General features: G+C 66.7%; 56 protein-coding genes and 1 tRNA gene. 29 read left to right on the forward strand and 28 right to left on the reverse strand.

The window, feature by feature from the left end; genetic code table 11:
• Nucleotides 1–1,111: 3-dehydroquinate synthase (aroB, locus tag NF876_RS24660; protein WP_262271099.1), on the reverse strand; the 1,111-nt coding region annotated here is incomplete at its 3' end.
• Nucleotides 1,108–1,740 (reverse strand): shikimate kinase, encoded by a 633-nt coding sequence (locus NF876_RS24665; protein WP_262271100.1) that lies wholly within the window; start codon nucleotides 1,738–1,740, stop codon nucleotides 1,108–1,110. The genes aroB and NF876_RS24665, both read right to left, overlap by 4 nt.
• Before the next feature lie 138 nt (nucleotides 1,741–1,878).
• On the opposite strand from NF876_RS24665, the gene NF876_RS24670 reads away from it, so the two are divergent.
• Both NF876_RS24670 and xerD read left to right on the forward strand, forming a co-directional pair.
• Entirely contained in the window at nucleotides 1,879–2,028 is a 150-nt protein-coding gene (locus NF876_RS24670) for a hypothetical protein (RefSeq protein WP_036354334.1), read from the forward strand.
• Nucleotides 2,025–2,957, forward strand: coding sequence for a site-specific tyrosine recombinase XerD (gene xerD, locus NF876_RS24675; RefSeq protein ID WP_262271101.1), 933 nt, complete (start codon nucleotides 2,025–2,027; stop codon nucleotides 2,955–2,957). The genes NF876_RS24670 and xerD overlap by 4 nt, the downstream gene beginning before the upstream one ends.
• Nucleotides 2,958–3,070: 113 nt before the next feature.
• Here the strand turns inward: xerD and metW are convergent, their stop codons facing one another.
• From metW to polA, 3 genes are all read right to left on the reverse strand, one after another.
• Entirely contained in the window at nucleotides 3,071–3,712 is a 642-nt protein-coding gene (gene metW, locus NF876_RS24680) for a methionine biosynthesis protein MetW (RefSeq protein ID WP_262271102.1), read from the reverse strand.
• Nucleotides 3,709–4,881 (reverse strand): homoserine O-acetyltransferase MetX, encoded by a 1,173-nt coding sequence (gene metX, locus NF876_RS24685; protein WP_262271103.1) that lies wholly within the window; start codon nucleotides 4,879–4,881, stop codon nucleotides 3,709–3,711. Before metX ends, metW begins: the two co-directional genes overlap by 4 nt.
• 359 nt (nucleotides 4,882–5,240) lie before the next feature.
• Entirely contained in the window at nucleotides 5,241–8,300 is a 3,060-nt protein-coding gene (gene polA, locus NF876_RS24690; RefSeq protein ID WP_262271104.1) for a DNA polymerase I, read from the reverse strand.
• A 309-nt stretch (nucleotides 8,301–8,609) separates the two neighbouring features.
• Between polA and NF876_RS24695 the strand changes: the two genes are divergently transcribed.
• Nucleotides 8,610–9,140: a hypothetical protein gene (locus NF876_RS24695; protein WP_262271105.1), complete on the forward strand. Its 531-nt coding sequence runs from the start codon at nucleotides 8,610–8,612 to the stop codon at nucleotides 9,138–9,140.
• A 39-nt stretch (nucleotides 9,141–9,179) separates the two neighbouring features.
• Here NF876_RS24695 and NF876_RS24700 read toward each other — a convergent pair whose 3' ends face one another.
• Nucleotides 9,180–10,388, reverse strand: coding sequence for an ROK family protein (locus NF876_RS24700; protein WP_262271106.1), 1,209 nt, complete (start codon nucleotides 10,386–10,388; stop codon nucleotides 9,180–9,182).
• A gap of 224 nt (nucleotides 10,389–10,612) precedes the next feature.
• Here NF876_RS24700 and xylF point away from each other — a divergent pair, with 224 nt between their 5' ends.
• The 4 genes from xylF to NF876_RS24720 all read left to right on the forward strand — a co-directional run bounded on the left by xylF (nucleotide 10,613) and on the right by NF876_RS24720 (nucleotide 14,907).
• Nucleotides 10,613–11,656: a D-xylose ABC transporter substrate-binding protein gene (gene xylF, locus NF876_RS24705; RefSeq protein WP_262271107.1), complete on the forward strand. Its 1,044-nt coding sequence runs from the start codon at nucleotides 10,613–10,615 to the stop codon at nucleotides 11,654–11,656.
• A gap of 169 nt (nucleotides 11,657–11,825) precedes the next feature.
• Nucleotides 11,826–13,124 carry a sugar ABC transporter permease gene (locus NF876_RS24710; RefSeq protein ID WP_262271108.1) on the forward strand — a complete coding sequence of 433 codons (1,299 nt, stop codon included), beginning with the start codon at nucleotides 11,826–11,828 and terminating at the stop codon, nucleotides 13,122–13,124.
• Between the two features lie 12 nt (nucleotides 13,125–13,136).
• Complete coding sequence (locus NF876_RS24715) at nucleotides 13,137–13,916, forward strand: ATP-binding cassette domain-containing protein (RefSeq protein ID WP_173946391.1); 780 nt, start codon at nucleotides 13,137–13,139, stop codon at nucleotides 13,914–13,916.
• Between the two features lie 238 nt (nucleotides 13,917–14,154).
• Nucleotides 14,155–14,907, forward strand: a complete 753-nt coding sequence (locus NF876_RS24720; protein WP_262271109.1) for an SDR family NAD(P)-dependent oxidoreductase — start codon at nucleotides 14,155–14,157, stop codon at nucleotides 14,905–14,907.
• Nucleotides 14,908–15,116: 209 nt separating this feature from the next.
• Here the strand turns inward: NF876_RS24720 and NF876_RS24725 are convergent, their stop codons facing one another.
• Together NF876_RS24725 and NF876_RS24730 are read right to left on the reverse strand one after the other, a co-directional pair.
• Nucleotides 15,117–16,442 carry an AmpG family muropeptide MFS transporter gene (locus tag NF876_RS24725; RefSeq protein WP_262271110.1) on the reverse strand — a complete coding sequence of 442 codons (1,326 nt, stop codon included), beginning with the start codon at nucleotides 16,440–16,442 and terminating at the stop codon, nucleotides 15,117–15,119.
• Between the two features lie 60 nt (nucleotides 16,443–16,502).
• Complete coding sequence (locus tag NF876_RS24730; protein ID WP_262271111.1) at nucleotides 16,503–17,327, reverse strand: SIR2 family NAD-dependent protein deacylase; 825 nt, start codon at nucleotides 17,325–17,327, stop codon at nucleotides 16,503–16,505.
• Between the two features lie 179 nt (nucleotides 17,328–17,506).
• Here NF876_RS24730 and NF876_RS24735 point away from each other — a divergent pair, with 179 nt between their 5' ends.
• Nucleotides 17,507–18,082 carry an NUDIX domain-containing protein gene (locus tag NF876_RS24735; protein ID WP_262271112.1) on the forward strand — a complete coding sequence of 192 codons (576 nt, stop codon included), beginning with the start codon at nucleotides 17,507–17,509 and terminating at the stop codon, nucleotides 18,080–18,082.
• A gap of 5 nt (nucleotides 18,083–18,087) precedes the next feature.
• On the opposite strand, the gene fghA is transcribed toward NF876_RS24735, so the two are convergent.
• Nucleotides 18,088–18,933: an S-formylglutathione hydrolase gene (gene fghA / locus NF876_RS24740; RefSeq protein ID WP_262271113.1), complete on the reverse strand. Its 846-nt coding sequence runs from the start codon at nucleotides 18,931–18,933 to the stop codon at nucleotides 18,088–18,090.
• Between the two features lie 14 nt (nucleotides 18,934–18,947).
• Entirely contained in the window at nucleotides 18,948–20,060 is a 1,113-nt protein-coding gene (locus NF876_RS24745) for an S-(hydroxymethyl)glutathione dehydrogenase/class III alcohol dehydrogenase (protein ID WP_262271114.1), read from the reverse strand.
• A gap of 127 nt (nucleotides 20,061–20,187) precedes the next feature.
• Between NF876_RS24745 and NF876_RS24750 the strand changes: the two genes are divergently transcribed.
• Complete coding sequence (locus NF876_RS24750; protein WP_315975072.1) at nucleotides 20,188–20,838, forward strand: MBL fold metallo-hydrolase; 651 nt, start codon at nucleotides 20,188–20,190, stop codon at nucleotides 20,836–20,838.
• Between the two features lie 258 nt (nucleotides 20,839–21,096).
• Here NF876_RS24750 and NF876_RS24755 read toward each other — a convergent pair whose 3' ends face one another.
• On the reverse strand, nucleotides 21,097–22,563 hold the full coding sequence (locus tag NF876_RS24755) for a catalase (RefSeq protein ID WP_262271115.1): 1,467 nt from the start codon (nucleotides 22,561–22,563) through the stop codon (nucleotides 21,097–21,099).
• Nucleotides 22,564–22,656: 93 nt separating this feature from the next.
• Here NF876_RS24755 and NF876_RS24760 point away from each other — a divergent pair, with 93 nt between their 5' ends.
• The gene (locus NF876_RS24760; RefSeq protein ID WP_262271116.1) at nucleotides 22,657–23,577 is read left to right on the forward strand and encodes a hydrogen peroxide-inducible genes activator; all 921 of its coding nucleotides are present in this window, start codon (nucleotides 22,657–22,659) and stop codon (nucleotides 23,575–23,577) included.
• Nucleotides 23,578–23,613: 36 nt separating this feature from the next.
• Here the strand turns inward: NF876_RS24760 and NF876_RS24765 are convergent, their stop codons facing one another.
• Nucleotides 23,614–24,849 (reverse strand): YeeE/YedE family protein, encoded by a 1,236-nt coding sequence (locus NF876_RS24765; RefSeq protein ID WP_262271117.1) that lies wholly within the window; start codon nucleotides 24,847–24,849, stop codon nucleotides 23,614–23,616.
• Between the two features lie 363 nt (nucleotides 24,850–25,212).
• Here NF876_RS24765 and NF876_RS24770 point away from each other — a divergent pair, with 363 nt between their 5' ends.
• Complete coding sequence (locus NF876_RS24770; RefSeq protein WP_262271118.1) at nucleotides 25,213–26,244, forward strand: cysteine synthase A; 1,032 nt, start codon at nucleotides 25,213–25,215, stop codon at nucleotides 26,242–26,244.
• A 61-nt stretch (nucleotides 26,245–26,305) separates the two neighbouring features.
• Here NF876_RS24770 and NF876_RS24775 read toward each other — a convergent pair whose 3' ends face one another.
• The 4 genes from NF876_RS24775 to NF876_RS24790 form a co-directional block, all read right to left on the reverse strand.
• On the reverse strand, nucleotides 26,306–26,779 hold the full coding sequence (locus NF876_RS24775; protein WP_262271119.1) for a hypothetical protein: 474 nt from the start codon (nucleotides 26,777–26,779) through the stop codon (nucleotides 26,306–26,308).
• Between the two features lie 128 nt (nucleotides 26,780–26,907).
• Nucleotides 26,908–27,675 carry a sulfite exporter TauE/SafE family protein gene (locus NF876_RS24780; protein ID WP_262271120.1) on the reverse strand — a complete coding sequence of 256 codons (768 nt, stop codon included), beginning with the start codon at nucleotides 27,673–27,675 and terminating at the stop codon, nucleotides 26,908–26,910.
• Nucleotides 27,676–27,785: 110 nt separating this feature from the next.
• On the reverse strand, nucleotides 27,786–28,325 hold the full coding sequence (locus NF876_RS24785) for a GNAT family N-acetyltransferase (protein WP_373371469.1): 540 nt from the start codon (nucleotides 28,323–28,325) through the stop codon (nucleotides 27,786–27,788).
• Nucleotides 28,322–28,939, reverse strand: a complete 618-nt coding sequence (locus NF876_RS24790) for a helix-turn-helix domain-containing protein (RefSeq protein ID WP_262271121.1) — start codon at nucleotides 28,937–28,939, stop codon at nucleotides 28,322–28,324. Before NF876_RS24790 ends, NF876_RS24785 begins: the two co-directional genes overlap by 4 nt.
• A gap of 181 nt (nucleotides 28,940–29,120) precedes the next feature.
• Here NF876_RS24790 and NF876_RS24795 point away from each other — a divergent pair, with 181 nt between their 5' ends.
• Complete coding sequence (locus NF876_RS24795) at nucleotides 29,121–29,378, forward strand: hypothetical protein (RefSeq protein ID WP_262271122.1); 258 nt, start codon at nucleotides 29,121–29,123, stop codon at nucleotides 29,376–29,378.
• Nucleotides 29,379–29,873: 495 nt separating this feature from the next.
• On the opposite strand, the gene NF876_RS24800 is transcribed toward NF876_RS24795, so the two are convergent.
• Nucleotides 29,874–31,460, reverse strand: a complete 1,587-nt coding sequence (locus NF876_RS24800) for a hypothetical protein (protein ID WP_262271123.1) — start codon at nucleotides 31,458–31,460, stop codon at nucleotides 29,874–29,876.
• 179 nt (nucleotides 31,461–31,639) lie between these two features.
• Entirely contained in the window at nucleotides 31,640–32,818 is a 1,179-nt protein-coding gene (locus tag NF876_RS24805) for a TAXI family TRAP transporter solute-binding subunit (RefSeq protein WP_262271124.1), read from the reverse strand.
• Nucleotides 32,819–33,271: 453 nt separating this feature from the next.
• Between NF876_RS24805 and minC the strand changes: the two genes are divergently transcribed.
• Genes minC through minE form a run of 3 tightly spaced genes read left to right on the forward strand, consistent with a single transcriptional unit; the run spans nucleotide 33,272 to nucleotide 35,032 of the window.
• Nucleotides 33,272–33,940 (forward strand): septum site-determining protein MinC, encoded by a 669-nt coding sequence (minC, locus tag NF876_RS24810; protein WP_262271125.1) that lies wholly within the window; start codon nucleotides 33,272–33,274, stop codon nucleotides 33,938–33,940.
• A 16-nt stretch (nucleotides 33,941–33,956) separates the two neighbouring features.
• The gene (gene minD, locus NF876_RS24815; protein WP_173946374.1) at nucleotides 33,957–34,772 is read left to right on the forward strand and encodes a septum site-determining protein MinD; all 816 of its coding nucleotides are present in this window, start codon (nucleotides 33,957–33,959) and stop codon (nucleotides 34,770–34,772) included.
• Nucleotides 34,769–35,032, forward strand: coding sequence for a cell division topological specificity factor MinE (minE, locus tag NF876_RS24820; protein WP_262271126.1), 264 nt, complete (start codon nucleotides 34,769–34,771; stop codon nucleotides 35,030–35,032). Before minD ends, minE begins: the two co-directional genes overlap by 4 nt.
• 51 nt (nucleotides 35,033–35,083) lie before the next feature.
• On the opposite strand, the gene NF876_RS24825 is transcribed toward minE, so the two are convergent.
• The 4 genes from NF876_RS24825 to NF876_RS24840 all read right to left on the reverse strand — a co-directional run bounded on the left by NF876_RS24825 (nucleotide 35,084) and on the right by NF876_RS24840 (nucleotide 39,105).
• The gene (locus NF876_RS24825) at nucleotides 35,084–36,277 is read right to left on the reverse strand and encodes a hypothetical protein (protein ID WP_262271127.1); all 1,194 of its coding nucleotides are present in this window, start codon (nucleotides 36,275–36,277) and stop codon (nucleotides 35,084–35,086) included.
• On the reverse strand, nucleotides 36,270–37,085 hold the full coding sequence (locus tag NF876_RS24830) for a hypothetical protein (RefSeq protein WP_262271128.1): 816 nt from the start codon (nucleotides 37,083–37,085) through the stop codon (nucleotides 36,270–36,272). The genes NF876_RS24825 and NF876_RS24830 overlap by 8 nt, the downstream gene beginning before the upstream one ends.
• A gap of 171 nt (nucleotides 37,086–37,256) precedes the next feature.
• Nucleotides 37,257–37,589 (reverse strand): septal ring lytic transglycosylase RlpA family protein, encoded by a 333-nt coding sequence (locus NF876_RS24835; RefSeq protein WP_262271150.1) that lies wholly within the window; start codon nucleotides 37,587–37,589, stop codon nucleotides 37,257–37,259.
• A 268-nt stretch (nucleotides 37,590–37,857) separates the two neighbouring features.
• Nucleotides 37,858–39,105, reverse strand: a complete 1,248-nt coding sequence (locus NF876_RS24840; protein WP_262271129.1) for an MFS transporter — start codon at nucleotides 39,103–39,105, stop codon at nucleotides 37,858–37,860.
• A 240-nt stretch (nucleotides 39,106–39,345) separates the two neighbouring features.
• Between NF876_RS24840 and NF876_RS24845 the strand changes: the two genes are divergently transcribed.
• The gene (locus NF876_RS24845; RefSeq protein ID WP_262271130.1) at nucleotides 39,346–40,275 is read left to right on the forward strand and encodes a DMT family transporter; all 930 of its coding nucleotides are present in this window, start codon (nucleotides 39,346–39,348) and stop codon (nucleotides 40,273–40,275) included.
• A gap of 6 nt (nucleotides 40,276–40,281) precedes the next feature.
• On the opposite strand, the gene NF876_RS24850 is transcribed toward NF876_RS24845, so the two are convergent.
• Nucleotides 40,282–40,566, reverse strand: coding sequence for a hypothetical protein (locus NF876_RS24850; protein ID WP_262271131.1), 285 nt, complete (start codon nucleotides 40,564–40,566; stop codon nucleotides 40,282–40,284).
• A 233-nt stretch (nucleotides 40,567–40,799) separates the two neighbouring features.
• Here NF876_RS24850 and NF876_RS24855 point away from each other — a divergent pair, with 233 nt between their 5' ends.
• The 5 genes from NF876_RS24855 to NF876_RS24875 all read left to right on the forward strand — a co-directional run bounded on the left by NF876_RS24855 (nucleotide 40,800) and on the right by NF876_RS24875 (nucleotide 43,646).
• Entirely contained in the window at nucleotides 40,800–41,138 is a 339-nt protein-coding gene (locus NF876_RS24855) for a hypothetical protein (RefSeq protein ID WP_262271132.1), read from the forward strand.
• A 269-nt stretch (nucleotides 41,139–41,407) separates the two neighbouring features.
• On the forward strand, nucleotides 41,408–41,617 hold the full coding sequence (locus NF876_RS24860; protein ID WP_009763033.1) for a cold-shock protein: 210 nt from the start codon (nucleotides 41,408–41,410) through the stop codon (nucleotides 41,615–41,617).
• Nucleotides 41,618–41,705: 88 nt separating this feature from the next.
• Nucleotides 41,706–41,924 carry a hypothetical protein gene (locus tag NF876_RS24865; RefSeq protein WP_262271133.1) on the forward strand — a complete coding sequence of 73 codons (219 nt, stop codon included), beginning with the start codon at nucleotides 41,706–41,708 and terminating at the stop codon, nucleotides 41,922–41,924.
• Nucleotides 41,925–41,985: 61 nt separating this feature from the next.
• Nucleotides 41,986–42,900, forward strand: coding sequence for a class I SAM-dependent methyltransferase (locus tag NF876_RS24870; protein ID WP_373696717.1), 915 nt, complete (start codon nucleotides 41,986–41,988; stop codon nucleotides 42,898–42,900).
• Nucleotides 42,897–43,646, forward strand: coding sequence for a pseudouridine synthase (locus tag NF876_RS24875; RefSeq protein WP_262271135.1), 750 nt, complete (start codon nucleotides 42,897–42,899; stop codon nucleotides 43,644–43,646). The genes NF876_RS24870 and NF876_RS24875 overlap by 4 nt, the downstream gene beginning before the upstream one ends.
• A gap of 21 nt (nucleotides 43,647–43,667) precedes the next feature.
• On the opposite strand, the gene NF876_RS24880 is transcribed toward NF876_RS24875, so the two are convergent.
• Complete coding sequence (locus NF876_RS24880; RefSeq protein WP_262271136.1) at nucleotides 43,668–44,087, reverse strand: nuclear transport factor 2 family protein; 420 nt, start codon at nucleotides 44,085–44,087, stop codon at nucleotides 43,668–43,670.
• Nucleotides 44,088–44,304: 217 nt separating this feature from the next.
• Here NF876_RS24880 and NF876_RS24885 point away from each other — a divergent pair, with 217 nt between their 5' ends.
• The 3 genes from NF876_RS24885 (at nucleotide 44,305) to NF876_RS24895 (ending at nucleotide 45,734) form a co-directional block, all read left to right on the forward strand.
• Nucleotides 44,305–44,652, forward strand: coding sequence for a hypothetical protein (locus tag NF876_RS24885; protein WP_262271137.1), 348 nt, complete (start codon nucleotides 44,305–44,307; stop codon nucleotides 44,650–44,652).
• 188 nt (nucleotides 44,653–44,840) lie between these two features.
• Complete coding sequence (locus NF876_RS24890) at nucleotides 44,841–45,521, forward strand: TerC family protein (RefSeq protein ID WP_262271138.1); 681 nt, start codon at nucleotides 44,841–44,843, stop codon at nucleotides 45,519–45,521.
• Between the two features lie 136 nt (nucleotides 45,522–45,657).
• Nucleotides 45,658–45,734 (forward strand) — tRNA-Arg (locus NF876_RS24895).
• 463 nt (nucleotides 45,735–46,197) lie between these two features.
• On the opposite strand, the gene NF876_RS24900 is transcribed toward NF876_RS24895, so the two are convergent.
• The gene (locus NF876_RS24900; RefSeq protein ID WP_262271139.1) at nucleotides 46,198–46,422 is read right to left on the reverse strand and encodes a hypothetical protein; all 225 of its coding nucleotides are present in this window, start codon (nucleotides 46,420–46,422) and stop codon (nucleotides 46,198–46,200) included.
• Nucleotides 46,419–46,868 (reverse strand): DUF5681 domain-containing protein, encoded by a 450-nt coding sequence (locus tag NF876_RS24905; RefSeq protein ID WP_315975073.1) that lies wholly within the window; start codon nucleotides 46,866–46,868, stop codon nucleotides 46,419–46,421. Before NF876_RS24905 ends, NF876_RS24900 begins: the two co-directional genes overlap by 4 nt.
• A 434-nt stretch (nucleotides 46,869–47,302) precedes the next feature.
• Here NF876_RS24905 and NF876_RS24910 point away from each other — a divergent pair, with 434 nt between their 5' ends.
• The 5 genes from NF876_RS24910 (at nucleotide 47,303) to NF876_RS24930 (ending at nucleotide 48,798) form a co-directional block, all read left to right on the forward strand.
• A complete protein-coding gene (locus NF876_RS24910) occupies nucleotides 47,303–47,584 on the forward strand; it encodes a hypothetical protein (protein WP_262271141.1) in 282 nt (93 codons plus the stop codon).
• Nucleotides 47,584–47,736, forward strand: coding sequence for a hypothetical protein (locus NF876_RS24915; RefSeq protein ID WP_262271142.1), 153 nt, complete (start codon nucleotides 47,584–47,586; stop codon nucleotides 47,734–47,736). Before NF876_RS24910 ends, NF876_RS24915 begins: the two co-directional genes overlap by 1 nt.
• A gap of 48 nt (nucleotides 47,737–47,784) precedes the next feature.
• Nucleotides 47,785–48,159 carry a hypothetical protein gene (locus tag NF876_RS24920; RefSeq protein ID WP_262271143.1) on the forward strand — a complete coding sequence of 125 codons (375 nt, stop codon included), beginning with the start codon at nucleotides 47,785–47,787 and terminating at the stop codon, nucleotides 48,157–48,159.
• A gap of 70 nt (nucleotides 48,160–48,229) precedes the next feature.
• On the forward strand, nucleotides 48,230–48,454 hold the full coding sequence (locus NF876_RS24925; protein ID WP_262271144.1) for a hypothetical protein: 225 nt from the start codon (nucleotides 48,230–48,232) through the stop codon (nucleotides 48,452–48,454).
• A gap of 50 nt (nucleotides 48,455–48,504) precedes the next feature.
• Complete coding sequence (locus tag NF876_RS24930; protein WP_262271145.1) at nucleotides 48,505–48,798, forward strand: helix-turn-helix domain-containing protein; 294 nt, start codon at nucleotides 48,505–48,507, stop codon at nucleotides 48,796–48,798.
• Between the two features lie 105 nt (nucleotides 48,799–48,903).
• Here NF876_RS24930 and NF876_RS24935 read toward each other — a convergent pair whose 3' ends face one another.
• Both NF876_RS24935 and NF876_RS24940 read right to left on the reverse strand, forming a co-directional pair.
• Nucleotides 48,904–49,416, reverse strand: a complete 513-nt coding sequence (locus tag NF876_RS24935; RefSeq protein WP_262271146.1) for a helix-turn-helix domain-containing protein — start codon at nucleotides 49,414–49,416, stop codon at nucleotides 48,904–48,906.
• Nucleotides 49,417–49,503: 87 nt separating this feature from the next.
• Nucleotides 49,504–50,257: porin (locus NF876_RS24940; RefSeq protein WP_262271147.1), on the reverse strand; the 754-nt coding region annotated here is incomplete at its 5' end.

Consider the following 50,257-nt stretch of genomic DNA (forward strand, 5'->3'; position numbering starts at 1 on the left):
TGCGGACCTTGTCGGCCTCGATGCCGGGAGCGATGAAGCTCTGCCCGATGCCCCGGGCCAGGATGAAGGTCAGGGCGCCGCCCTTCACCTTCTTGTCCTGGGCCATGGCGTCGAGAAGCGCGTCGACCGTGCCGCAGCCCCCGGGAACATGGGAGAGGCGCGTGGGAAGTCCAGCGGCCGACAGGTGTGCCTCGACCCGCGCGGCATCCGCCGCCGGGCACAGGCCGAGCGCGGCCGAGAAGCGGAACGCCAGGCACAGGCCGATGGCGACGCCCTCCCCATGGACGAGGCGCGCCGAATCGTACTGGGTGATCCGCTCGAGCGCATGGCCGAAGGTGTGGCCGAGATTGAGGAGCGCCCGGTCGCCGTTCTCGTGCTCGTCGCGCACCACCACGGCGGCCTTGGCGCGGCAGCTCTGCGCCACCGCCTCGTCCCGCTCGGGTGAGCCGGCGAAGATGCCCCGCCAGTTCGCCTCGCACCAGGCGAAGAAGCGCGCGTCGTCGATGAGGCCGTATTTCGCCACCTCCGCGTAGCCCGCACGCATCTCGCGCAGGGGCAGCGTGTCGAGCAGCGCCGTGTCGGCCAGGACCAGGCTCGGCTGGTGGAAGGCGCCGACGAGGTTCTTGCCGTGACGCGAATTGATGCCGGTCTTGCCGCCGACCGAGGAATCCACCTGGGACAGCAGGGTGGTCGGCACCTGGACGAAGCGTACGCCCCGGCGCACCACTGCGGCCGCGAAACCCGCCAGGTCCCCGATCACGCCGCCGCCGAGCGCCACCACGAGATCGCCGCGCTCGATCCTGGCGGCCAGCACCGCGTCGCAGACCTGTTCCAGGCTGGCATAGGACTTGGTGGCCTCGCCGGGCGGCAGGGTGGTCACGGATGCGCGCAGGCCCTGAGCCTCCAGGGCTCCGGCCAGAGCCCCGGCATAGAGCGGCCCCACATGCTCGTCCGTCACGATGGCGGCCGCGCGGGCGCCCAAGGCCGCGATGCGCGATCCGGCCGTCTCGACCACGCCGCGCCCGACCAGGATGTCGTAGGCCCGGTCCCCGAGCGGGACCGGAACCCTGATGAGGGACGGGTCGTCCCTCCGGGAGGCGGGACGCGTCATGGCTCGGCATTTCCCTGGTGTTCGCGGGCGAACCAGTCGCCCAGCGCCTTGATGACGTCGGCGACGACCCGGTCGTGCGGGGCCTCGTGGGAATCGATGGTCACGTCCGCCGTGGCATAGACCGGGTAGCGCAGCTCCATCAGGCGGCGCATGGTGCCTTCCGGGTCAGGGTTCTGCAGGAGCGGGCGGGTCGCCCGCTTGCGGACGCGGCGCATGAGGATGTCGAGATCGGCCTTGAGCCAGAGCGAGACGCCGTGCTCGGCGATGCGCTGGCGGGTCTCCTCGTTCATGAAGGCGCCTCCGCCCGTGGCGAGCACGATCGGCCCCTCCTGCAGGAGGCGGGCGATCACGCGGCGCTCGCCGTCGCGGAAATGGGCCTCGCCATGGATGGCGAAGATCTCGGGGATCGTCATGCCGGCCGCGGCCTCGATCTCGTGATCGGCGTCGCGGAACGGCAGCTTGAGCGTCTGCGCGAGCCTGCGGCCCACCGTGCTCTTTCCGGCGCCCATGAGCCCGACGAGCACGAGCGATCGCGTGCCGAGCTGGCGGCTGATCGGGTGGCCGCGCCGGCTTGACTGGTCTTGCCCGCCGACTTCATCGAGCGAATTGAAGCGGCTGATATTGTTCATGGCCTCAGTCCTAGCACGGGCGCGGCGGCCTGTCACAAGGGCGTTATTCCCCTTTCCCTGGCAAACTTAACCGAAGTGAGGGACTTGCCTTCGCGGCCCTGGCATGGTTCTAGCGGTTCAACGTCTCAAGAGGCTCACGTGCCCACCCTGTTCCGGTTCCTCCTCGTCGTCGCCATTCTCGCGGGCCTTGGCTTCGCGGCCATGTTTGCGCTCGCGACCTTCGTCGACCCCGATCCGCGCGAGATCACGGTCCCGGTGCCCACCAGCCGCACGCCCTCGTCCTCATGAGCGGCGCGCGCCACGCGAGCCTCTTCCTCGACATGCTGGCCGCCGAGCGGGGCGCCTCCAAGAACACGCTTGAGGCCTACCGGCGCGATCTCGACGACTACCTCGCCTATCTGAAGGAAACCGGCGGCGAGCCGGACACGGCGGGTTCCGCCACCATCCGGGGCTTCATGGCAAGCCTGGAGGAGCGCGGCCTGAAAGCCTCCTCGGCCGCCCGCAGGCTCTCGGCGGTGCGCCAGTTCCACAAGTTCCTCTACGTGGAAGGCTATGCCCCGGCCGATCCGACCGCCGCGGTTTCGGCACCGAAGCGGGGACGGGCGCTGCCGAAAGTGCTCTCCGTGGCCGAGGTCGACCGTCTGCTGCAGGTGGCCTATGAGGGCATTCAGCACCCGGAGGCCCCACCGTCCGATCGTCTTCGTGCCGCCCGCATGGCCTGCCTGCTGGAGCTGCTCTACGCCACGGGCCTGCGCGTCTCGGAGCTCGTCGCCCTGCCGCGCAGCGCCGCCAGGTCCCGCGACCGGTTCCTCGTGGTCCGCGGTAAGGGCGCCAAGGAACGGCTCGTTCCGCTGACCGACGCGGCCCGGGATGCGGCGCGCGCCTATCTGGCCCTGCTGGAGGAGCGGACCAAGGCTGCCGGCCCCTGGCTGTTTCCGGCCGACAGCGAGAGCGGCCATCTCACCCGCCAGGCCTTCGCCCGCGACCTGAAGGCGCTCGCCGGGGCGGCGGGCCTGCGAGCCGACAGGGTCAGCCCCCACGTGCTCCGCCACGCCTTCGCCAGCCACCTGCTCCAGAACGGGGCCGACCTGCGCGTGGTGCAGGAGCTTCTGGGCCATTCCGACATCTCGACCACGCAGATCTACACCCATGTGCTGGACGAGCGCCTGAAGAGCATGGTGCGCGATCTGCACCCGCTTGCGGAGGGGGAAGGGTAGCGCCCTTCCGGCCATCCCGGGCTTGTCCCGGTGATCCCGTTCGTCTGGAACGCCGAGCCCTACCATGGGGGAGACGGCCGGCACGAGGCCGGCCATGACGACGGCAGCGCGAATTACCGCCTCTTCAGCAGGAACACGCCCTGGTCGCCGAGCAGGTTCCACACCCACCAGGGCAGGGTCACCCGGATCGGCTGGCCGCCCGCGTTGAGCGCCACGGCCTTCTCCATCTGGGCGCCGACCTCCCGGCACAGCTCCACGAAGTCCCGGATGGTGCAGAAATGGATGTTGGGGGTGTCGTACCAGGAATAGGGCAGGTTCTCGGTCATGGGCATCCGGCCCCGGACGCCGAGATCGAAGCGCACGCGCCAATGGCCGAAATTCGGGAAGGACACGATGGCCCGGCGGCCGATGCGCAGGAGATGCTCCAGCACCACCCGGGGCTGCCGCGTGGCCTGGATGGTCTGGGACAGGATCACATAGTCGAAGGCATCGTCCGGGTAATCGGCGAGATCGGTGTCGGCATCGCCCTGGATCACCGGCAGGCCCTTGGCCAGGCACGCGTTCACGCCCTCGCGGGAGATCTCGATGCCGCGGCCGTCGACCCCCCGGCGGTCGCGCAGGATCGCCAGGAGCGAGCCGTCGCCGCAGCCGATGTCGAGCACCCGCGAGCCCGGCTCGACCATGTCGGCCACGAGAAGGAAGTCGAGGCGATGGCCGGTCTCGAGGTCGGTCGCCGGAAGGGTCGAGGCGATCATGCGATGCCCCGCACCCGCGCGGCCGCGTCGATGAAGCCGCGGACGGCGGCGAACATCTCGGGCTCCTCGAGCAGGAAGGCGTCGTGGCCCTTGTCGCTCTCCACCTCGACGAAGCCGACGGAGGCCGCCGCGGCGTTCAGGGCGTGGACGATGGCGCGGGAGTCGGAGGTGGGGAAGAGCCAGTCCGACGTGAAGGAGATGAGGCAGAAGCGCGTGGCCGAGCCCTTGAAGGCCTTGGCGAGCGAGCCGCCATGCTCCGCCGCGATGTCGAAATAGTCCATCGCCCGGGTGACGTAGAGATAGGAGTTGGCGTCGAAGCGCTCGACGAAGGAGATGCCCTGGTAGCGCAGGTAGCTCTCGATCTGGAAATCCGCGTCGAAGGAGAAGGTCGGGGCGGACCGGTCCTGGAAGTTGCGGCCGAACTTCCGGTGCAGGGCCATCTCGGACAGATAGGTGATATGCGCCCCCATGCGGGCCACGGCGAGGCCCTTGGAGGGTCGCGTGCCCTCGGTCAGGTAGCGCCCGCCGCGCCATTCCGGATCGGCCATCACGGCCTGGCGGCCGACCTCGTGGAAGGCAATGTTCTGGGCCGAGTGGCGGGCAGCGGTCGCGATGGGCAGGGCGGCGAAGACCCGGGTCGAGTAGCTCACCGCCCATTGCAGCACCTGCATGCCGCCCATGGAGCCGCCGACGACGCAGAACAGGCTCTCGATGCCGAGCTTGTCGATCAGGGCCGCCTGGGCCCGCACCATGTCCCGGATGGTGACGACCGGAAAGTCGAGCGCGTAGGGCCGGCCCGTCGCCGGGTCGGTCGAGGCGGGACCGGTGGTGCCCATGCAGCCGCCGATCACGTTGGCGCAGATCACGAAGAAGCGGTTCGTGTCCACGGGCTTGCCGGGCCCGACCATGGTCAGCCACCAGCCGGGCTTGCCCGTCACGGGGTTGTCGTTGGCCACGTGCTGGTCGCCGGTCAGCGCGTGGCAGATCAGAACGGCGTTCGACTTGTCCGCGTTGAGGGTGCCGTAGGTCTGATAGGCAATCTGCCAGGGGGCGAGCGCGATCCCTGAATCCATCATCAGGGGCTCGTGTGCGCCAAACCGCATGACCAGGCTCGACGGGTCGTCGACCTGGCTTCGCGGTTCGGAGGACAGGGGAGCAAATGACATCATTAAACGGAAGAGTTCGTTCTTTCGAACAATCGGTACTGCGGAGCGGCTGCCGCGTCAACGAACATAACGTCTCGTCCGACGGCCCAGGGATCCCGGGGCGCCGAGGTCGCCGCCCGTCCCGGCCACCCTCCGCCCGTTGGGCCACCCTCCGCGTCATCACCGGGCTCGTCCCGGTGATGACGCGGAGGAGGGCCATCGTTGTGGCGCGACCTTTCCGACGTCATGGCCGGCCTTGTGCCGGCCATCCCGATCGGAAGAGCGCCGCGCCCTACAGAAGCGGGATCACCTGACACCGTCCGGTCCTTGAGCCTGACGGTGTTCCTGGGGAGTGCTGACCTCCCGGACGACCGGGCGCGTGATCAATGCGCCTCGTCCCAGTTCTGCGCCGCGCGCGCCTCCACGGCGAGAGGGACCTTCAGGGTGATGGCCGGGAAGGGGGCTTCCGTCATCACGCGGGAGATCACCGGCAGGGAGGCGTCGACCTCGTCGTCCGGCACCTCGAACACCAGCTCGTCGTGCACCTGCAAGAGCATGCGGGCGGAGAGGCGCTCCGCCTTCAGGGCGTCCTCCATGCGCACCATGGCCCGGCGGATGATGTCCGCCGCTGTGCCCTGGATCGGCGCGTTGATCGCCTGGCGCTCCACGCCGGCGCGCTCGGACGGGTTGCTCGACCGGATCTGCGGGTAATGGCAGACGCGCCCGAACAGGGTCGTCACGTAGCCCTTGTCCTTACAGAACCGCTTCGTCTCGTCGATATAGGTGCGGATGCCCGGGAAGCGCTCGAAATACTGCTTGATGAAGGTGGAGGCTTCCGCGTTGCCGATGCCGAGGCGCGTGGCGAGGCCGAAGGCCGAGATGCCGTAGATGATGCCGAAATTGATGGTCTTGGCCTGGCGGCGCAGGTCCGGGGTCATCCGGTCGAGCGGCACGCCGAACATGGCGGACGCCGTCGCCGCGTGGATGTCGATGCCTTCCGCGAAGGCCTCCTGCAATTGCGGAATGTCAGCGATATGCGCCAGCAGCCGCAGCTCGATCTGGCTGTAATCGGCCGAGATGATCTTGTGGCCCTCGGGCGCCACGAAGGCCTTGCGGATCTTTCTGCCCGCTTCCGTGCGGATCGGGATGTTCTGCAGGTTCGGATCGGACGAGGACAGGCGCCCGGTCGTGGTGGCGGCGAGCGAGAACGAGGTGTGCACCCGCTTGGTCTCGGGATGCATGTGCTCCTGCAGGGTGTCCGTGTAGGTGGATTTCAGCTTGGAGAGCTGACGCCATTCGAGGATCTTGGCGGGCAGCTCGTGGCCGGCCTGCGCGAGCTCGTCGAGGAGCGTCGCGGGCGTGGCCCATTGGCCGGACGGGGTCTTCTTCGCGCCGGGCAGGCCCATCTTGCCGAACAGGATGTCGCCGATCTGCTTGGGCGAGCCGAGGGCGAATTTCTCGCCGGCCATCTCGTGGATCTCGTCCTCGAGCCGCGCCAGGGTCTGGGCGAAATCGCCCGAGAGGCGGCTGAGGATCTGCCGGTCGACCATGATGCCGCGCATCTCCATGCGGGCGAGCGTATCGACCATGGGGCGCTCCAGGGTCTCGTACACGGTGGCGCGCCGCTCCGCCACGAGACGGGGTTTCAGCACCTGCCACAGGCGCAGGGTGACGTCCGCATCCTCGGCCGCGTAGGCGGTGGCCTTGGCGATCTCGACCTTGTCGAAGGTCACCTTGTTCCGGCCCGTGCCGGCCACGTCCGAGAAGCTGATCGGCGAGTGGCCGAGATGGCGGCGGGAGAGCTCGTCCATCCCGTGCGAGCCCTTGCCGGCATCGAGCACGTAGGAGATCAGCATCGTGTCGTCGTAGGGCCGCACCTCGATCCCGTGGCGCTTGAACACGACCCAGTCGTATTTCAGGTTCTGGCCGATCTTGAGGATTGCGGAATCCTCCAGGAGCGGGCGCAGGACGTCGAGCGCCTCGCCGACGGGGATCTGGCCCTGGACGAGGCCGCCCCCGAACAGGTTCGATTCGTCCCGGTGCTGCAGCGGCACATAGCAGGCCTTTCCGGCCTCGAGCGCCAGGGAGACGCCGACGAGATCGGCCTGGTTGGCGTCGAGATCGCTCGTCTCCGTGTCGACCGCCACATGGCCCTGCTCGCGGGCCCGGGCGACCCAGTCCTTCAGGCGCTCGAGACTCGTGACGGTCTCGTAGGCGGAGACGTCGATGGGCACCGACGCGGCTTCCGTCGCGCGCTTCCCGGCGACCTGCGAGGGCGTGCCGATGCCCTCGACGGGTTTGCGCAGGGTCGCAGTCTCCGGCAGGTCGAGGCCCGCGAAGGGATCGACCTCGCCCGCCGCCGCGTCGGCCTTGCCGAAGAACGGCACCGCGTCGTCGGTGGGCGCCGTCACGCCGGTGCCGTCGCCGTTGCGCTCCCAGCGGATCGCCTCGCCGCCGGGCATCAGGCGCGGGTCGGGCTCGATCGCCGAAGGATCGGCGTCGTAGAGCTCGGCGACGCGCCGGGTCAGGGTGTTGAACTCCATGGCCTTGAGGAAGCCGATCAGGGTCTTCGGATCGGGCTCGGGCAGACGCAGGTCGTCGAGGGGCACGGGGACCGGGGCGTCGCAGTCGAGCGTCACGAGCTTCTTCGACAGGCGCGCGGATTCCGCGTTGGCGATCAGGGTCTCGCGGCGCTTGGGCTGCTTGATCTCGGGGGCGCGCTCCAGGAGCGTTTCGAGATCGCCGTATTCCTTGATCAGTTGGGCGGCGGTCTTGAGCCCGATGCCCGGCACGCCCGGCACGTTGTCGGAGGTGTCGCCCATGAGGGCCAGCACGTCGCCGATCTTTTCCGGCGGGATGCCCTCCCATTTCTCGATGACGGCGGCTTCGTCCAGGTTGCGCTCGGGCCGGTAGCCCGGCTTGCCCTTGGAGCCCGATTCGAAATCGTAGAAGCACACCTTCGGGCCGACGAGCTGCATCAGGTCCTTGTCGGACGAGATGATGAGCACGTCCGCCCCGCGGGCCTTCGCCTGCTGGGTGTAGGTGGCGATGAGGTCATCCGCCTCGTAGCGCTGCAGCTCCACGGGCTCGAGCCCGAAGGCGCGGATCGCCTCGCGCATGATCGGCATCTGGACCTTCAGGTCCTGCGGAGCGTCGGGCCGATGGCCCTTGTAATCCTCGTAGAGCTCCTTGCGGAACGAGCCCTCGGACTTGTCGAGCACGATGGCCAGGTGGGTCGGCCTGAGGCCGGCCGCCCCGTCGCGCATGAACTGCAGGAGCTTGGACACGAAGAGCCGCACCGCCCCGGACGGCATGCCGTCCGACGAGCGGGCATTGTACTTCTGGTCCTGGTTCATGGACTGGAAGTAGGCCCGGAAGATGAAGGAGGAGCCGTCGACGAGGAAGACGTGGTCGCCGGCTTGGACGGGGCGGGATGAGGGCATCGGCTCGGTCGTGGAGAATGGATCGGCCGAAGATATAGCCCCTCCCGCCCCCCGGGGCTAGCGCCGACGCGGCGACCTGCCACAGACAGGGGTGCAAAACGAGGCCAGGCAAGGGTTTGCGGGGGAGATGGCGCAGCAGACGAGCAGCCGGAGGGCTGACCTGTCCGTTTTCAGTGGAGCAATCGAGGACAACATCCTCGACTCGTCGACGCAGCCGCCGCACCCCTCCGTGAGCGCGTTCGCCGATGGATCATTCAACATGACATACGACATCGACGGAGTCGGATTCGCTCGATATTTCGGTTCCGCATGGTCGATGACACCGACCTCATCGATGATGCAAGCGACGTGGTGGTCGAGACCCTCAAGCTCGCCGACGGCAGCGTGGCGACCCATGCCGTTGTCGGAGCAGGCATCGACACGCTCGAAGGCGGCACGGGCTCGGACAGCCGCGACCGGTTCGTCGTCGACACCAAGATCTCGAAGAGGGACTACAAGGCCAACAAGGACGTCATCAAGGATTTCGGTTCGACGTTCGACGACATCTATCTCGACCACAACGCCTTCACGAACAAGACGATCGCGGGCTTCCTCAAAAAGAAGCACGGCGCTTCCCCGGACAAGGCCGTGAAGCTCGATGCCCGCTTCGTCAGCCTGGACGGGAAGGCGCATGACGGCAACGACTTTGTCCTGGTCAAGCAGACCAACTCCAGGACGGCGAAGATCTATTTCGACCAGGATGGAAGCGGCCGCAAATACGCCGCCCTGGAAATCGCCACCGTGACGCTCGCCACCAAGGAGGGAGCGCATCTGACGAAGGCGGATTTCTGGTTCATCTGAGCCCGGCGATCCCGCGCCGTCGACGTTCCAACGGCAGGATCAGGCCGCCTTGAGGCGCGCGAGATCCAGGTCGAGCTCGCGCAGGGCCTGCATGACGACGCCCTCCGTCAGCAGGTCCATGGAGGATTCCACCACATGGATGGCGGCGAGCGCCCGCAGCTCGGGAATGGTCTGCGAGTCGAGCGCCGCCTCGAAGGAGGGGCGCAGCAGGTCCATGGCCCGGGTGCCCGGGCCGCAGATGACGATGTGGTCGGGCTCGAGCGTCTGGATCAGGATCCCGACCGCATCGCCCAGAACCTCGCCGGCGGCCTGGAACAGGTTGAGGAGGGCGGGATCGCCCGCCCGGGCCTGCGCGACGATCGCCCCCATGGCGCCCTCGCTCGGCAGCAGCAGGGTCGGGGCCGGGCGATGGTCGATGAGCTGGGCGTCCCGGTGCAGGGCGTAATCGGCGAGATAGGCCTCGATGCAGCCACGCCCGCCGCAGCGGCATTGCGGGCCGCTGCGGCGGAGCCGCACGTGGCCGAACTCGCTGCCGCCGAACCGGGCCCCGCGGTAGAGCTCGCCCTGGATGAGAAAGCCGAGGCCGACACCGTCGCCCACCATCAGGCAGGCGGTGCGTCCGGACCGCAGGTCCGAGTTCCGTTGCGTGATGGCGAACGCCATGGCGCTGGCGTCGTTCTCGATGAGGACGGGCTTGCCGAGCCGGTCCCCGAGGCCCGAGGCGAGCGGCAGATCGCGGGCGCCGAGGACCGGGCTCCAGGCCACGATGCCGTCCTTCGTGTCCACGTAGCCCTGGCAGGCGAGCCCCACGGCCTTCACGTCGCGGGCCCCGGTTTCCTCGGCGAAGGCCGTGATCGTGCCGGCCAGCACGTCCATCAGCTCCTCCGCCCCAAGACTGCGCAAGGGGCGCTCCACATGGCGGCTGGCGCGGTTGCGCCCGGCGCTGTCCACGAGCCGCAGTTCGATACGGTTGAACCCGGTCCAGACGCCGATCACCGAGCCCAGGGTCTCGGCGAAGTACAGGCGGGTCTTGGGTCGGCCCCGAATCAGGCCGGAGGCCGGATCGGCCGTCTCTTCGGCCACCAGGATCCCCTCGTCGAGCAGGCTCGCGGTCAGGTCCGAGACGCTCGCCGGGCTCACGCCCAGGTGCTGGCCGATCTCCACCCGGGCCATTGGGCCCTCCCGGCGCAAGGCGTCGAGCAGGCGCCGGCGCGCCGTTTCGCGGGGGGAGAGGGGGAGGAGGGTCATCGCGGCCATTTCTTCGATCTATGAATAAAACAACTTCCGTACCGATGGGTATCAGACGAAAATATAACCCAATCGGAGCTTGAAGCTGCCAATGGCTGAGATAATTATTTCCGCGCTCGAAATATAACGCATGGCAGAGCGAGCCATTCCGTCGATCCGCTCGGATCGACAGCCTGTCATGAGCGAGGGGCCTGCAAGGGAACGCAAGGTCCAGGAGGAAGCCGATGCTATCGAAGAAACACGCACTCATCTCTCTTGCCGCCTTGGCGCTGTCCGCCACCGCCGCCTTCGCCCAGAAGGGCCCGGTCGTGGGCGTCAGCTGGTCGAACTTCCAGGAAGAGCGCTGGAAGACCGACGAGGCCGCCATCAAGGCTGCGGTCGAGAAGGCCGGCGGCACCTATGTGTCGGCCGATGCCCAGTCCTCGCCCGCCAAGCAGCTCACCGACATCGAGAGCCTCATCTCCCGCGGCGCCAAGGCGCTGATCGTGCTGGCCCAGGATGCCGACGCGGTGCGTCCGGCGGTCGAGAAGGCCGTCGCCGAGGGCATCGCGGTGGTCGGCTACGACCGTCTCATCGAGATCCCGCAGGCCTTCTACCTGACCTTCGACAATGTCGAGGTCGGCCGTCTTCAGGCCCGCGAGGTGCTGAAGGTCAAGCCCGAGGGCAACTATGCCTTCATCAAGGGCTCGGGCTCGGATCCGAACGCCAACTTCCTGTTCCAGGGCTCGATGGAGGTGCTGAAAGGCGCCATGGATTCCGGCAAGATCAAGAATGTCGGCGAGGCCTATACGGACGGCTGGCTCCCGGCCAATGCGCAGCGGAACATGGAGCAGTTCCTCACCAAGAACAACAACAAGATCGACGCGGTGATCGCGGCCAATGACGGCACCGCCGGCGGCGCCATCGCGGCGCTTGCCGCGCAGGGCCTCGCCGGTTCCGTGCCGGTCTCCGGACAGGACGCCGACAAGGCGGCCCTGAACCGGGTGGCGCTCGGCACGCAGACCGTCACGGTCTTCAAGGACGCCCGCGAACTCGGCCGCAACGCCGCGGAGATCGCCGTCCAGCTCGCCGGCGGCAAGAAGCTCAGCGAGATCCAGGGGGCGAAGCCCTGGAACCTCGGCCCCAAGAAGCAGAACATGACGGCTCTGTTCCTCACCCCCGTGGCGATCACGAAGGACAATCTCGACGTGGTCATCAATGCCGGCTGGGCGACGAAGGACGTGGTCTGCCAGGGCGTGAAGGCCGGCAGCGTGAAGGCCTGCAACTGATCTGACGCTGTCATTCCGGGGCGCGCCTGTCGCGAGCCCGGATCCCCTGACCGCCGGGATCGATGGATCAGGCGCACGATCGCGCCTTTCCTCGAAACCTCGTGCTCATGGGTTCCGGGTTCCGCGTCGCGGCTCCGGAATGACGTTTTTTGCAGAACGAGTGATTTCCATGACCGCACCCGTCGCCACCGCCGCCCCGCCGCCGAGCGCCGCTTCCGGCTCGCTCCTGTCGAAACTCGAGATCGACGTCCGCATGCTCGGCATGCTGGCCGCGCTCGCCGTCATCTGGATCGGCTTCGACATCCTGTCCGGCGGCGTCTTCCTGACCCCGCGCAATCTCTGGAACCTGTCGGTCCAGACCGCGTCCGTCGCCGTCATGGCGACCGGCATGGTGCTCGTCATCGTGACCCGCAACATCGACCTGTCGGTCGGCGCGATCCTGGGCGTCGTCGGCATGATCATCGGCGTCGCTCAGGTGCAGTGGCTGCCGGCCTATCTCGGACTCGAGCACTGGCTGACCGCGCCGCTCGCCGTGCTGATCGCCCTCGTGGCCGGCGGGCTCATCGGCCTGTTCCAGGGCTGGCTCATCGCCTATCTCGGCATTCCCTCCTTCATCGTCACGCTCGGCGGACTGCTGGTCTGGCGCGGCGCCGCCTGGTGGGTCACGACCGGCCAGACCGTCGCGCCCATGGACACCCGCTTCAAGGCTTTCGGCGGCGGCGTGGAGGGCGCGCTCGGCGCCACGACCACCTGGATCATCGCGGCGGTCGCCTGCGGCCTCATCATCGTGGGTCTGGGCCTGACCCGCCGCCGTCGTCTGCGCTTCGGATTTCCGGTGCGCCCCGGCTGGGGCGACGCGGTGATCGCCGTCGTGGCCTGCGGGGTCGTCCTGGCGACCGCCGCGATCTTCAATGCCTATCCGATGCCCATGGGTTCCGCCCGGACCTGGGCCGAGGCCCGCGGCATCACCTGGCCCGAGGGCGGCCTCTTCATCTCGCAGGGCGTCGCCCTGCCGGTGCTGATCGCCATCGTGGTGGGGCTCGTCATGACCTTCATCGCCACGCGCCGGCGCTTCGGGCGCTACGTGTTCGCCATCGGGGGCAACCCGGAGGCCGCCGAGCTCTCGGGCATCAACACCCGCTGGACGCTGATGAAGGTGTTCGGCCTGATGGGCCTGCTCTGCGGCATCTCCGCCTGCATCTCGACCGCGCGCCTCAATGCGGCGACGAACGCGGCCGGTACCCTCGACGAGCTCTACGTGATCGCCTCCGCGGTGATCGGCGGCACGTCGCTCGCCGGCGGCATCGGCACCATCGCGGGCGCCATGCTCGGCGCCCTCGTCATGCAGTCGCTGCAATCGGGCATGGTGCTGCTCGGAGTCGACACGCCGCTGCAGAACATCGTGGTCGGCGCGGTTCTCGTGCTGGCGGTCTGGGTCGACAGCCTCTATCGCCGCCGCATCAAGTAAGGAAAGCGCATCATGCACACGAATGGAACGACGCCTCTCGTCGAGATGCGCAACATCTCCATCGCGTTCGGCGGCATCAAGGCCGTGGACGGCGTCTCGGTCGACCTGCGTCCCGGCGAGGTGGTGGGCCTGCTCGGCCACAACGGCGCCGGAAAGTCGACGCTGATCAAGATCCTGTCCGGGGCCTACCGGCCGGATGCGGGCGAGATCTACGTGAACGGCGAGCACGCCGACATCGCGACGCCCCGCGACGCGAAGCGCTACGGCATCGAGACGATCTATCAGACCCTGGCGCTCGCCGACAACATCGATGCCGCCGGCAACATCTTCCTGGGCCGCGAGGTGCTCACGCCCTACGGGACCCTGGACGACGCCACCATGGAGGCGGAGACCCGCAAGGTCATGGCGCGCCTCAACCCGCATTTCCGCCGCTTCAAGGAGCCCGTGAAGGCGCTCTCCGGCGGCCAGCGGCAATCGGTGGCGATCGCGCGGGCGATCTATTTCAACGCGCGCGTGCTCATCATGGACGAGCCGACCGCGGCGCTCGGCCCGGCCGAGACGCAGCAGGTCGCCGACCTCGTGCTGCAGCTCAAGAAGGAGGGCATCGGCATCTTCCTCATCAGCCACGACATCCACGACGTGTTCGGCCTCGCCGACCGGGTCAGCGTGATGAAGAACGGCAAGCTCGTGGGTTCGGCCAACGTGCAGGACGTCACCCAGGACGAGGTGCTCGGCATGATCATCCTCGGCAAGTGCCCGCCGGGCGCCACGCCGGGGCCGGGCGCGAGCTGACGGGAGGCCGCCAGCCAAGCTCGCGGCATGGCGGGATCGTTCGACAGGGGGAGGCCATCCCGATCGGAAGGGCAATGCGCTTGACGGATCGGGATCACCGGCACAAGGCCGGTGACGACGTGGTAGGAAGGACCTGCCGATTCCAGGCACGTGTAACGCTCCGGCTTCGTGAACCCAACCCGCAATTCCTCCCCGCACCGGGGAGGCAAGAAAACCAAGACAAGAGTGAGAGAGATCCATGACCCAGACGATTTACGGCTCCCTGAAGGGCAAGACCGTTCTCATCACCGGCGGCGCCAGCGGCATCGGCGAGAGCATCGCACGCTCCTTCCATGCGCAGGGCAGCAAGGTGGCGATCCTCGACTACAACGCCGAGGCCGGCCAGGCGCTCGCGAAGGAACTCGGCGAGCGCGTGCATTTCGAGCACAGCGACGTGCGCGACATTCCCGCCTTCCAGGCGGCGATCCGGCGTGCCAGCGACGCGCTCGGACCGATCACGGTCCTGGTCAACAACGCGGCCCGCGACGACCGCCACACCATCGACCAGGTGACGCCGGAATACTGGCGCGAGCGCTTCGCCACCAATCTCGATCACCAGTTCTTTGCCGCTCAGGCGGTGCTGCCCGACATGGAGAAGGCGGGCGGCGGCTCGATCATCAACATGGGCTCCACGAGCTACATGGTGAGCGACGATTCCTTTGCCGCCTACAAGACGGCGAAATCCGCCGCGGTCGGCCTCACCCGCGCTCTCGCCCGTGAGCTCGGGCCGAAGAACATCCGCGTCAACTGCCTCGTGCCGGGCTGGATCATGACCCAGCGCCAGATCGATCTGTGGCTCACGCCGGAAGGCGAGAAGGAACTGCTCAAGCGCCAGTGCGTGAAGCGCAAGCTCGTGCCGCAGGACATCGCCAACTTCACGCTCTTCCTCGGCGCGGACGATTCCAGCGCCATGTCGGCCCAGACCTATCTCGTGGACGGCGGCTGGGTCTGATCGCGGCCGTCTGACCAATCCGTCATCGCTGGGCTTGCCCCAGTGCCGCCGCGGAAACCGGACATCCGGCCGGCGCCAACCTTTCCACGTCATGGCCGGCCGGTCATCGCCCGCCTCCCGCCGACCATCCCGATCCTGTGGGCCGCGGCGCTTCTCTTTGTCGGGATCACCGGCACAAGGCCGGTGATGACAGGGGGTACGAAACCCCTTCAAGCCCTCGTGCCGGCACCCGCCGGCACGGCGGCCAACTCGTCCGCGGCGCGTCTCTCTTCGACCACCTTCATGGTGTCACGGCGTATGATGAGGCACAGGATCACCAGCGGTATGGCGATGGCGGCCGTGCCGGTGAAGAGGGCAGGGTAGCCGTAGGCCTCCACCACGGCACCGGATGCGCCGCCGATCAGCTTGCCGGGCAGAGCGTAGAGTGAACTCAAGAGCGCGTATTGCGTGGCCGCAAACCCTGGCGACGTCAGCCCCGACATGTACGCCACGAGGGCCGCGCCTGCGAAGCCGCCAGCGAAATTGTCGACGCTGATGGAGAGCGTCAGGCCCCAAAGCGTTGCATTGCCAGAGGCAAGCCAAGAGAACATCAGGTTCGATCCCGCGGCCATCACCGCGCCGATGAGCACGGTCCACCACAGGCCGATGCGGGTGAGCGCAAGCCCGCCCGCGAAGGCGCCGATGATGCCGATCCAGACGCCGTAGAGCTTCGAGATATTCGCGATGTCGGCCTTGCTGAAGCCAAGGTCGATATAAAGCGGATTGGCCATGATGCCGCTTGCATAATCGGGAATGCGATAGCAGGCGATGAGCGCCAGGATCGGAATCAGCATGAGGCCCTTGCGCCGGAACAGATCCGCAAGCGGTTCCACGATGGCCTTGACAAAAGGGAGGTGCTGCCGGGCCGGGCCCTCGTCGATCCGGGGGGCGAGCAGGGTGCCGATCAGGCCCACGCCCATCAGCGCGGCCATAGTGAGATAAGCGCTGTGCCAGTTGACGAACTCGGCAATGTAGAGCGCGCCTGCACCCGCCGTGATAAGGGCGAGCCGGTAGCCGAGCAGCAAGGCAGCCGCCATCATGCCCTGGCGTTCGGTGGGGGCCGCATCGATGCGCCAGCCGTCGATGACCACATCCTGGGTCGCCGACGCGAAGGCCACCAGAACCGCGAAGATGATGGTGAGGGGCAGGCCGGCCTGCGGGTTCGTCGAGGCCATGCCGATCAGGCCAGCCGCGACCCCGAGTTGCGACAGGACCATCCAGCCGCGGCGTCGTCCCAGCAGACGGGAGAGAGCCGGCACGTCATAGCGATCGACGAAGGGGGCCCAGAGGAATTTCAACGAATAGGCCAGTGCCACCCAACTCATCAGTCCGATGACCGTCAGCGAGATGCCCGCCTCGCGCAGCCAAGCCGACAACGTGCTGAAAACGAGCAGGAAGGGCAGACCCGACGAAAAGCCCAGGGGCAGCATGAGGGCGATGCGCCCGTCGGTCAGAACGTCGCGAAGGGACAGACGGCGTTTGGGTGCGGCGGCCATGGGATCATCTTGGAAGCGGAAAGGGCCGCCACATTGGCACAACGCGAGGCCGAAGCACAATCAGGGGCAGGCCGGGTCCTCTTCGACAGCCTTGTGAAGCTTGGCCAGGAAGGTCTCGAGCGCTTGTTCGGGCTTGCACTCCTTCTCGGTCAGGACCTGCAGGCCCCATTGCTCCAGAACCGCCTGCTCCACCGGGTTGGGGCGCAGCATGAACACATAGGATTGCGGCCGGTCGCGCTCGTAGCCCGAATCCGCCCAGGTCTTCCAGAGCCGGTGCATGAGGAAGCGGATGTTGAGGTCCGTCATGCTGTAGCCGATGAACAGGATCGTCTTGCCGAGCGCGTCGGAGCGGAACTTGATGTCGAGGGGCGATTCGAACGAGAGGCGCTCCAGGTAATCGGTTTCCGCGATGACGATGGAGCCATCGTCGTCGAAATCGCCATGGTATTTCACGATCTGCGTCACGTCCTCGTGGATTCGGGCCACGTCCTTGGCGTTGACGATCTTGACGTAGTCCTTCCCGTAGAGGTCGTAGGAGTTTTCCAGGTTGCGGTCGAAATTCGTCGTGTAGATGATCGGAAAGTCGAGCTTGCAGATGAGCTCGTGCACGCGGGACGTCTCCAGGGCCTTCTCCGGTATGGTCCAGTTCCGGTCCATCCAGCTGCGCAGGGGGCCGATGCTGCCCTGCTTCAGCCTGTAGAATTCCGCCAGCGTGAGATAGTTGAGGTCCGTGCCCCGGAAGTCGGTCAGGTCGATCTCCAGCTCCTGCGCGATGTGTTCGATCAAGGTGCTCCAGGAGGGCAGGCCGACCGTCATGGACACGCCGGCTCCGGCAAACAGAATGGCCTGTCTCTGCCTGATGGCCGCAACCAAACCTTCCAGCACGCAACGCTCCTTCACGACAGCAATCGGGCCCGAAACCCGCTTCCGCTCCCGAGATCTCATCGAGGCCTGCTCTTAACGCACGAAGGCGCCACTCTGCTTCAGCGGGGCTTGAGGGATAACTTTCGGCGGCTCGCGTGTTGTCTTAGGCTTTTGGCATCATCGAACGGGGAAAACGGCACGTGGCAGGCTACCGGATCCGACAGGTCGAAACCCTCTATGACGGCTGGCGCAAGCTTCTCAAGGTCACGGTCGAGATGCCGGACGGCCGGACGATGGCGCGCCAGATCCTCAACAGCTCCGATGCGGCCGCGGTGCTCCCCTACGACCCGCAGGCCCGCACGGTCATCCTGGTCCGGCAGTTCCGCGCGCCCGTCATGCACGTGGAGGGCCGCCCGGGCTTCCTGGAGGCCGTGGCGGGCCTGCTCGACGAGGACGCGCCGGAGGTCTGCGCCCGGCGCGAGGCCTTGGAGGAGGCGGGCCTTCGCATCACCGCCCTGGAGCCGGTCGGGACGGTCTGGTCGGCGCCCGGCATGACGACGGAGCGGCTGCACCTGTTCCTGGCGCCCTATGGGGCGGCCGACCGGGTCGGTGAGGGCGGCGGGCTCGCGGAGGAGCACGAGGAGATCGAGGTGCTGGAGCTCGGCCTCGGCGAGGTCATGCGCCTGCTGGAACAGGGCGCCATCGCCGACATGAAGACCTTGGCCCTGATCCAGGCGCTGCAGCTCCGGCACCCGGATCTGTTCGGCAGCGGCTGAGGCGGCTACGGCCCCAGGCGCTCCGCGTGCCAGCGCAGGTGGTCCTCCATGAAGGTCGCGATGAAGAAGTAGGAATGGTCGTAGCCGTCCTGCATCCGCAGGGTGAGGGGCTGGCTGGCGCGCGCGCAGGCCTCCTCCAGGAGCTGGGGCTTGAGCTGGCTGTCCAGGAAGCCGTCGGCCGTGCCCTGGTCCACCAGAAGGTCGGGGAGGCGCGCGCCGTCCTCGATCAGCGCGCAGGCATCGTAGGCGCGCCAGGCCGCGCGGTCGGGCCCGATGTAGTGCGTCAGGGCCTTCTCGCCCCAGGGGCAGTGCATGGGCGACGCGATGGGGGCGAAGGCCGAGACGGCCTTGAAGCGTCCGGGATCGCGCAGCGCCAGGGTGAGCGCCCCGTGGCCGCCCATGGAGTGGCCCGTGATGCCCTGTCGGGCCATGTCGGCCGGGAGGTTCTCGGCCACCAGGCCGGGCAGCTCGCGCTCGAGATAGGAGCGCATGCGGTAGTGCCTCGCCCAGGGCGCCTCAGTGGCATCCAGGTAGAAGCCCGCGCCCAGGCCGAAATCGTAGGCGCCCTCGGGATCGTCGGGCACGCCCTCGCCCCGGGGGCTGGTGTCGGGGGCAATCAGGATCAGGCCGAGCTCCGCGGCGACCCGCTGCGCGCCCGCCTTCACGGTGAAGTTCTCCTCCGTGCAGGTGAGCCCGGAGAGGAACCACACCACCGGCACCTTGCCGTTCTCCGCCTGCGGCGGAACGAAGACGGCAAGCCGCATGGGCGTGCCGGTCTCCCGCGATGCGTGACGGTAGACGAACTGCGTGCCGCCGAAGCAGCGCGATTGCGAGACGGTCTCGAAACTCAACGATCCTGTCCCCATCAGTACACGATGACCGAGCGGATCGACTTGCCCTCGTGCATGAGATCGAAGGCCGTGTTGATCTCCTCGAGCGGCATGGTGTGGGTGATCAGGTCGTCGATGTTGATCTTGCCCTCCATGTACCAATCGACGATCTTCGGCACGTCCGTGCGTCCGCGCGCGCCGCCGAAGGCCGTGCCCTTCCAGACGCGTCCGGTGACGAGCTGGAACGGCCGGGTGGCGATCTCCTTGCCGGCTTCCGCCACGCCGATGATGATGCTTTCGCCCCAGCCGCGGTGGCAGCATTCGAGCGCCTGGCGCATGACGTCCGTGTTGCCGGTGGCGTCGAAGGAGAAGTCCGCGCCGCCGCCGGTGAGGTCGACGATCGCCTGCACGACCTTGTCGTTGCCGACCTCCTTCGGGTTGATGAAGTCGGTCATGCCGAACTTCTCGGCCATGGCGCGCTTGGCCGGGTTGATGTCGACGCCGATGATCTTGTCGGCGCCGACCATGCGGGCGCCCTGGATCACGTTGAGCCCGATGCCGCCGAGGCCGAACACCACCACGTTCGCGCCGGGCCAGACCTTCGCCGTGTAGATCACCGCCCCGATGCCCGTGGTGACGCCGCAGCCGATGTAGCAGATCTTGTCGAAGGGCGCGTCCGTGCGCACCTTGGCGAGGGCGATCTCCGGCAGCACGGTGAAGTTCGCGAAGGTCGAGCAGCCCATGTAGTGGAACACGGTCTCGCCGTCACAACGGAAGCGCGACGTGCCGTCGGGCATGAGGCCCTGGCCCTGCGTGGCGCGGATCGCCGTGCAGAGATTGGTCCGGCGCGACAGGCAGGATTTGCAGTTGCGGCATTCTGGCGTGTAGAGCGGGATCACGTGGTCGCCGACTTTGAGCGTGGTGACGCCGAGCCCGACCTCGCGCACGATGCCCGCGCCCTCGTGGCCGAGGATCGCCGGGAACTTGCCCTCGGAATCGAGGCCAGACAGCGTGTAGGCGTCCGTGTGGCACACGCCCGTCGCCATCACCTCCACGAGCACCTCGCCGGCCTTGGGACCCTCGAGGCGGATGGTTTCGACGGTGAGCGGCTTGCCAGCCTCCCACGCCACGGCGGCCCTGGTTTCCATGCTCTTGTCCTCGCTGTGATTCGGTGCCGGGACTATGTGAAGCCCCGTGAGGGAAGGTCAAGGGAAGCGGCTTCCCAGACCCGGTCTCAGGGCCTATGTGTGCATCACGCCCAAGAAGGAGCCCACCGTGCCCGACATTCGCGCCGCCATCATCCCCGTGACGCCCTTCCAGCAGAACTGCACGCTGCTGTGGTGCGACAAGACCAAGAAGGCCGCGGTGGTCGATCCCGGCGGCGATGTGGACCAGATCCGCGAGGCCATCGCGCAGACCGGCGTGAGCGTGGAGAAGATCATCCTCACCCACGGCCACATCGACCACGCGGGCGGAGCGGCCGAGCTGCGCGAGGCCCTCGGCGTTCCGGTCGAAGGCCCGCACCAGGCGGACCGCTTCCTGCTCGACCGGCTCGCGGAGCAGGGGCAGGCCTATGGCTTTCCCGCCCGCGCCGTCACGCCGGACCGCTGGCTCGACGAGGGCGATACGGTCACAATCGGCGATCTCACCCTCGACGTGCTGCATTGCCCCGGCCACTCGCCGGGCAGCGTCGTGCTCGTCTCTCCCAAGGACCGCTTCGCACTGGTGGGCGACGTGCTGTTCCAGGGCTCCGTCGGCCGCGTCGATCTTCCCGGCGGCGACGGCAAGGCGCTGATCGCCTCGATCAAGGACAAGCTGCTGCCGCTCGGCGACGACATCGCGTTCATTTGCGGCCACGGTCCCATGAGCACCATCGGGCAGGAGCGCCAGACCAACCCGTTTCTTCAGGGCGAGGGACTGCTCTAATCGACCCTGCAACGATCGTCTCCGCTCTCGTTCCGATCGATGTACAGAACGCCGACGACCTCTCTCACGTCATCACCGGGCTCGTCCCGGTGATCCCGATCGGCGAGGTGCAGCGCTGTTCCGGATCGGGATGGCCGGCACAAGGCCGGCCACGACGCCGAGGATCCTCATGGCAGCAAAAACGGCAGCAAAAACGGCCCGGGATCGCTCCCGGGCCGCTCGCTCTTGCCCTACAGATTTTGCCCCTACGGATTTCGCTTATTCCGCAGCCTGGATCATCACGGCGCCCTTGAGGCCCATGCGGTCCGCCACGCCGAGGCCGTAGGCCTTGTCGGCGAGGTAGAAGTGCACGATCTGGCGCTTCACGATGGCTTCCGGGACGCCCTGCATGGCTTCCGCGATGTTGTCCATGAGCCGGTCCTGCTCGTCCGGTGTCATGAGGCGGAACAGGTCGCCCGGCTGCCGGTAATCATCGTTGCCGGCGCGGTGATCGTAGCGGTCCGCGTCGCCCGAGATCTTCAGCGGCGGCTCGGCGGCGCGCTGCGTCTGCATCGGACCGTTGAAGGAGTTCGGCTCGTAATAGGCGTCGCCGCGGTTGGGCACGTCGAACAGCATCGCGCCGTCCGCATGGTAGTGATGGACCGGGCAGCGCGGACGGTTCACCGGCAGCGCCTCGTAATGGGTGCCGACCCGGTAACGGTGCGCGTCCGCATAGGCGAAGATTCGGCCCTGCAGCATCTTGTCCGGCGAGAAGCCGATTCCGGGCACGATGTTCGACGGCGAGAACGAGGATTGCTCCACTTCCGCGAAGTAGTGCTGGGCATTCCGGTTGAGTTCGAGGATGCCGACCTCGATCAGCGGATACTCGGCATGCGGCCACACCTTGGTGACGTCGAACGGATTGTAGGAGGTCTTCTCCGCATCCGTCTCGGGCATGATCTGGACGCAGAACTTCCAGCGCGGGTAGTCGCCGCCCTCGATGGCCTCGTAGAGGTCGCGCTGGGCGCTCTCGCGGTCCTTGGCCACCACGGCCTCGGCCTCCCGGTTGGTCCAGGTCCTGATGCCCTGCATGGACTTGAAGTGGAACTTCACCCAGAAGCGCTCACCGGCCTCGTTGATGAACGAATAGGTGTGCGAGCCGAAGCCGTGCATGAACCGGTAGCCCTGCGGCAGGCCGCGGTCCGAGAACAGGATGGTGACCTGGTGCAGGGTCTCGGGGCTGAGCGACCAGAAATCCCACATGGCGGTAGTCGAACGCAGGTTCGTGGCCGGGTGGCGCTTCTGCGTCCGGATGAAGTCGGGGAACTTCACGGGGTCGCGCACGAAGAACACCGGCGTGTTGTTGCCGACGATGTCCCAGTTGCCCTCTTCCGTGTAGACCTTGAGCGCGAAGCCGCGCACGTCGCGCTCGGCATCGGCCGCGCCGCGCTCGCCGGCGACCGTCGAGAAGCGCAGGAAGACCTCCGTCTGCTTGCCGATCTCGGAGAAGACCTTGGCCTTGGAATACCGGGTGATGTCGTTGGTGATGGTCAGGGTGCCGTAGGCGGCCGAGCCCTTGGCGTGGACCACGCGCTCCGGAATGCGCTCCCGGTTCTGGTGCGCGAGCTTCTCGATCAGCTGGTAGTCCTGGAGCAGCAGCGGCCCGCGGGCTCCGGCCGACAGGCTGTTCTGGTTGTCGGCGATCGGCGCCCCGGCCGTGGTGGTCATGGTTGTTGTTTTCGTCATGGTCGTCCCCAATGAGTGCCGCGCACGATGCCGATGGGGCCCGATAAGGTCCAATTGTATTGATTACGGAACGCGATCAGATATTCTTATCGCATGGTGACCCTACGGCAGCTACGTTACTTCGAAGCCCTGTCTCGGACGAGGCATTTCGGCCTGGCGGCCGACCAATGCGCGGTCACGCAGCCGGCGCTGTCCATGCAGATCAAGGAGCTTGAGCGGGAGCTCGGGGTGGAGCTCGTCGAGCGCCGGGGCAGCGCCATCGCGGTGACGCCAGCCGGCCAGGAGATCGCCGCGAGGGCCGAGGTGATCCTGAACCAGGTGCGGGAGCTCTCCGATTTCGCCCGCCAGCATCAGGGCGTCCTGACGGGCGCGTTGCGCCTCGGGATCATCCCGTCGATCGCCCCCTATCTGCTGCCGGCGATCCTGACCGAAATGTCCCGGCAATACCCGGCCCTCGACCTCCAGATCCGCGAGACGCAGACCGGGGCGCTGGTCGAGGAGCTGATGCGGGGCGATCTCGATGCGGCTCTTCTCGCGCTGCCGATCCAGCAGCCGCAGGTGGAGACCATGGCGCTGTTCGACGACCGATTCCTGATTGCCGTCCAGAGCCAGGCGGCCCAGGGCTGGGCGACCGGCGACCTGCGCACCCGCATCGGCCAGGAGCGCCTGCTCCTCCTCGAGGAGGGCCATTGCCTGAGGGACCAGGCCCTGCAGTTCTGCCACATCGCCAACATGCAGGCCCGAAAGGCCCTCGGGGCGGCGTCGCTCACCACGATCATGCAGATGGTGGCGGCCGGCCACGGCATCACGCTCCTTCCCGAACTCTGCGCCCAGGCCGAGGTCGACCGGCAGCGGGTCGCGCTCATCGAGTTCCCCGAGGACGCGCCCATGCGCACGGTGGGGCTGGCCTGGCGCCGCACCTCGACCCGGAAGAACGATTTCATTGCCCTGGGCCACCTGATCCGCTCGCTCAAGCAGCCGAAGGCGGATTCAGGACGGCCTGCCGCTCCCTGATGCGATGGGGCCGAGACCCGCTTGGCCCTTCGCCGATCAGCAGCCGGTGAGCTTCACCCGCTCCACCTCGAGGCCGAAGAGCGGGCGCAGGCGCGTGCCGAGGACGTTGCCCGCAAAGGCCGCCACGAGCCAGACCCAGCCATGGAGGCTGCCGGACGCGATGCCCGAGAAATAGGCCCCGATGTTGCAGCCATAGGCGAGCCGCGCGCCGTAGCCGAGGAGGAGACCGCCGACGACGGCCGCGACGGCGGAGCGCAGCGGGACCTTCCAGGTGGGCGCGAAGCGGCCGGCGAGAGCCGCGGCCAGAAGCGCCCCGAGGATGATGCCGAAATCCATCACGGTCGTGACGTCGTTGAAGATGCTGGCGTTGAGCGCGGCCCGGTTGGCCGGGCTCGACCAATAGGGCCAGCTCGCCACGTCGAAGCCGATGGCGGCCGCGATCTTCGAGCCCCAGAGGGCGAAGGCCGAGGTCACGCCCCAGGGACGGCCCGCGAGATAGAGCGTCACGAAGTTCAACAGCGCCAGGGCGACCGCGCCCGTCACCAGAGGCCAGGGCCCGCGGGTGAAGCGTGCAAGCCCGTGGCGCGGGGAGGGGGTCGGCTGAACGAGCTGGCCGTGGCGGCGCTTCTCGAGGACCACGGTCACGGCCGCGATGATCGCGAAGACCGCGAGCTGCACGGTCAGGGCCGGCCAGGGCCCCCAGGCCTTGACGATCGAGATCGCCGGCAGGCTCGGAAGCGCGGTCCACCAGTGCAGATGCGCGGCCCCGATGGCGGAGCCCGCGATGAAGGCCGCAAGCGTGATCAGCATGCGGGTGGAGCCGCCGCCGACCGTGTAGAGCGTGCCCGACGCGCAGCCGCCGCCCATCTGCATGCCGATGCCGAAGATGAAGGCGCCGAACACCACGCCGATCCCCGCCGGCGATACGTTGCCGGCGACCGGCTGTCCGAAGAGGGTGCCGGAGGCGAGCACGGGGAAGAACAGGATGGACGCGATGGCCAGCATCACCATCTGGGCCCTCAGGCCCTCGCCGCGCCGGTCCGCGATGAAGACCCGCCAGGCCGAGGTGAAGCCGAAGGCCGCGTGGTAGAGCACGAGCCCGAGCGCCGCGCCGAGCACGTAGAGCGCGGCCTGGCGCGGATTGATGGCGGCGCCCAGGAGGGCCGCGCCGCCGAGGATTCCGGCTGCGGCGGCCAGGGAGGCCGGGGCGTTGATGGTCAAGCTTGCACGGTTTCCGACGGAAAGAGGTGAAGCTACGGCAGAGCTGGACATGGTCGCTCCTGAGCTTTCGTGAACGGGTTAAGGGGTGACAAAGGCATGAGAGCCTGGCCGAATCGAATCTTCCTCGTCATCACCGGCCTTGTGCCGGTGATCCCGATCGATTGCAGCGCTGCGCCTCTTCGGATCGGGACGGCCCGGATGAGCTCGGTCATGACAAGGTGTTTGTTGTTCACGGCCGCCATCTCGGGACTCCGTCAGGCAGACAATGTGGTTCGGTATAAAGAACGTCAAGGATTGTGTTTTCTTTTTTAATCACATAAATTGCTTGTGAATATAACCCGTGAATTGCCAGGCTGATGGGTTTAAACCCGTTCTTCCATCCACCGACGACTTCTCGCAGCGCCAGGGAGTGCCATGACCATCCAGCCCGACGTTCCCGCCGCCATCGGCAACACGCCCCTGATCAAGCTCCGTCACGCGTCCGAAGCGACCGGATGCACCATCCTGGGCAAGGCCGAGTTCATGAATCCCGGCCAGTCGGTGAAGGACCGGGCCGCCCTGTTCATCATCGAGGACGCGGTGAGCCGCGGCGCATTGCGCCCGGGCGGCGTGATCGTCGAAGGCACGGCGGGCAATACCGGCATCGGCCTGGCGCTGGTCGCCAACGCGCTCGGGTTCCGGACCGTGATCGTGATCCCGGACACGCAGAGCCAGGAGAAGAAGGACATGCTGCGGCTCGCGGGGGCCGAGCTCATCGAGGTCCCGGCCGTTCCCTATGCCAATCCCAACAACTACGTGAAGGTCTCTGGGCGACTCGCCGAACGCCTCGCGGCGTCCGAGCCCAACGGGGCGATCTGGGCCAACCAGTTCGACAACGTGGCGAACCGGCAGGCGCATATCGAGACCACCGGGCCGGAGATCTGGGAGCAGACGTCCGGCCAGGTCGACGGCTTCATCTGCGCGGTCGGCACGGGCGGCACGCTGGCGGGCGTCGGCATGGCGTTGAAGGCGCGCAACCCGAATGTCCGGATCGGCCTTGCCGACCCGATGGGCGCGGCCCTCTACAGCTACTACACGACCGGCGAGCTCAAGGCCTCGGGGTCGTCCATCACGGAGGGTATCGGTCAGGGGCGCATCACGGCCAACCTGGTCGATGCGCCCATCGACGTGGCGTACCAGATCCCCGACGAGGAGGCGGTGCCGATCGTCTTCGACCTGCTGCAATACGAGGGCCTGTGCCTGGGCGGATCGTCGGGCATCAACGTCGCGGGCGCGATCCGCCTCGCCCGGGAGCTCGGGCCCGGGCACACCATCGTGACCGTTCTGTGCGATTACGGCACGCGCTACCAGTCCAAGCTGTTCAACCCGGATTTCCTGCGCGCGAAGAACCTGCCCGTTCCCGCCTGGCTCGAGCGGCCGAGCACGACCGATCCGGGACTCGTGTAGACCGGAGCATCAGGGGACGGGCGCCGCGTCCGAGAGGCTTCGGACGCGGCGGGTGACGCGGTCAGGCCGCCGAGGAGGTGGCCGTTTCCGAACCCGTCGGCGGCGTGGTGCCGGACGAGCCTTGCGACGAGCCGGTCTCGTCGGAGCGCTGCTGCGGCCGGCTGAGATTGGCCGGGGAGCGATTGGCGGTCGTTGACGGCGACACGGCCGGTTTGTGATTGACCGCGTGGAGGTCGGCCTGGATGCTCTCGATCAGGTCGGCCAGCCAGGTCTCGCCGTTCTGGAGGCGCTCCCGAAGCGCCGACCGCGCGATGTCGAGCTTGGCGGAAATCTCCATGGTGGTGCGTGACGGCAGGCCGCTGAAATCCTGCTCGATGGCGGCGAGCTCGCGCAGGAGCTCGTCACGCAGCCCGCGCTGCTCGTCGGCCATGATCAGCGGCGAGTTCAGCATGCCGCGCAGGGCGGCCCATCGCAGGCCGAGGGCGCTGACCGATTGCGTTCCGTCGAGTCCTGAGAGGTGTTGGGATTCGGCCACGAGCATTTCCTTTTCGCGAGACTTGAGAATCGAGACGTCGCAGGAAGGAGCATGGTTGTGGCGTCAATCGGGCAGCCGCTTCCAAAAGGCCGCCCGACCGCGGGCTATTTCGCATATGGTTAGCGAATTCAGCGGATAAAGAAATACAGTGTCAGGGCCGCGCCGACCGCGATGACGAGCCAGCGGATGACGCCGGCCGGCAGGCGGCGGCCGAAGACCACGCCGAGATAGCCGCCGATCACCGAGGCTGCCCCGACGACGAGGGTCTCGGGCCAGCTCACGAGGCCGGCCGCGATGAACAGCACCACGGCCACGAGCTGGATCAGCGTCGAGCACAGGTGCTTGGCGGAGTTGATCAGGTGGAAATCGTCGCCTTCGGTGATGGCGAGCGCGGCCAGCATGACGATGCCCATCCCGGCGCCGAAGAAGCCGCCATAGATCGCGACGCCGGTCTGGAACGCGAGGCCTGTGGCCCAGGCCTTCGTGGACGGGTGATGCCCTTCCTGCTTGCCGATGGCGCGGGCGAGCGCCACGATCTTCGGGCTCGCCGCGAAGAGCAGGGTGGCGAACAGGAGAAGCCACGGCACCAGCTGCCGGAAGGCGTCGTTGTTGGTGACCGTGAGGATGTAGGCGCCGATCACGCCGCCCACGAGGCTGACGATGCCGAGCGCCGCGAAGCGCCGTGCATTGGCGGCGAGCTCGCGCCGGTAGGCCCAGGCGCTCGCGAGATTGGCCGGCGTGACCGCGACCGCGCTCGTGGCATTGGCGACGACGGGCGGCAGGCCCGCGGCCACGAGGGCCGAGAAGGTGAAGAAGGTGCCGCCGCCCGCGATGGCGTTGACGAGGCCGGCCGCAAGGCCCGAGGCGGCGAGGAGCGCCGCAGTCGATAGGTCCATGATGGTGATCTGACGGGAGTGCCAAGCAGGAGGGTTGAGGCCCGGCCATAGCATGGCGGACGCGCGCAAGCCCATTGGGCCAAGGTCTACACCGTCCGTGCGCGGGGCGATCAGCTTGCGGCGATCTGCTTGTAGAACACGGTGGTGTCGCAGAACCCGCCCTTCGGCCACAGGGCATAGTTCGGGATGATTCCGGACCGCGTCCAGCCGGCGCGCTCGTAGAGGCGCTCCGCGTCCCCGCCCGTCACCGTGTCGAGCACGAGCACGGTCTTGCCGGCCGCTCGGGCCGCGTCCTCGGCGGCCCGCATGAGAGCCGCGCCGATGCCGCGCTTTCGCGCCCCGCTGTGGACGAGCATCTTGGCGATGTCGGCCCGGTGCGGCTGGTTCTCCGGCTGCCTGAGCACGACCTGCACGGTGCCGACGATCCGGCCCGACGCCTCGTCCTGGGCGACGAGCAGGATGCGCTCGCCGGCCGCGACCCCGTCGGCGACGCCCTGCCAGAAGACGTCGGCTCTCTCCTGCGTCAGGGGCGACATGAAGCTCACCGAGGCGCCGCCCTCGACGCAATCGATCAGGACGGCCGACAGGGCGCCGATCTGCTCCCGGGCGTCCTGCGGTGAGAGGGACACGATGATGGTCGGCACGGTCATGGGGCTCCTCGGCGCGGAAGGGCGGATGCGGATCCGGCGCGCCCGTCCGTGGCGAGCGCCACCACGTAGCGGGCGGGCCGATCGGCATGGTTGCGGAAGACGGTCGGCCGGTCGAGGCGCATGGACAGGCAGTCGCCGGTCGCCAGATGATGGGTTTCGTCGCCCAGGGTCAGGTCGATCGCGCCCTCGACGATCCAGATCTGCTGGTGCACCGGCGCGGCGCGGTGGCCCGTGTCGTAGGCCACCCGCGCGCCGGGCGGAAGGACGACCTCGACAAGCTCGATCGGCGAAGCGAAGCCGGGCGCCGACAGGTTGCGGCGGGTATAGCCGCTGTCCGGGTCGCGCCACACGCGCTGATCGGCCCGCCGCGCGAGGGGCGACGCGTCGGCGCTGTCCTGTTCGGCGAAGAGGGACGCCAGGGTGACGCCGAGGCCTGCGGCCAGCCGGTCGAGCACGGCCGCCGTCGGGCTGCTCTCGCCGCGCTCGATCAGGGAGATCATGGACCGGCTCACCCCGGTGCGCTCGGCGAGCCCATCCATGGTCAGGCCGCTCGCCGCGCGCAGGCTGCGCAGGCGCTCGGCCAGGTGGGCGTTGAGGGTGGAGGTTTGATCCATCAAAATAGATTAGCTATCCAATATATTGGAGTCAAGAGTGACGCTTCAGCGTCCGGCAAGCCTCCGTCGCTAGGACAGGCGTCCCGACGCGACGCGCGGCGGGCCCGAAGGCTGCGGTTTGCTGTGGATCATGCCCGGACGGTCCATTGCCCTCGGCGGAACAAAAGAAGATTTTCAGAGCATGTCGAACGTGATCCCTCTCGCTCCGCGCCTGAAGCCAGGACGCCCCGCCGCCGCGGAGGCCGAGGAGAGGGCCGCGCTCGCCGCCGACCTGATCGACCTGATCGACCGGGTGAGGGACCTGACCGAACACGTGGCCGGCCTGCCGGGCCCGGCCCTGCAGATCCAGCAGACCGCCCAGCAGCTGCTCGATGCCGGCACCGCCCTCGAGCGGGCCGTCGATTCCCTCACCGAGGGCGGCGAGTGGGTGCCTTTCTAGAGCATCGGACGGAAAAGTGGATCCGGTTTTCCGTTCTGACCGATGCTCTCATTCAAGAAGAAAGCATCGGATGGATCCCAAAAGTGCAAGTCCACTTTTGGGTCCGATGCTTTAGCGCACCGGACGTGAACCGCGGACCTACTTTTGGGATCGGGGCCGCAGCATGTCATGGCCGGGCTCGTCCCGGCCATCCCGATCGGAAAGGCGCGGCGCCTCTCGCATCGGGATCACCGGCACAAGGCCGGTGATGACGGGGAGAGCTGGTCTGGGCCGGTGACAACACCCTCCCAGGTCATGGTACCCTCCGCCCTTCCCGCCCCCTCCCATGTCATGGCCGGCCAGTCGTCACCCGCCTCTCGCCGGCCATCCCGATCGGAAGAGCGCCGCGCTTCACTGTATCGAGATCACCGGGACAAGCCCGGTGATGACGGGGAGAGATGGGGCAAGCTCCGATGCTCCGGCATCGATGAGAGCATCCGCCAATGCTCACAAGCCCTATTTCAGCGCCTCCAGCCGCTCCCCGGCCTGGGCGACGCCCATGGCGCGGGCGCGGGCATAGAGCTCCCGGGCCCTGGCGGCATCGCCCCGGATCCCCAGCGCGCCCAGGCGGGTCAGCACGTTCGGATCGAAGGTTTCGGCCAGCACGAAGGCTGCGCGGGGATTGGCACCGTCCAGGGCGCGCTCGAGAAGCAGGCGGGCGCCGCTCACATCGCCCTTATGGAACAGCTCCTCCGCGCGCAGGATCAGGCGCTCGTCCGGGTTGGCCGGCGCCGCGGCCGTTGCGCCCGGACCCGTGGCGGGGCTTTGCGCCTTCGCCGGAGGCGCCGCCGCGGCGCCGAGCGGCAGGGGCTCGATCCCGTCCGGCAGAGCCGCGACCACCACGGCGGGCGGCTGCTTCGGCGATACGGCCGAGGTGACGTCCAGCAAAACCCGCCCGGCCTCCGCCCATGACGGCCTCGACTCCGCGGCCGGCGGAGATGGAGGAGCCGGAGGAGCCTGAACGGGCGCTTCCGGGGCAGGCAGGGCAAGGGGAGGCACGGCAGGGGGAGCCAGTGCAAGCGGCGGCTCGGTCCCCGTGGCCGCGAGGCGGAACACCACCGGGGTGGCGCTCGGACGACGGGGCTCCTGGAGCGTGTCCAGCGCCTCCGCCGTGTCCAGCAGTTCCTGGGTCAGCATGTCGCTGCGGGTCCGGGCCCAGGCCAGGGCCTTCTCCAGCTCGGCGGTCCGGCGGGCCTCCGCGGCAATCCTCTCGTCGCTGGCGGCCTGCAGGTCGCGCAGCTTCTTGTGGGCGCCGGCGAGCTCGCGCTCGACCCTGTCCCTGCGCTCCCGTTCCTGACGCAGAAGCGCGTCCCGCTCGGACGCGGTCGCGGCCACGGAAGCCCTGTCCTGCTCCAGGGCGTCCTGCAGGGAGCGGATCTGCTCCCGAAGTCCGTCCGCCTCCAGCCGGGCGGCCTGGCTCCGGTCGTGCTCCCGCTGCAGATCCTGCTGCACCCCGGAGGCGGCGAGCGCCTGGGAGTCCTGCTCCTGCTTCAGGCGCGCCTCGAGAGCGCCGTGCTCCTGCATGAGGGACGTCAGGGATTGCGAGACCGTGGTGCTGAAGGAGCGTTCCTGGTCCAGGGCCTCCTGCATGTCGGCGAGGTTGACCGGGACCGGCCCGGCAGGGACCGGACAGGATGGCGCGGCGGTGGCCGCTTCCGCGGCGGCCGGTTCCGGCGCAGGCTTCGCTTCGCCCCGGATGCCGAGCCCCTGCAGGGTGGCGACGAGGTCCGGATTGTTCAGGTGGTCGACGAGAACGATCGCCAGGGTGCCGACCTCGATGGCCGAGTTGAGCGTGTCCTCGGCCCTCTTCCGGTCGCCGGTGCGGATGGAGGTTTCGAGCTCCGCCGCGAGCTGCCGCCGGTCCGGCGAGGTCAGGAGCAGCGGGAGAAGGGTCATGAGGTTGTCCGATCCGTCCGCCGCCGGACCGGCGGTGTTCGGGATGCCCTGTGCGGATGCGGGCCCGAGAAGAGCCGCGCCGATCAACGTGGTGGCCAGCAGCTCGGCGGTGAACGATTTCAAATCAAATGCCTTGTGCCCAATCATGTCGGACCTCCTTCGGTGGCCGCCAGAGGCTGCGTGCCCGGCCTCTGGCTTCGGTCCTGCCTTGGTGTCTCGGCGCACCGTGCGCAAAGTGGCCCAGGTTTTCGCATCGAACGATGCGCCGCTGAGGAACCGAGCGTCGGATCGATCCTGAAAGTGCCTGCCACGTTCAGGTCCGCTGCTCAGTCTTGCCGGGTGACGCGACGGGCGGATCGTTGCCGATCGCTCTGCCAGGCGAGGAATTCCCGGAACAGGACCTCGCGCTGCTCGGCCGAGACGTCGATGCCTCTGCCCTTCAGGAAGCTCTCGAAGCTCTGGCCCTGGGGCGAGGGCTTGCTGGCGGTGGCGGCCCGGTCGAGCCAGGCCTGGGCGGGCCTCACCCGCTCCCAGCCGGGCACGTCGGCCGCGAGATTGACCTCCTTCCACTTGGGATGCCGGCCCGGCTGCAGGAACTCGTCGAACCGGGAAAAGAAAGCGTCGACGAAACGCTTGACGCGGTTGTAGCGGTCGGAGTTCTCGGGCCAGTTGAACACGGCCAGCAGGCTGCCGACCGCCAGGGTCTCGATGGGTTTGTCCTTGTCGACGAGCTGCGGATAATCGGCGTTCGCGAAGCGCGCCGGGAAATAGCTTTCCGCGATCTCGCCCTCGAACGGGATCGACAGAAGGTGGAAGCGGCCGTCGGTCTGGAACTCGGCGATCGCCCGGACCGGGCGTCCGGCCACGTACACGGCCGCCTGGATTTCACCCGACTTGAGCTTCGCATAGGACGAGGCCTGGTCGAAGGTGGTCATCTCGGGCTTGATCCCGAGCTTGTCGAAGATCAGCCGGGAGGTCAGGTTGGTGCCGCTGCCGGCCTTGTCGATGTTCACCTTCTTGCCGTCGAGCTGGCGGATGTCGGTGATCTCCCGGTCGGCGATGATGTGGACCTCCTCGTTGTAGAGGCGGGTGATGAAGCGCAGGCGCCGCACCGCGTCGTTCTGGAGGTTCTCCGCCTTCAGCTGCTCGCGCGCGTCCATCTGCACGATCCCGATGTCGACCCCGCGCAGGAACATGATGTCGCGCAGGTTCTGCAGCGAGCCGCGCCCGATCATCGGCAGGACCCTCAGGTCCTCGCCGTCGAGCACGTTGGCGAGATCGGCCGCGATGCGGATATAGGTGCCGTCCGCCCCGCCCGAGATCACCCCGAGCGTGCCCGCATTGGCCCGGGCCGGGTTGAACGCCGGCGCCGGCTGGGCCGGTGCCGTCTGGGCGGGCGCCGCGAGGGTGCCGGACACGAGCGCGGCCGCCACGACGGCGGCCCGGAGAGAGAAATGGCGGAAAAATCTGCCAACGGGAGACCAGGTGTTCACGCGACCCGACATTCTTCATCCTCCCCTGGATGAGCCTTGCGGCGGCTTGTTGATCCGATCGTTCTGTGCTCGTCCCTATCGATGAAAATATGCGTTAAGCAACGATGAAACAAAACGAAAGAAATCTCATCGTATGCTCCTCAATGGGTTGGTCAATTGAGCTTTGAGGACGGAGTAATACTCAATAAGTGCTATGCGATAATCAAAAAGAGATATGTTTTATCTTTATATTCCTTGAAGGGGCGGAAGTTCTCATCTGAGCCTCAGGGTTTACCCGGATTCCCCCGCAGGATTCCCGCAGATTCGCAGCCCAGGCCGGCCCGCAAAATTGTAAGCGCCCGGCGACACTTTTAACGGTCCGTTAACCATAAACGGTCGAAATCATGGGGAATTAAAGGAATCTGTACTCCCGTGACCATTGCCGTTCGCAACCGTCCTTCTCTTCGCTTCCGTGGCAGGTCCTTCATGGCCCTGGTCCTCGCGCCCGAAGTGCCGCTGAGAGACTGGCTCGAAGATCTCGACGCCGTATCGGAACGTTCGCCCGGCTTCTTCACCGGGCGGCCCATCATCGCCGACGTCTCGTCGCTGAAGCCGTCGAAATCCGAGCTGAAGTTCCTCCTGGCCGCGTTCAAGATGCGCAACATCCGCATCATCGGCCTCGAAGGCGCGGCTCCCGAGAACGTCGATGGCGACATGCCGCCCCCGATCACCGGCGGCAAGCCGACAGGCGAGATCGACGTGCCGGATGCCGCCAGCGCGGCGGTCGCGGCCGCCGGCACGCCCTTCGCCGACGCGCCCGTGCCCGAGAAGTCGCTGCTCATCGAAGGCTCCGTGCGGTCGGGCCAGTCGATCCTGCATCCCGAGGGCGACGTGACGGTGCTGGGCTCCGTCGCGTCCGGTTCGGAGATCGTCGCGGGCGGCTCGATCCATGTCTACGGGTCCCTGCGCGGCCGCGCCATCGCGGGCTGCACGGGCAACGGCCGCGCGCGCATCTTCTGCCGGAAATTCGAAGCCGAATTGATTGCGATCGATGGGCTCTACAAGACCGCTGACGATCTGGGAGGCAAGTTCCTCGGTCAGCCTGTGCAAGTGAACCTGGATGGCGATTCGATCATCCTGAAAACAATGGATTGAGAGAAAGAGGGCGACAATGGCCAAAGTCTTGGTCGTAACTTCCGGCAAGGGTGGCGTTGGCAAGACAACGTCTTCGGCGGCACTGGGCGCGGCGCTGGCGCATGGCGGCGAGAAGGTCGTGGTCATCGATTTCGACGTCGGCCTGCGCAACCTGGACCTCGTCATGGGGGCCGAGCGCCGCGTGGTGTTCGACCTCATCAACGTGGTGCAGGGCGACGCGAAGCTCAACCAGGCGCTCATCCGTGACAAGCGGATGGAGAACCTCTCCCTGCTGCCCGCCTCGCAGACCCGCGACAAGGATGCGCTCACGGAAGAGGGCGTGGCGCGCGTCCTCAACGAGCTGCGCGAGAAATTCGACTGGATCATCTGCGACAGCCCGGCCGGCATCGAGCGCGGCGCCACCATGGCCATGCGCCACGCGGACGTCGCCGTTGTCGTGACGAACCCGGAAGTTTCTTCCGTCCGCGATTCCGACCGCATCATCGGCCTGCTCGATTCCAAGACGGAATTGGCCGAGAAGGGCGGGCGCATCGAGAAGCACCTGCTGCTCACCCGCTACGATCCGGCCCGCGCCGAGCGCGGCGAGATGCTGAAGGTGGAGGACGTGCTGGAAATCCTCTCGATCCCGCTCATCGGCATCATCCCCGAAAGCGAGGAGGTGCTGCGCGCCTCGAACGTCGGCTCGCCGGTGACCCTCAACAATCCGGCCAGCGCGCCGGGCCGGGCCTATTTCGACGCCGTGCGCCGCCTCAAGGGCGAGACCGTCGAGCTGACCATCCCGACCGACAAGAAGGGATTGTTCGGCAAATTGTTCGGACGGAGGGCTGCATGAGCCTTTTGAGCTTCTTCAACCGGCGCACCTCGGCGCCCGTCGCGCGGGAGCGATTGCAGATCCTGCTCGCGCACGAGCGCGGCATCGTCGGCGGCAAGCCCGATCTGGTGGCGCAGCTGCGGGAAGAGATCCTGGCCGTGGTCCGCCGCCACGTCATGGTCGAGCAGGACAACGTTCAGGTGAAGATGAACCGCGATTCCGACATCTCGACCCTCGAGATCGAGATCGAGATCCCGGCGCCGGCCGGGGCGACCGCCTGACATCCATGAGCATCGGCTGAACGGCCCCCGCCTGCGCGGGGGCCGTTTTCGTTAGGGCTGCTGCTTGCCCCAGACGCCGATCTTCGCTTCGCGAGCCTTCTCGGCCGCGGCCTTGAGCTCGGGCGTCGCATCGTCGGTCGGCCGCCCGCCGCCGTTGAACAGCACCACGCGGGACAGGTCCTGTCCGCCGACCTGGCAGCGGTAGACGTCGTTTCCGCCCACCTGATCGCAGGCCACTTCGCGGCCGTTGAGGTACTGGGTCAGGTCCTCGGGCTTGCCGGCGCCGGGCGCCCATTCGACCCCGAACAGGCGCACCACTTCCCCGTTCAGGGACAGGGTCGCCGTATCGATCACGTCCGGCACCCCGCGCAGCGCCCCCGTAGATCCGGTCGAGCCGGTGCTCGAAGGCTCCGGCTCCCGGATCGGGCTCGCCGCTGCGGCGGTGGCTGCGGCGGACGCGCCCGATCCGGCCCGGGTCGCGGGCGCCTCCTCGCCCCGGAACAGGACGGCGCCGACACCCAGGAGAGCGAGAACGGCCACCGCGCTCAGCGCGAGGGCGGGCCGCTTCCAGGAACGGGTGCGCATGTCGCCGAAGACGATCCGCTCATGCTCCTCCGCGACCGGGACCGGATGGTCGTCCGCCGGGCTTGCAGCGCCGTGATCGGCGGCGCCGTCCGCCTTGAGTGTCCCGGGCTTGGGTGTCCCGGGCGTGCCGCGCGGCCATTCCGCCGCCGGCAACCTGGGGCCTTGATCGTCAGGGCCGGGTTCCGGCCGCGCCGGCGGCTCCGCCGCCTCCTCCGGTGCCAGGGCCGCCTCGGCCGCCGGCGGCGGAGGCTGTTTGGGGTCGAGGCTCATCCAGTCGCGCTTCGGCTTCTCGCGGGGCCGGGACGGTTCTCCCTCGGCCGCGAGCGAGGCCGCGTCGGGCTTCGCCGGCCGGAACAGCACCGGGTATTTCAGGCGCAGCTCGTCCACGAGATCGTGCAGCGTGAACTCCGCCGTCTTCCCGTCCCTCTCGGTCGTGCGCGGCCGGCCCTCGTGATCGATGATGGTCAGCTTGAGCGCGCCGTCCGCCTCGGACGGGCGCACGGAGGATTCGATGATCAGCTCGAGCGCGCGGCGGGCGTCGTCGGTGGGATGAAACCGGTCGAGCTCCCCGTGGATGGTCTCGCGCATCCTGTCGCGCATGCGGGCCCAGTTGCGGCGCGGCTCCGCCTTCGGATCGCGGGTCATGGTGTCGTCATTCATGCAAAGCGCCCTCCGAGGCACGGTTTCGGCGGCGGTCCTGGCCGAGCAGCGTGCTGTGCTCCGCCACGATGACCGGCTTGTCGCCGATGAACTGAACGATGAGCTGAAGGGCGCCGGTGCCCTGCGAGACGCGCCGCCGCTTGGGCGAGGAGGCGGTGAAATCGAACACCGCATGCACGGTGCAGATCTCGCCGGCCGGGTTGCACACGGTCCCGATCCCGTCCGGGCGCGGGCGGTAGTCGCGCTCGGGCCAGCGCCTCACGAAGCGCCGCTTCTCGTTGAAGAGCCTCTGCATGGTCACCTCGCGACCATGGAAGAGGATCCGGGGCGCATAGAAGGCCGCCGTGGCTTCCAGCGCGACGTCGTTCGAGGCCGACCAGGACTGGAGGTAATCGATGGCGAAGTTTTTCGCCACGGACGCCCGGTCGCCGCGCTTGTCGGCATCGGGGTCCTTCTGCGGCCGCGCCGTGACCGTGGGAGCCGACGGGGCCGCCGCGGGCGGCTCGGCCTGCCGGACAGGCGGCGCGTCAGGCCGGGCGACCGGCTCCTGGGGTTGCGCCGATCGGGTCGGCGGGGCCTCAGGGGCGGGAAGCGGTGCGGGGGGCGGTGTCGCGGCCTGCGGGGCCGGGGCGGCCGGCAGCGGGGTGGCCGGCGCTGGGCTCGCGGGCGGGGAGGGCGGCGGGGAGGCCGCGCCCAAGGCCGGGGGATCGACCCAGGTCCGACCCGTCTGCGCCACAGCCATGGGGGGCGCGGCCGTCAGCAGCGCCAGGAGGGCAGTGATCGATGTCAGCGGCCGACCGATCTGCATGCGTTTCCAATTGGCCTCTTCTTCAAGAAAGGGTGACCGGGGAAAAGCCACCCGAAGGCTTCTCGGTTCCATGAGCCGCCCGGACAGGAGGGTTCCGGTCCGGGCAGCCTGCAACAGCTCAGTTTGACGATGATTCGGTGATGAGAAAACGGCAGGCTCTCGGAGCCGCCGTCAGAGCTGCGCGACGTCGACGGAGCCGACCCCGGAGAGCCCGATGGCCTGCGCGGAGGCTTTCGACAGGTCGATGACGCGGCCATGGGCATAGGGACCACGATCATTGATGCGAACCACCACGGACTTGCCGGTCTGCCGGTTCACGACCCGCACCCGCGTGCCGAAGGGCAGGGTGCGGTGGGCGGCGGTCAGATCGTTGGTGTTGAAGGTTTCGCCGCTCGCGGTGCGCCGGCCGTGGAAGCCCGGTCCGTACCAGGAGGCGCGGCCGCTCTGGATGACCTTGCTGGACGATGCGTCAGGGTCCGCATGAGCGGAAGGAGACAAGACAATCGTCGATCCGGAGATGAAGAGGCTGAAGAGCGCGAGCGTTACCTTACGTTGATCCACAATGCATTTCCTTGATTGTTATCGATGGGACGCAAAATGGAGGCTAATAGGGCAACATTAAGACGATATAATCATTCGCATTATCGGGTGTATAGCCTCAGTATCGAACTGCGCTATGCAATTGATCTATGTTGATAGTGTAACGGTCAAGCTGATAGGCAAATTGAACGCAAACAACATCTCGCGTGATTGCTTGGCCCCGTGTACCTGCTTACTGGGATGCGTCCGGCCCAGCTTTGCGCGGCGGAAGAGTCATGAGCCAGAGGGCAAGAACGAGCGCCACCGCGAGCAGGAGGGTCACCAGGGCCGCCACCCCGGGCCAGCCGCCGTGAATCCAGAACACGCCGCCCAGGGTGCCGATGGCGCTGGAGCCCAGATAGTAGCAGAACAGATACAGGGCGGAGGCCTGGGCCTTCCCGGTCAGGGCCCGGCTTCCGACCCAGCTGCTGGCGACGGAATGCGCGCCGAAGAACCCGAAGGTGACGGCCACGATCCCGGCCAGGATGAGCGCCAGGTGGTGGAAGAGGGTGAGGGCCACGCCGGCGAGCATGATCGCGATCATCGCCCACAGAACCCGCCTGCGGCCCAGGCGTCCGGCCAGTTCGCCGATCCAGGCGGAGCTCAAGGTTCCGATCAGGTAGGCGGAGAAGATCGCCCCGATGGCGGTCTGGCTCAGGGAATAGGGCGCCTCCGTCAGGCGGTAGCCGAGATAATTGTAGATCGTCACGAAGCCGCCCATGAGGAGGAAAGCTTCGGCAAACAGGGCTCGCAGGCCGGGATCGCGCAGGTGCTCCCTGAAGGAGCCCAGCAGCTCCGCCGGACGGGCCGGGCGGGGTTGGAAATGGGCGGAAGCGGGCAGGCTCCGCCAGGCCGCGACCGCCGATGCGAGGCCCACGGCCCCGATCAGCCCGATGGCGAGCCGCCAGGAGCCGAGATCCGTCAGCCATCCGCTGACGATCCGCCCCGCCATGCCGCCGACCGCATTGCCGCCGATGAAGAGCCCCATGGCGAGCCCGATGGATTTCGGATCGACTTCCTCGCTCACATAGGCCATGGCGACGGCCGGAAGGCCGCTCAGGGTGACGCCGATGAGCATGCGGGCGACGAGGAGGCTGGCCCAGTTCGGGGCGGCCGCCGAGAGAAGGGTCAGCAGCGCCGAGGCGAACAGCGAGGCCACCATGACGGGCTTGCGACCCCAGACGTCGGACAGGGATCCGGCCGCCAGCATGGCCACGGCGAGAAGGCCGGTCGAGAGCGACAGGGACAGGCTGCTGATGGCGGCGCTGACATGGAATTCCTGCGAGAATTCCGGCAGCAGGGGCTGTACGCAATACAGGATGGCAAAGGTCGAGAATCCGGCTGCGAACAGGGCGAGGTTCAGCCGGCGAAAGGCGGGGGTCCCGCTCACCAGACGGCTTGGTGTCTCCGGCATCTGCTCCTGCATGAACTCATTCCGCATGCCTGCTCGATGGACAGGCCCGCCACGCGATCCAAGCACCAGGCTCTTCGAGGCTTCCATGCTTAGAGCGCAAGCATCAGCCCGTCGATTGATCGACCCATTCCCCAGAAGCATGGACTATCTGCCGAGTTTGCACTTCTCGGCACGCCAAAACAGTATTCTATCCGAATTCATATCCTCCAAACTCGAGACCTTCAGGCTCGTCGCTTCGCCGCGCGAGCCTCATTTTTTGAGCTCTTCATGACCTCCGACCCCGTTGCCCGGACGAACCCGGCTCCGCCTGTGCCCTCCGGCGCGCCGGCCTCTCCGTTGCGGGGGATCCTGTTCCTGATCGCCTCCACGATCGTGTTTTCCGTGGCTGACGTCATCACGAAGCAGCTCGCTTCCACCCTGCCGCCGCCGGAAGTGGCCTGGATGCGCTATGTCACCTTCGCGCTCGTCATCATCCCGGTCGTGCTGATCAAGGGCGGCGCCACCCTGCTGCGCTCTCAGCGGCCGGGCCTTCAGGTGCTCAGAGGTCTGGGCATGGTGGGCTCGTCCATCATGTTCATCCAGAGCCTGCCCCATCTGCCCGTGGCCGATGCGACGGCGATCTTCTTCGTCTCGCCGATCCTGATCATGGCGCTCTCCGTGCTGTTCCTCGGCGAGACCGTCGGCTGGCGGCGCTGGAGCGCAGCGGCGATCGGCCTCATCGGGGTCATGATCGTGGTGCGTCCCGGCGCGGGCACCTTCCAGCCGGCGGCCTTCCTGCCGATCATCAGCGCGTCGAGCTGGGCCATCGGCGCCGTGGTGACCCGCAAGATCACCGGTGACCAGGCTCTCACGACGCTCGCCTATTCGGCCTCGGTCGGCAGCCTCGTTCTGAGCGCGCTCATGCCCTTTCACTGGGTGACTCCCAACGGAACCGAGATCGCGCTCGGCCTGTGCATGGGCGTCCTGTTCGCGATCGGCCACGGGTTCGTGGTGCTAGCCTATCGCCACGGCAATGCGTCTCTGATCGCGCCGTTTTCCTATGTCCAGCTGATCTGGGCCGGCACGCTCGGCTATCTGGTCTTCGGGTCGCTGCCGGATTCCTGGACGATCACCGGGGCCTGTCTCATTGCCGTGAGCGGCTTCTACACGGCTTACCGGGAGCGCGTCCGCGCCCTGCAGAAGAGATTTTCAGCCTGACGCGCCTCAGGTCCCCGAATGCACGACGCGCAGACGCGGGCGGGCGGTGCGACTGTAGAAGTTGAGCTCCACAAATTCCCCATCGGCCGGGCCTTCGACGAGCCGGTAGCCGAACTGCTCCACCAGGGCACGTACCTGGCCCAGATTCTCGTTGGAGATCCTGCGGGTGAATTCCGTCAGATCCTGGCTCATCAGTGCGGCGACGATCCCGATCTCGACGCCCTGGTCGAAATCGGCGCTGCGCGCCGGAAAACGAAGCCGCATACCCTCAGCGAGATGGATGTGGTGCATGGGATCCTGGACAGTTCACGCCTACAACTGGCAGCGTTTATCCGGCACAAGATCCTACCGGTTGCTTAAAGTCCCGCAGCCCCGAGGCGGAGGGCAGGGGTGTGGTTAATCCTTCGTGCAGAGGCATGCCATGGATCCCGGAGGGCAGCTTTGCAGTTATCCCGGGAGGGCAGTGACGTACCGGCATGGCGGGTTCGGCACCGCCGCCTCTTGCAACAGGAGTGAGGCGCAGCATGACGCGGCTTTTGATGGGGATCATCCTGGCAACCGGTCTGATCGGGTCGGCCGCCCAGGCGGCCGATGTAAGGACGACCACACGGTTCGAGACCGGCCGGCTTCAGCCCGGCCGCGCGATCGCCCGACTCGCCGACCAGGGGCTGGGCTATTCCGTGCTGCATGACGCGCCGAGCGGCCCGCAGGGCTTCTACCGGGTGCACGTGACCTGCGCCATCGACGAGACCTTCATGCAGACCTACTGCCCCACACCGGCCTATGTCTCCGCGTGCCCCCGGGCCCGGATCGCCTGCGCGGACGGCGGCGGGAGCGTCCGGGCGTTGCGGCTGAAGTACTGAAACGAACCCCGTGACGGTCCCGATCGATCACCCTGCTCCGGGCTTTGCCGGAGCGGGTGGCTCGTTCTCGGCAATCCTGCCTTGTATTCGCCGCATCGAGGCCCTAGATAGCTCCTATCGACATTTGGCCGGACAATCGGGCCGTTACGCCTTGGCCTTCCAGGCGCACGTTCAGACACTCTTCCCAAACATCGACGAACCCGAGCGCGAGGTCGTGCGGTTGCACGCCCTTGGCTCACGTGCATATCAGCCTTACCAAGGATACTCCCATGATTTCGGGCACTGTTAAGTTCTACAACGACCAGAAGGGCTTCGGCTTCATCCAGCCGGACGACGGCAGCAAGGACGTGTTCGTTCACGCCACCGCGCTCGAGCGCGCCGGCATCCGCGGCCTGCGCGAGGGCCAGAAGGTCTCCTTCGACACCGCCGAAGACCGCCGCTCCGGCAAGGTCGCCGTCAACAACATTCAAACGGCGTAATGTCGCTTGACCAGGCTTGGCCTCTGCGCCGCCTCCCGAAGCCGCCCCTCAAGGGCGGCTTTTTGCTTATTCTCGAAAGGAGTCTCCCGTGAGCCACAAATATTCCATGGGGCAACTGGTTCATGCCGCTGCAGCCCATTTCGCGGATCGCACGAGCGGAACCTATGAGATCGTTCGCCTGATGCCGGAGAACAGCGCTGGCGAGCTGGGCTATCGGATCCGCGACACCCTGAGCGGCACTCAGCGTGCGGTCGGAGAATCGGAAATCCGGGCCGTCGGGGCAAAGCAGACCGGCCACACTCATTGAGTCTTACCTTCCGGATCGCGGCATATTAAGAACGCCGGCGTTCAGCGTGGGCTCGGTGACCTTGCAAGACACGAAACCAAGCGGCGTCTATGGGACGCCTCCGGGCGAACTGGCCGACGTTCCGGCTGGAGCCATCCAGTTCTCGCCTCTGATCCCCGGTTCCGGATCGCTGGAACGGCAGGAGGATGGCTCTCTCGCCCGCATGGTCGTCCTGGCCCCGCCTGGAACGGTGGAACGGCGCTACACCGTCGCCCTGGCCCTGCGGGCGCTTGCCCCGGGCGGGTCCCTGACGGTTCTGGCGCCCAAGGACAAAGGCGGTTCGCGGATCCGCAAGGAACTCAACGGTTTCGGCTGTGACGTCGCCGAGACGTCCCGTCGTCATCACCGCATCTGCACCGGTGCACGGCCTGCACGTCCGGTCGGACTCGAAGATGCCCTGGCCGAGGGCAGCCCCCGGGTCGACGACGCCTTGGGGCTCTGGACATGGCCCGGCGTCTTCAGCTGGAACCGCCTCGATCCCGGCAGCGCCCTCCTGGAGCAGACCCTGCCGTCCTTGAGCGGTCGGGGAGCGGATTTCGGCTGCGGCATCGGTATTCTCGCCCGGACGGTCCTGGCCTCCCCGGCGGTGGAACGCCTGACCCTGATCGACATCGACCGTCGCGCCGTCGACATGGCCCGGCGCAACGTGGAGGAACCGCGGACTGAGGTCCGCTGGGCCGATATCCGCAGCGGCCTCGACCTGAAAGGCCTCGATTTCGTGGTGATGAATCCGCCGTTCCATGATGGCGGCGCCGAGGATCAGAGCCTCGGGCAGGCCTTCATCCGCCGGGCCGCGGAGGCTCTCCGACCGGGCGGGGTTCTCTGGCTCGTCGCCAACCGACACCTTCCCTATGAGGCCGTGTTGAAAAGCCTGTTCAAGCGCGTGACACCGAAGGTCGAGGCGAACGGCTACAAGATCTACGAGGCCGCCCGATGAGCAAGGTTCCGACGCTGCGTCTCGACCGGCTCCTGGCCAATATGGGCTATGGCTCGCGCCGGGAGGTCCAGTCGCTGGTCGACGCGGGTCTGGTCACTCTGGACGGGGTCGAGATCGAGGATTCCGATCGGCGCATCACCGTGACGCGCGACCTCCCGGAGCGGATGCGCATCCAGGGCAAGCCGCTCGACCCGCCTCCCGGTCTGGCCCTGATGCTGCACAAGCCCCTGGGCGTCACCTGTTCGCACAAGGAGGCCGGCCCCTTGGTCTACGGCCTGCTTCCCGAGCGCTGGCGCCGGCGCGATCCGGCCATCTCTACGATCGGACGGCTCGACAAGGACACGTCGGGGCTGCTGCTCATGACCGACGACGGCGCTCTGCTGCACCGGATCATCTCGCCCCGGGCCAACATCTCCAAGCGCTACCGCGTGACGCTCGACCGTCCCCTGCGAGGCGACGAGGCAGAGATCTTCGCGGCCGGGACCCTGATGCTGGAGGGCGAGGACAAGCCCCTCCTGCCGGCGCGGCTGGAGGTCATGTCCAGCACCAGCGCCACCCTGACCCTGACGGAAGGCCGCTATCATCAGGCCCGGCGCATGTTCGCGGCGCTCGGCAACCATGTCACGGCCCTGCATCGCGACCGGATCGGCGGTCTGGCCCTGCCGGAGGACCTGGAGCCGGGGCAGTATCGCCTGCTCGGCGAGGCCGACCTCGCCCAGGTCCTGCCGCGTGCCGCAGGCGGCTGAGGCTGGTTCCGCCCGCGCGGCTCAAGGCGTCGCCGCGGCGATGAGCCCGGCGGTGTCGTAATATTCCTCGAAATCGACTGCCTTCCCGTTATGGAACCGCCAGATGTCGACCTTGCGGGTGTCGGCCACCTTGCCAGTGCCCTTGTGGCGCCAGACCGCCCGTCCTACCACGGCCACGCGGTCGTTCTGGGCAATGAAATCGTCCATGGCGTGGGAGATCATCTCCCAGTCGCGCATCAGGTCATCGAGATAGGCGCGCACGCCCGCCTTGCTGGTCCGGCGGGCCGTGAAGGGCACTTGCGGCGAACCTTCCGCGAGGGAGCCGAGGGTGACATCATCGGCAATGATGTTCATCCAGCATTCGCAATCGCGGCCTCTGGTCTCCACCCACCGGGCATAGGCTTCACGAAGAAGGGAAACATGGTCGTTCGGGGCTGCCATTGAGCTCTCCTATGGAAAGCGATTTTGAGCGGGTCGCCCGGACGGCATCTTGAGGCAGGATCTGCCGTCGGCGCAATGTCTCTTCAGGCGCAGCTCAAGCGTGACGGGCTTGGAGCGGACCTCGTATGCGCCCGCTTCGGTTGCTCTGAGGCCTCCGATCGGGTTAGGGAGAGAGGTTGCCCGCCATGGAGTACCATTCGCTCGGATGAACAGAGCATTGGCCCGACCCCGCGTCTCGTTCGCCATCGTGCAGGCGTTGCTTGGACTGATGTTCCTGGCGTGGCTGCCGGCGATCGATCATGCGGGTGCGGAGACCTCCTTTCCCCTTCAGCTCGAGAAAGCTTTTCTGCTGATCGATGGCTCCGACAGCGGAGAGACGGAGCGGGAGAGCGGTCCGGAGGAATGGAGTGACGGCGACGGAACCTCAGAGGTTTTTGCGCCGGCAGATGGGGCTTGCCCCCTCCTGATCAACGCCCGAGGGGCAGGGGCTGGCATCGACCCCTGGCGGTTCATCAACTTCAACCTTCTCGGATCCCTGCGTGCGACGGGGCCACCCGCCCTTTGATCGCAGCCTGGCTTGTCCGGAAGCCAAGTCCGCATGTTTTCCGGTCGATTGCGTCATGCGCCTGATACGGCGCTCCCCTGTTATTCGAGAACGGCTTTCAACCGCATTTCGCCCCTGCATCGGCCGTCGCCGGTGGGCGGGCGAACCTCCGTTGCCGCTGAGCTCGACCGTCATTCAAGTTCCCCGTCATGGAAGCCCTTTTCCCTCAAGTTCTCAAACTGCTCGGCATCATCTGGATCAACGTGATCCTGTCCGGTGACAACGCCGTGGTCATTGCGCTCGCCTGCCGTGGCCTGCCGGAAGACAAGCGCCGGATCGGCATGATCCTCGGCGCCGGCGTCGCCGTGGGCCTTCGGATCGTCTTTACGGTCCTGGTCGCGGCGCTCCTTGCGACGCCGTTCCTGAAAATCGTCGGCGGCCTCCTCCTCCTCTGGATCGCCGTGAAGCTCCTGAAGGGAGACGAGGACGAAGGCGGCGTCAGGGAAACCGACCGCCTCTGGCATGCAGTCTGGACCGTGGTGGTCGCCGACGCGGTCATGAGCCTCGACAACGTTCTGGCGATTGCCGCGGTGGCGCAGGATTCCACAGCCCTTCTCGCCATCGGCCTCGCCATTTCCATCCCGCTCATCGTGGCCGGGGCGGCTCTCATCATGGCCCTGCTGGACCGGATGCCCCTTCTCGTCTGGGCCGGGGCGGCCCTCCTGGGCTGGGTGGCCGGGGAGATGCTAATCTCGGATCCGTGGCTGATCGAACGGCTCGGTCAGGACCTCAGCCACAAGGCCGAGATTCCCACCGCCATCGTGGGGGCCGCCCTGGTGCTCGCTCTCGGCTATGTCTCCCGGCAGCGGGCCGCCACTGACGAGACCTGACGCCACGCGGGCTGGATCTTCCGGCATTCTCGCGTCGCGGCCGTCCCTGCTCCGGGACGGCCGCATCTGCCTCTGTCGGCAGAGGTTGCCCTCCGGGCCGTTATCGGGTAGGGAAGAAACAGGCCCATCGCCGCAAGCACCCGTAGCTCAGCTGGATAGAGCGTTGCCCTCCGAAGGCAAAGGTCACACGTTCGAATCGTGTCGGGTGCGCCATTCATTTTCAAAGACTTAGGTTCTTAGTGGCCGTTACCTGCCAAAGCTGGGTAAGCAATAGGTAAGCAGCCGAAGCCCATTCGCGCTTTTCGGGCAGGTCTCCAACTCTCGACATTCTCGCCATGGTCTAAGGCTGCCGGGCTGGAGGCAATAGCCCGGGTCAGGCAGTCTGTTGCGGCTCTAACGTAGGGCAGATGAAGCTCGCGACGCTGCTGGTCCGTCAGCCCGTATTCCTGCGCCGTTCCAGCCAAAGGCACCAGAGCCAGGAGAGCCACGACGAGCATTCGACGACGGGACATGTGGCACCTCGGGCCAGCTTGTTCACGTTCTTCGGAATTCTACTCCTGATGCGGGCAAGCCACGCTTCTAAAAAGGCTTAGAGGATATCTCCTGCGGCCAGTCGGAAGGCCGTGCCACTTAACTCTGGAGGCTGTGCCAATTGCGCCGATAGCGCCAATAGGTCTCATTCCTTGGGCTCAGGGTCTTCAGGCTTCTCGATGAACACGCGTACCACGGGAAACGGTCGCCCTTTCCAACAATCGAGAGCGCCCGACGCCCACAAGGCCTCCATCTGCCGATCCGCGTCCGCTTTGTCTTCGGCGCAGATGACTGGACAGTAAAAATTCCCCGGGCTGGCAGCCGAGGTCTGCTCCAGGCGGCGGGTTCGGGTCTTCAGGGTTCGGCTCATCTCAGTTTCTCCGCTTCAAGGCTTTCCAGCCGTTCCAGAATGTCGGTTGTCTCAACGGCTCGGACGAACCGGTCGACGAGCCGGGATAGGTCTTCAGCCTCGGAGGGCGTGAGGTCACCGGACGCGACCGCCTCGACGATGGCCGCGGCAGCCTTCACCGCATCGGTGGGCGTCTCAAGCTTCGGCAGGGCGAATGCCACCGGCCGATCCTTCCAAGGTGGCATGATCCGGTCCATCACCAGCCGCATGGCCGTCGTGTCGCCGTCGAGCGCCATTTCGACTGCCTTGCGGGTCACGGCTTCGGCCTCGCCGTCGAGAAGGGCCTCCAAGGCCAACGTCGCCTTGTTGCGGGAGCCTCTCGGGCGGCCAGCGTTGCCCGGCTCGAAGGGTTTGCCGCGCGTATTCTCCGCGTTCTTTCGCGGAGCGGAAGCAGGCGTGTCCGTCATCATGAACTCAATTTCAGTTCTGTATTTGTTCTAAGTATCATCGTTCTTAGCTCCATCGTCTAGGGGTGAGTCTTTTCCATCGGCGGCTGGTAACAGATGCATGCACGCCCATCAGCGTCGGTAATAAACTTCACCCCTAGCTTTGCGAAGGCAGCCTCCAGCTTGGTTGCTGTGTCGTGTCGCAACCCCCCTTGTTCTGTTTCGAACCGGCTCACCGTGTAAGGCGCAACGTCAGCCATCGCAGCGACCTCCCGCACCCCCATCCGAACAGCTGCCCGCGCCATTCTCAATTGTGCAGGGGTCATATTAGCTCCTTGTGCAAAAAAGTTAGTACGGAGTTCTGACTGCGCCCGTGTCTGTGCCAATTATTTAGCACGAGGTACTGGAAAGGCAACACAATTACCTATAACCGTAGGATCGACCGGACCGCCGCAATGCGCGACATGCGCGCCGACCGTGCCAAGCCCGTTGCCGGCTTCCTCGCCTCCCGCTCTCTTGAGATTGCACGGCTCGATCGCTTGGCACGGGAAGCCGCTTCCGCCCCGCTCGTGGCAGGCGGCACTTACGACCGCTCAGCCATCATCACGGCGGCCGTCGCCCAGGCACGGGCACAGCAGGCGAAGGGCGGTAAGGCTCCCTGGCGGCACCTCGTCGGCGCGGCTCTTAGCTTCGTCTGGGCTCGCGCCAAAGCCGCCCGCACCGCGGGAGTGCACTGATGGCTGCCCCCGAGTTCATCGTCTTCCTGCATTACGCCCGCCGGTCTCGCATCCTGGCCAGGGCCTGCCCGGAGGAAGCAGCCCACCATAAGAGCTGCTGCCGCTACTGGCTGACGATGGCGCACCGGGCGCAGCCGCCGCCGCTTCCCTAAATCGTGCCTGAACCTCTCTTCCACTGCTGACGAACAGGAGATGCCATCATGGCTCGAAGCACTGCCCGCTCCGCTCCCCGCAAGCTCCATACCACGGCTACCCACTCGCATCCTGATGCCGCCCTGCTGCGGCTCGTGACCGAGCATGCGAAGGCCAAGGCCCGCCTTGAGGCAGCCGAAATCGCCGCAATGGCGCAGCCTCCTAAACTGTCCGAGGCCAAATTCGACCGGCTCTGCAATCAGGTGTCCGACATTGAGGACGCCATTCTCAACCAGCCCGCACACTCGCTGGATGGCATTCGGGCCAAGGCCCTGATCGCCGCCCGCTATATGCAGGCACCGGAGGATTGGGGCTTACGAACTTATGAAGTCCTTGGCAGCTTCGTCCAGGAGGTCGCATGCATGACGGTAAGCCGGGTGTAACATCGGCAGCGGCTGTTATTCCGAGGCCCGGCTACCCCTCCGGGCCTCGGCCAACTTGCAGGACCTTGCCATGAGCGATGGGCGTGAGTTGTCCAGGCCAAAAGAACCGGGAGGCCGTGATGCCGGGACGAAGAAAGGAAGCCGCTTCGATTGGATCGGGCTGCTCGCCATCGCCATTGCGCTGCACGGCTGGCACAACGGTTTCCGGCCCGTCTACTCCGGCGACATCATTGCCCTCGCCGCGGTCGGCCTGATATTTGTAGTCCGCCGTGAACCTTACGTTTTCCAACCTTGACGGACTGCACCGTTCGCGCATTTCTCTCTGCTCGACCACAGAGGCTGCGCATGGACGCTGATGACGATTTTGACCAGCTGCTCGCCAACTTGGGCGATATCCTCGCGCTCCCGGACCATAGTCAGGACTTGGGCGGTGGCATCAAAATTCCGCATACCATTGACGTAGCTGCTATCCGGAGCACAACCGGCCTGTCTCAAGCCGCTTTCGCTCTCCGAATCGGCGTTCCGGTAGGAACTATCAAGAACTGGGAGCAGGGACGGCGGGCTCCCCAAGGCGCCGCGCGTGTTCTCCTGGCGTTGCTGGGCCGAAATCCTCGGATCGTTGAGGAGACCTTAGGCTGAGCGTGAGGACGTAGCCAAACTGGTAGACACAAGGGACTTGGCGGAAAACCGGGTCCGATTCTCTGCACGATGTATTAGATCTTCACTTGTTGAGGCGCCCCCTTCTCAACCTATCCAAAGCAATTCTGCTTCTTCAGCTGGAACTGCAAAATATGTGTGCTTGGCAATGCGTTCACAGATGATGGTTGCTCCGGGTTTGAGATTTTCCCTGAACCCGTCGTTAGAGCGGAGCTGAAGAGTACCTCGTATGAGAACAGCCATCTCATAATCATTTCGCGCTGCAATCCTGCTCAGGTCGCGGCGCCTACCGGCTCGAAGGATCGTATGTGCAAGCTTTCGATATACAACCACTGAAGTCGATCGGTTGGGCAACGGTTCGGCAGCGCTAATGACGGCGTTCTCGGCGGGGCCCGTTGCGGTTGCAGCAGTAGCTGGTAGTTCCAGGTTCAGGGCCGCGGCGAGTTTCGCTGCAATGTCCAAGGTAGGTGACAAACGTCCGTTCTCAAGACGAGAGATCGTAGACGCTGCGATGCCAGTGACCCGCGCGATTTCTCGCAGCGAAAGCTTCATCTCCACGCGTCGCTGATAGACCGCTCTGGCAAAATTCTTGTCTTGCACTCAACGTCTCTTGTGCTGGGATCACCTAGAAAAAGAAAAACCCCGGTGTCGCCACCGGGGTTCTCCTATCCAATCAGGCCAGGCCGATTAGAAGTCGCGCTGAACGCGCAGGCGGCCTTCCCAGGAGTCGCCGCTGTCGCGCAGACGACCATCGACGAACTGCAGGTTGTTGGTGTCGACGTTGGCGTAGAGAACCTCAACACCGATGTCGAGGCCAGCCACCGGCGACCAGATCACGTTGGTGCCGAGGCGCCACTCGTTGAAGTCGAAGTCGATGCCGGTCAGAGCCTGAGCCTGGTTGCCGTACTCGATGCGAGCGTACGAACCGAAGACGTTCTGACGGACGGTCGGGAGCCAGTAGTGACGCAGACCACCGGCGATCGACCAGCCTTCGCCCGTCTCGATGTCGCCATCGATGCCGATATAGGCATCGACCACGCGGCCCGTCACGTTGCTGGTCGTGATGTTGCCGGTCGCGCCGAGGTAGGCGAGAGCGCCGTTAGCATAGGTGGCAGCGAGCCAGAGGGCGTCGCCAGCAGCCAGCATCGGCAGGTTGATCGAGCCCTGGGCCGTCACGGCATAGCCGTACTCGGTGTCCGGGATCGTGCCGTTGAAGATGCCGTAGTCAAAGCCGTTCGAGGCCTGCAGGACGTTGCTGCGGATCTGGTGAGCCGCACCGGAGACCTGGAACGAACCCCAGGTGCCAGCGTACTTCAGGTTGGCGACGAGGTCAGGAGCGCGCTGGCCAGCCGAGATGTCGGCAGGAGAGCCGACCGGGAAGGTTGCGAGCGGGCCGTTGATCAGGACCGGGTCGAACACCGGAGCGAAGCGGCCCTCTTCG

The sequence above is a fragment of the Microvirga yunnanensis genome (genome assembly GCF_025460875.1).

Bases quoted from the DNA above. Each gene is read 5' to 3' on its own strand.
- NF876_RS24665 (WP_262271100.1), bottom strand. From the start codon at position 1,740: ATGAACAATATCAGCCGCTTCAATTCGCTCGATGAAGTCGGCGGGCAA.
- xerD (WP_262271101.1), top strand. From the start codon at position 2,025: ATGAGCGGCGCGCGCCACGCGAGCCTCTTCCTCGACATGCTGGCCGCC.
- metW (WP_262271102.1), bottom strand. From the start codon at position 3,712: ATGATCGCCTCGACCCTTCCGGCGACCGACCTCGAGACCGGCCATCGC.
- metX (WP_262271103.1), bottom strand. From the start codon at position 4,881: ATGATGTCATTTGCTCCCCTGTCCTCCGAACCGCGAAGCCAGGTCGAC.
- polA (WP_262271104.1), bottom strand. From the start codon at position 8,300: ATGCCCTCATCCCGCCCCGTCCAAGCCGGCGACCACGTCTTCCTCGTC.
- NF876_RS24695 (WP_262271105.1), top strand. From the start codon at position 8,610: ATGGTCGATGACACCGACCTCATCGATGATGCAAGCGACGTGGTGGTC.
- NF876_RS24700 (WP_262271106.1), bottom strand. From the start codon at position 10,388: ATGACCCTCCTCCCCCTCTCCCCCCGCGAAACGGCGCGCCGGCGCCTG.
- xylF (WP_262271107.1), top strand. From the start codon at position 10,613: ATGCTATCGAAGAAACACGCACTCATCTCTCTTGCCGCCTTGGCGCTG.
- NF876_RS24710 (WP_262271108.1), top strand. From the start codon at position 11,826: ATGACCGCACCCGTCGCCACCGCCGCCCCGCCGCCGAGCGCCGCTTCC.
- NF876_RS24715 (WP_173946391.1), top strand. From the start codon at position 13,137: ATGCACACGAATGGAACGACGCCTCTCGTCGAGATGCGCAACATCTCC.
- NF876_RS24720 (WP_262271109.1), top strand. From the start codon at position 14,155: ATGACCCAGACGATTTACGGCTCCCTGAAGGGCAAGACCGTTCTCATC.
- NF876_RS24725 (WP_262271110.1), bottom strand. From the start codon at position 16,442: ATGGCCGCCGCACCCAAACGCCGTCTGTCCCTTCGCGACGTTCTGACC.
- NF876_RS24745 (WP_262271114.1), bottom strand. From the start codon at position 20,060: ATGGAAACCAGGGCCGCCGTGGCGTGGGAGGCTGGCAAGCCGCTCACC.
- NF876_RS24755 (WP_262271115.1), bottom strand. From the start codon at position 22,563: ATGACGAAAACAACAACCATGACCACCACGGCCGGGGCGCCGATCGCC.
- NF876_RS24760 (WP_262271116.1), top strand. From the start codon at position 22,657: ATGGTGACCCTACGGCAGCTACGTTACTTCGAAGCCCTGTCTCGGACG.
- NF876_RS24765 (WP_262271117.1), bottom strand. From the start codon at position 24,849: ATGTCCAGCTCTGCCGTAGCTTCACCTCTTTCCGTCGGAAACCGTGCA.
- NF876_RS24770 (WP_262271118.1), top strand. From the start codon at position 25,213: ATGACCATCCAGCCCGACGTTCCCGCCGCCATCGGCAACACGCCCCTG.
- NF876_RS24780 (WP_262271120.1), bottom strand. From the start codon at position 27,675: ATGGACCTATCGACTGCGGCGCTCCTCGCCGCCTCGGGCCTTGCGGCC.
- NF876_RS24785 (WP_373371469.1), bottom strand. From the start codon at position 28,325: ATGACCGTGCCGACCATCATCGTGTCCCTCTCACCGCAGGACGCCCGG.
- NF876_RS24790 (WP_262271121.1), bottom strand. From the start codon at position 28,939: ATGGATCAAACCTCCACCCTCAACGCCCACCTGGCCGAGCGCCTGCGC.
- NF876_RS24795 (WP_262271122.1), top strand. From the start codon at position 29,121: ATGTCGAACGTGATCCCTCTCGCTCCGCGCCTGAAGCCAGGACGCCCC.
- NF876_RS24800 (WP_262271123.1), bottom strand. From the start codon at position 31,460: ATGATTGGGCACAAGGCATTTGATTTGAAATCGTTCACCGCCGAGCTG.
- NF876_RS24805 (WP_262271124.1), bottom strand. From the start codon at position 32,818: ATGTCGGGTCGCGTGAACACCTGGTCTCCCGTTGGCAGATTTTTCCGC.
- minC (WP_262271125.1), top strand. From the start codon at position 33,272: ATGGCCCTGGTCCTCGCGCCCGAAGTGCCGCTGAGAGACTGGCTCGAA.
- minD (WP_173946374.1), top strand. From the start codon at position 33,957: ATGGCCAAAGTCTTGGTCGTAACTTCCGGCAAGGGTGGCGTTGGCAAG.
- minE (WP_262271126.1), top strand. From the start codon at position 34,769: ATGAGCCTTTTGAGCTTCTTCAACCGGCGCACCTCGGCGCCCGTCGCG.
- NF876_RS24825 (WP_262271127.1), bottom strand. From the start codon at position 36,277: ATGAATGACGACACCATGACCCGCGATCCGAAGGCGGAGCCGCGCCGC.
- NF876_RS24830 (WP_262271128.1), bottom strand. From the start codon at position 37,085: ATGCAGATCGGTCGGCCGCTGACATCGATCACTGCCCTCCTGGCGCTG.
- NF876_RS24840 (WP_262271129.1), bottom strand. From the start codon at position 39,105: ATGCGGAATGAGTTCATGCAGGAGCAGATGCCGGAGACACCAAGCCGT.
- NF876_RS24845 (WP_262271130.1), top strand. From the start codon at position 39,346: ATGACCTCCGACCCCGTTGCCCGGACGAACCCGGCTCCGCCTGTGCCC.
- NF876_RS24850 (WP_262271131.1), bottom strand. From the start codon at position 40,566: ATGCACCACATCCATCTCGCTGAGGGTATGCGGCTTCGTTTTCCGGCG.
- NF876_RS24855 (WP_262271132.1), top strand. From the start codon at position 40,800: ATGACGCGGCTTTTGATGGGGATCATCCTGGCAACCGGTCTGATCGGG.
- NF876_RS24860 (WP_009763033.1), top strand. From the start codon at position 41,408: ATGATTTCGGGCACTGTTAAGTTCTACAACGACCAGAAGGGCTTCGGC.
- NF876_RS24875 (WP_262271135.1), top strand. From the start codon at position 42,897: ATGAGCAAGGTTCCGACGCTGCGTCTCGACCGGCTCCTGGCCAATATG.
- NF876_RS24880 (WP_262271136.1), bottom strand. From the start codon at position 44,087: ATGGCAGCCCCGAACGACCATGTTTCCCTTCTTCGTGAAGCCTATGCC.
- NF876_RS24890 (WP_262271138.1), top strand. From the start codon at position 44,841: ATGGAAGCCCTTTTCCCTCAAGTTCTCAAACTGCTCGGCATCATCTGG.
- NF876_RS24900 (WP_262271139.1), bottom strand. From the start codon at position 46,422: ATGAGCCGAACCCTGAAGACCCGAACCCGCCGCCTGGAGCAGACCTCG.
- NF876_RS24905 (WP_315975073.1), bottom strand. From the start codon at position 46,868: ATGACGGACACGCCTGCTTCCGCTCCGCGAAAGAACGCGGAGAATACG.
- NF876_RS24910 (WP_262271141.1), top strand. From the start codon at position 47,303: ATGCGCGACATGCGCGCCGACCGTGCCAAGCCCGTTGCCGGCTTCCTC.
- NF876_RS24915 (WP_262271142.1), top strand. From the start codon at position 47,584: ATGGCTGCCCCCGAGTTCATCGTCTTCCTGCATTACGCCCGCCGGTCT.
- NF876_RS24920 (WP_262271143.1), top strand. From the start codon at position 47,785: ATGGCTCGAAGCACTGCCCGCTCCGCTCCCCGCAAGCTCCATACCACG.
- NF876_RS24925 (WP_262271144.1), top strand. From the start codon at position 48,230: ATGAGCGATGGGCGTGAGTTGTCCAGGCCAAAAGAACCGGGAGGCCGT.
- NF876_RS24930 (WP_262271145.1), top strand. From the start codon at position 48,505: ATGGACGCTGATGACGATTTTGACCAGCTGCTCGCCAACTTGGGCGAT.